Annotated in this window: 53 protein-coding genes and 2 pseudogenes (2 of these 55 cut by a window edge); 23 read left to right on the forward strand and 32 right to left on the reverse strand. The window is 71.6% G+C overall.

The genetic code is table 11. The features are described from left to right. Together NX794_RS14375 and NX794_RS14380 are read right to left on the reverse strand one after the other, a co-directional pair. A protein-coding gene (locus tag NX794_RS14375) for a GNAT family N-acetyltransferase (RefSeq protein WP_258778907.1) crosses the window boundary here: on the reverse strand, positions 1–474 show its 5' portion. Its footprint begins 12 nt before the window's first position; 474 of the gene's 486 nt are visible here — the first part of the coding sequence; it begins with the start codon at positions 472–474; its stop codon lies beyond the left edge, outside the window. A gap of 49 nt (positions 475–523) precedes the next feature. After that, positions 524–1,411, reverse strand: a pseudogene (locus NX794_RS14380) (LLM class flavin-dependent oxidoreductase); the annotation flags it as partial. 89 nt (positions 1,412–1,500) lie between these two features. Between NX794_RS14380 and NX794_RS14385 the strand changes: the two are divergent. Continuing rightward, complete coding sequence (locus tag NX794_RS14385; protein WP_258778909.1) at positions 1,501–1,860, forward strand: DUF192 domain-containing protein; 360 nt, start codon at positions 1,501–1,503, stop codon at positions 1,858–1,860. A 46-nt stretch (positions 1,861–1,906) separates the two neighbouring features. Here NX794_RS14385 and NX794_RS14390 read toward each other — a convergent pair whose 3' ends face one another. The 14 genes from NX794_RS14390 to NX794_RS14455 form a co-directional block, all read right to left on the reverse strand. Continuing rightward, a complete protein-coding gene (locus NX794_RS14390; protein ID WP_258778910.1) occupies positions 1,907–2,536 on the reverse strand; it encodes an OmpA family protein in 630 nt (209 codons plus the stop codon). A gap of 7 nt (positions 2,537–2,543) precedes the next feature. After that, complete coding sequence (locus NX794_RS14395; RefSeq protein WP_258778911.1) at positions 2,544–3,125, reverse strand: hypothetical protein; 582 nt, start codon at positions 3,123–3,125, stop codon at positions 2,544–2,546. Positions 3,126–3,141: 16 nt separating this feature from the next. Continuing rightward, on the reverse strand, positions 3,142–3,747 hold the full coding sequence (locus NX794_RS14400) for a pilus assembly protein TadG-related protein (RefSeq protein ID WP_258779102.1): 606 nt from the start codon (positions 3,745–3,747) through the stop codon (positions 3,142–3,144). After that, entirely contained in the window at positions 3,744–3,935 is a 192-nt protein-coding gene (locus NX794_RS14405; RefSeq protein ID WP_258779103.1) for a Flp family type IVb pilin, read from the reverse strand. The genes NX794_RS14400 and NX794_RS14405 overlap by 4 nt, the downstream gene beginning before the upstream one ends. A gap of 125 nt (positions 3,936–4,060) precedes the next feature. Then, positions 4,061–4,801: a response regulator gene (locus tag NX794_RS14410; RefSeq protein ID WP_258778912.1), complete on the reverse strand. Its 741-nt coding sequence runs from the start codon at positions 4,799–4,801 to the stop codon at positions 4,061–4,063. 12 nt (positions 4,802–4,813) lie between these two features. Next, entirely contained in the window at positions 4,814–6,220 is a 1,407-nt protein-coding gene (locus NX794_RS14415) for a sensor histidine kinase (RefSeq protein WP_428985906.1), read from the reverse strand. A 25-nt stretch (positions 6,221–6,245) separates the two neighbouring features. Next, complete coding sequence (locus NX794_RS14420; RefSeq protein ID WP_258778913.1) at positions 6,246–7,133, reverse strand: DUF5936 domain-containing protein; 888 nt, start codon at positions 7,131–7,133, stop codon at positions 6,246–6,248. A gap of 13 nt (positions 7,134–7,146) precedes the next feature. Next, positions 7,147–8,091, reverse strand: a complete 945-nt coding sequence (locus NX794_RS14425) for a type II secretion system F family protein (protein ID WP_258778914.1) — start codon at positions 8,089–8,091, stop codon at positions 7,147–7,149. 5 nt (positions 8,092–8,096) lie between these two features. After that, on the reverse strand, positions 8,097–9,434 hold the full coding sequence (locus NX794_RS14430) for a TadA family conjugal transfer-associated ATPase (protein ID WP_258778915.1): 1,338 nt from the start codon (positions 9,432–9,434) through the stop codon (positions 8,097–8,099). A gap of 19 nt (positions 9,435–9,453) precedes the next feature. Then, positions 9,454–9,801: a TadE/TadG family type IV pilus assembly protein gene (locus NX794_RS14435; RefSeq protein WP_258778916.1), complete on the reverse strand. Its 348-nt coding sequence runs from the start codon at positions 9,799–9,801 to the stop codon at positions 9,454–9,456. 1 nt (position 9,802) lies between these two features. Then, positions 9,803–10,240: a TadE family protein gene (locus NX794_RS14440; protein WP_346434226.1), complete on the reverse strand. Its 438-nt coding sequence runs from the start codon at positions 10,238–10,240 to the stop codon at positions 9,803–9,805. 36 nt (positions 10,241–10,276) lie between these two features. Next, positions 10,277–11,512 carry a CpaE/TadZ family protein gene (locus tag NX794_RS14445; RefSeq protein WP_258778918.1) on the reverse strand — a complete coding sequence of 412 codons (1,236 nt, stop codon included), beginning with the start codon at positions 11,510–11,512 and terminating at the stop codon, positions 10,277–10,279. Positions 11,513–11,524: 12 nt separating this feature from the next. Beyond that, on the reverse strand, positions 11,525–12,232 hold the full coding sequence (gene cpaB / locus NX794_RS14450) for a Flp pilus assembly protein CpaB (RefSeq protein ID WP_258778919.1): 708 nt from the start codon (positions 12,230–12,232) through the stop codon (positions 11,525–11,527). A gap of 55 nt (positions 12,233–12,287) precedes the next feature. After that, complete coding sequence (locus NX794_RS14455; protein WP_428985908.1) at positions 12,288–13,133, reverse strand: hypothetical protein; 846 nt, start codon at positions 13,131–13,133, stop codon at positions 12,288–12,290. 377 nt (positions 13,134–13,510) lie between these two features. On the opposite strand from NX794_RS14455, the gene NX794_RS14460 reads away from it, so the two are divergent. The 6 genes and pseudogenes from NX794_RS14460 to NX794_RS35990 form a co-directional block, all read left to right on the forward strand. Further along, on the forward strand, positions 13,511–15,229 hold the full coding sequence (locus NX794_RS14460) for a chitinase (protein WP_258778920.1): 1,719 nt from the start codon (positions 13,511–13,513) through the stop codon (positions 15,227–15,229). Positions 15,230–15,382: 153 nt separating this feature from the next. Further along, positions 15,383–15,973, forward strand: coding sequence for a hypothetical protein (locus NX794_RS14465; protein WP_258778921.1), 591 nt, complete (start codon positions 15,383–15,385; stop codon positions 15,971–15,973). After that, a complete protein-coding gene (locus tag NX794_RS14470) occupies positions 15,963–16,574 on the forward strand; it encodes a hypothetical protein (RefSeq protein ID WP_258778922.1) in 612 nt (203 codons plus the stop codon). Before NX794_RS14465 ends, NX794_RS14470 begins: the two co-directional genes overlap by 11 nt. Next, positions 16,574–21,259, forward strand: coding sequence for a putative T7SS-secreted protein (locus tag NX794_RS14475; RefSeq protein WP_258778923.1), 4,686 nt, complete (start codon positions 16,574–16,576; stop codon positions 21,257–21,259). Before NX794_RS14470 ends, NX794_RS14475 begins: the two co-directional genes overlap by 1 nt. After that, positions 21,256–21,567: a hypothetical protein gene (locus NX794_RS14480; protein WP_258778924.1), complete on the forward strand. Its 312-nt coding sequence runs from the start codon at positions 21,256–21,258 to the stop codon at positions 21,565–21,567. Before NX794_RS14475 ends, NX794_RS14480 begins: the two co-directional genes overlap by 4 nt. 285 nt (positions 21,568–21,852) lie before the next feature. Next, a pseudogene (locus NX794_RS35990) lies at positions 21,853–22,254 on the forward strand (DUF1266 domain-containing protein); the annotation flags it as partial. Positions 22,255–22,273: 19 nt separating this feature from the next. On the opposite strand, the gene NX794_RS14490 reads toward NX794_RS35990, so the two are convergent. Next, positions 22,274–23,182, reverse strand: coding sequence for an RpnC/YadD family protein (locus NX794_RS14490; RefSeq protein ID WP_258778926.1), 909 nt, complete (start codon positions 23,180–23,182; stop codon positions 22,274–22,276). A 43-nt stretch (positions 23,183–23,225) separates the two neighbouring features. Beyond that, positions 23,226–23,636 (reverse strand): ATP-binding protein, encoded by a 411-nt coding sequence (locus NX794_RS14495; protein WP_258778927.1) that lies wholly within the window; start codon positions 23,634–23,636, stop codon positions 23,226–23,228. A 182-nt stretch (positions 23,637–23,818) separates the two neighbouring features. On the opposite strand from NX794_RS14495, the gene NX794_RS14500 reads away from it, so the two are divergent. Both NX794_RS14500 and NX794_RS14505 read left to right on the forward strand, forming a co-directional pair. After that, positions 23,819–24,670 carry a helix-turn-helix domain-containing protein gene (locus tag NX794_RS14500; protein ID WP_258778928.1) on the forward strand — a complete coding sequence of 284 codons (852 nt, stop codon included), beginning with the start codon at positions 23,819–23,821 and terminating at the stop codon, positions 24,668–24,670. Positions 24,671–24,678: 8 nt separating this feature from the next. Then, positions 24,679–24,876, forward strand: coding sequence for a DUF397 domain-containing protein (locus tag NX794_RS14505; RefSeq protein ID WP_258778929.1), 198 nt, complete (start codon positions 24,679–24,681; stop codon positions 24,874–24,876). A 28-nt stretch (positions 24,877–24,904) separates the two neighbouring features. On the opposite strand, the gene NX794_RS14510 is transcribed toward NX794_RS14505, so the two are convergent. The 5 genes from NX794_RS14510 to NX794_RS14530 all read right to left on the reverse strand — a co-directional run bounded on the left by NX794_RS14510 (position 24,905) and on the right by NX794_RS14530 (position 29,661). Beyond that, positions 24,905–25,507 carry a hypothetical protein gene (locus NX794_RS14510; RefSeq protein ID WP_258778930.1) on the reverse strand — a complete coding sequence of 201 codons (603 nt, stop codon included), beginning with the start codon at positions 25,505–25,507 and terminating at the stop codon, positions 24,905–24,907. Positions 25,508–25,580: 73 nt separating this feature from the next. After that, the gene (locus tag NX794_RS14515) at positions 25,581–27,056 is read right to left on the reverse strand and encodes a GntP family permease (RefSeq protein WP_258778931.1); all 1,476 of its coding nucleotides are present in this window, start codon (positions 27,054–27,056) and stop codon (positions 25,581–25,583) included. Positions 27,057–27,182: 126 nt separating this feature from the next. Beyond that, positions 27,183–27,593: a RidA family protein gene (locus NX794_RS14520; RefSeq protein WP_258778932.1), complete on the reverse strand. Its 411-nt coding sequence runs from the start codon at positions 27,591–27,593 to the stop codon at positions 27,183–27,185. Beyond that, positions 27,590–28,351, reverse strand: coding sequence for an IclR family transcriptional regulator (locus tag NX794_RS14525; protein WP_258778933.1), 762 nt, complete (start codon positions 28,349–28,351; stop codon positions 27,590–27,592). Before NX794_RS14525 ends, NX794_RS14520 begins: the two co-directional genes overlap by 4 nt. Then, positions 28,348–29,661 carry a sugar kinase gene (locus tag NX794_RS14530; protein WP_258779106.1) on the reverse strand — a complete coding sequence of 438 codons (1,314 nt, stop codon included), beginning with the start codon at positions 29,659–29,661 and terminating at the stop codon, positions 28,348–28,350. Before NX794_RS14530 ends, NX794_RS14525 begins: the two co-directional genes overlap by 4 nt. 201 nt (positions 29,662–29,862) lie before the next feature. On the opposite strand from NX794_RS14530, the gene NX794_RS14535 reads away from it, so the two are divergent. Both NX794_RS14535 and NX794_RS14540 read left to right on the forward strand, forming a co-directional pair. After that, positions 29,863–31,188: an amino acid deaminase gene (locus tag NX794_RS14535; protein ID WP_258778934.1), complete on the forward strand. Its 1,326-nt coding sequence runs from the start codon at positions 29,863–29,865 to the stop codon at positions 31,186–31,188. A gap of 14 nt (positions 31,189–31,202) precedes the next feature. Continuing rightward, on the forward strand, positions 31,203–32,813 hold the full coding sequence (locus tag NX794_RS14540) for an N-acyl-D-amino-acid deacylase family protein (protein WP_258778935.1): 1,611 nt from the start codon (positions 31,203–31,205) through the stop codon (positions 32,811–32,813). Positions 32,814–32,830: 17 nt separating this feature from the next. Here the strand turns inward: NX794_RS14540 and NX794_RS14545 are convergent, their stop codons facing one another. Together NX794_RS14545 and NX794_RS14550 are read right to left on the reverse strand one after the other, a co-directional pair. After that, positions 32,831–33,676: a trypsin-like serine peptidase gene (locus NX794_RS14545; protein ID WP_258778936.1), complete on the reverse strand. Its 846-nt coding sequence runs from the start codon at positions 33,674–33,676 to the stop codon at positions 32,831–32,833. A gap of 264 nt (positions 33,677–33,940) precedes the next feature. After that, entirely contained in the window at positions 33,941–34,627 is a 687-nt protein-coding gene (locus tag NX794_RS14550; RefSeq protein WP_258778937.1) for a TetR/AcrR family transcriptional regulator C-terminal domain-containing protein, read from the reverse strand. 54 nt (positions 34,628–34,681) lie between these two features. On the opposite strand from NX794_RS14550, the gene NX794_RS14555 reads away from it, so the two are divergent. The 3 genes from NX794_RS14555 (at position 34,682) to NX794_RS14565 (ending at position 37,701) form a co-directional block, all read left to right on the forward strand. Then, the gene (locus NX794_RS14555) at positions 34,682–35,803 is read left to right on the forward strand and encodes an FAD-dependent oxidoreductase (protein ID WP_258778938.1); all 1,122 of its coding nucleotides are present in this window, start codon (positions 34,682–34,684) and stop codon (positions 35,801–35,803) included. Positions 35,804–35,924: 121 nt separating this feature from the next. Next, a complete protein-coding gene (locus NX794_RS14560; RefSeq protein ID WP_258778939.1) occupies positions 35,925–37,136 on the forward strand; it encodes a pyridoxal phosphate-dependent aminotransferase in 1,212 nt (403 codons plus the stop codon). A gap of 121 nt (positions 37,137–37,257) precedes the next feature. Further along, positions 37,258–37,701: an SCO4983 family protein gene (locus NX794_RS14565; protein WP_258778940.1), complete on the forward strand. Its 444-nt coding sequence runs from the start codon at positions 37,258–37,260 to the stop codon at positions 37,699–37,701. 298 nt (positions 37,702–37,999) lie between these two features. Here the strand turns inward: NX794_RS14565 and NX794_RS14570 are convergent, their stop codons facing one another. Then, the gene (locus NX794_RS14570; protein WP_258778941.1) at positions 38,000–39,823 is read right to left on the reverse strand and encodes a phosphoenolpyruvate carboxykinase (GTP); all 1,824 of its coding nucleotides are present in this window, start codon (positions 39,821–39,823) and stop codon (positions 38,000–38,002) included. 310 nt (positions 39,824–40,133) lie between these two features. Between NX794_RS14570 and trhA the strand changes: the two genes are divergently transcribed. The 3 genes from trhA to NX794_RS14585 are packed head-to-tail and all read left to right on the forward strand — an operon-like array spanning position 40,134 to position 42,318. Next, complete coding sequence (trhA, locus tag NX794_RS14575; RefSeq protein WP_258778942.1) at positions 40,134–40,847, forward strand: PAQR family membrane homeostasis protein TrhA; 714 nt, start codon at positions 40,134–40,136, stop codon at positions 40,845–40,847. 48 nt (positions 40,848–40,895) lie between these two features. Further along, complete coding sequence (locus tag NX794_RS14580) at positions 40,896–41,537, forward strand: TetR/AcrR family transcriptional regulator (RefSeq protein WP_258778943.1); 642 nt, start codon at positions 40,896–40,898, stop codon at positions 41,535–41,537. A gap of 49 nt (positions 41,538–41,586) precedes the next feature. Beyond that, on the forward strand, positions 41,587–42,318 hold the full coding sequence (locus NX794_RS14585; protein WP_258778944.1) for a Mut7-C ubiquitin/RNAse domain-containing protein: 732 nt from the start codon (positions 41,587–41,589) through the stop codon (positions 42,316–42,318). A 110-nt stretch (positions 42,319–42,428) separates the two neighbouring features. Here NX794_RS14585 and NX794_RS14590 read toward each other — a convergent pair whose 3' ends face one another. After that, on the reverse strand, positions 42,429–44,456 hold the full coding sequence (locus tag NX794_RS14590) for a thioredoxin domain-containing protein (protein WP_258778945.1): 2,028 nt from the start codon (positions 44,454–44,456) through the stop codon (positions 42,429–42,431). A 152-nt stretch (positions 44,457–44,608) separates the two neighbouring features. Here NX794_RS14590 and NX794_RS14595 point away from each other — a divergent pair, with 152 nt between their 5' ends. From NX794_RS14595 to NX794_RS14605, 3 genes are all read left to right on the forward strand, one after another. Beyond that, the gene (locus NX794_RS14595; RefSeq protein WP_258778946.1) at positions 44,609–44,872 is read left to right on the forward strand and encodes a hypothetical protein; all 264 of its coding nucleotides are present in this window, start codon (positions 44,609–44,611) and stop codon (positions 44,870–44,872) included. After that, positions 44,869–45,276: a type II toxin-antitoxin system VapC family toxin gene (locus NX794_RS14600; RefSeq protein ID WP_258778947.1), complete on the forward strand. Its 408-nt coding sequence runs from the start codon at positions 44,869–44,871 to the stop codon at positions 45,274–45,276. The genes NX794_RS14595 and NX794_RS14600 overlap by 4 nt, the downstream gene beginning before the upstream one ends. Before the next feature lie 291 nt (positions 45,277–45,567). After that, complete coding sequence (locus tag NX794_RS14605; protein WP_258778948.1) at positions 45,568–48,771, forward strand: tetratricopeptide repeat protein; 3,204 nt, start codon at positions 45,568–45,570, stop codon at positions 48,769–48,771. Between the two features lie 51 nt (positions 48,772–48,822). Here NX794_RS14605 and NX794_RS14610 read toward each other — a convergent pair whose 3' ends face one another. Further along, the gene (locus NX794_RS14610) at positions 48,823–49,086 is read right to left on the reverse strand and encodes a hypothetical protein (protein WP_258778949.1); all 264 of its coding nucleotides are present in this window, start codon (positions 49,084–49,086) and stop codon (positions 48,823–48,825) included. Continuing rightward, positions 49,079–49,939: a mycothiol conjugate amidase Mca gene (gene mca, locus NX794_RS14615; RefSeq protein ID WP_258779107.1), complete on the reverse strand. Its 861-nt coding sequence runs from the start codon at positions 49,937–49,939 to the stop codon at positions 49,079–49,081. The genes NX794_RS14610 and mca overlap by 8 nt, the downstream gene beginning before the upstream one ends. A gap of 170 nt (positions 49,940–50,109) precedes the next feature. Between mca and NX794_RS14620 the strand changes: the two genes are divergently transcribed. Beyond that, positions 50,110–50,508 carry a DUF4307 domain-containing protein gene (locus tag NX794_RS14620; protein ID WP_258778950.1) on the forward strand — a complete coding sequence of 133 codons (399 nt, stop codon included), beginning with the start codon at positions 50,110–50,112 and terminating at the stop codon, positions 50,506–50,508. A gap of 191 nt (positions 50,509–50,699) precedes the next feature. Continuing rightward, positions 50,700–51,200, forward strand: a complete 501-nt coding sequence (greA, locus tag NX794_RS14625) for a transcription elongation factor GreA (RefSeq protein ID WP_258778951.1) — start codon at positions 50,700–50,702, stop codon at positions 51,198–51,200. A gap of 114 nt (positions 51,201–51,314) precedes the next feature. Here the strand turns inward: greA and NX794_RS14630 are convergent, their stop codons facing one another. The 3 genes from NX794_RS14630 to ilvA all read right to left on the reverse strand — a co-directional run bounded on the left by NX794_RS14630 (position 51,315) and on the right by ilvA (position 54,694). Beyond that, complete coding sequence (locus NX794_RS14630; protein WP_258778952.1) at positions 51,315–52,175, reverse strand: ABC transporter permease; 861 nt, start codon at positions 52,173–52,175, stop codon at positions 51,315–51,317. After that, positions 52,172–53,170: an ATP-binding cassette domain-containing protein gene (locus NX794_RS14635; protein WP_258778953.1), complete on the reverse strand. Its 999-nt coding sequence runs from the start codon at positions 53,168–53,170 to the stop codon at positions 52,172–52,174. Before NX794_RS14635 ends, NX794_RS14630 begins: the two co-directional genes overlap by 4 nt. 294 nt (positions 53,171–53,464) lie before the next feature. Beyond that, positions 53,465–54,694: a threonine ammonia-lyase gene (gene ilvA / locus NX794_RS14640; protein WP_258778954.1), complete on the reverse strand. Its 1,230-nt coding sequence runs from the start codon at positions 54,692–54,694 to the stop codon at positions 53,465–53,467. Positions 54,695–54,856: 162 nt separating this feature from the next. Here ilvA and NX794_RS14645 point away from each other — a divergent pair, with 162 nt between their 5' ends. Then, positions 54,857–55,328, forward strand: the 5' portion of a protein-coding gene (locus tag NX794_RS14645; RefSeq protein ID WP_258779108.1) for a MarR family winged helix-turn-helix transcriptional regulator. The gene runs 32 nt beyond the window's last position; 472 of the gene's 504 nt are visible here — the first part of the coding sequence; it begins with the start codon at positions 54,857–54,859; the stop codon falls past the right edge of the window.

The raw sequence follows: 55,328 nt of genomic DNA on the forward strand, positions 1-55,328 counted from the left end.
GAGGAGAACGTGTTCGTCCGCGCCGTGCCGGAGGGTGCCGGCACCCCGGAAGCCGTGGTGCTCCAGCAGCCGGACCGAGGCGGTGTTGCCGGCGAAGGGATCGGCGTGCAGGGGCCGGACGGTCTCCTCGCGGAGGAAGAGGCCGAGGGCCCGGCTGCCGATGCCGCGTCCCCAGTACGCCCGGCCGAGCCAGTACCCGAGGAACCGCCGGCCGTCCTGCGTCCAGGCCATCACGCTGCCGGCCACCTCCCCGTCCACGGTGACCGTCCGCACCAGGTTGTCGGGGTCGCCGAGGACCCGCTGTCTCCAGTGCGCGAGGAAGGCGTCGCGCGGGCGCGGGGTGAACCGCGACCGCCGTACCGCCTCCGGGTCGTGCTCGTAGGCCAGGAGGAGTTCGAGATCGGCGTCGGCCACGGGGCGCAGCAGTACCTCGTGACCCCCGGCCGGTCCGGTGCCGCGGACTTCGTCGCTCATACCGGAAGTGTGGCAGCCGGCACTGACAACGCCCTTGTCCCGCCGACCGCTACGGCACGAGAGGCCGTACCTCCTCGGCGGTGAACCGTACGAACCCCTCCGGGTCGGGCTCGTCGCCGGTGGGCTGGAGGACGACGGTGTCGGCGCCCGCCTCCACGAGGCGCCGGACGGCCCCGGCGACGGCGGCGGCGTCCCCGGCGACCCCGAGGTCGGGCACGGACTCCTGCCCCTCGGCCGCGAGTTCGGCGCGCAGCCGCGCCTCGGCGTCGGGACCGGTGGCGGCGAGCAGGTAGACGACCACGGGGTGCGGCTCGGTACGGCCGGCCTCCCGGCGGCCCTCGTCGATGAGCTGCCGGGCGCGGCGGACGCCGTCCGGGGTGGTGGCGGAGGTCAGGAGGGTGCCGTCGGCCCGGGCGCCGGACAGCCGCAGCGTGCGGGGGCCGGTGGCGCCGGCGAGGACGGCCGCGGCGGCCGTCTCGCCGGGCGGCCAGTCGAGGCCGACGTCGTCCAGGGTGACGTACCGGCCCCGCACGGTGAGGCGTTCACCGCGCAGCAGGGCGCGCAGGGCGTCGAGGTGTTCGCCGAGAAGGGTGAGCGGGGACGCGGCGCGGACGCCGACCTGCGCCATCCAGTCCTGCACGCCGTGTCCGAGGACGAGGCTCGCGCGGCCGGGGAACATGCGGTGCAGGGAGGCGGCCTCCATGGCGGTGAGGGCCGCGTTCCTGAGGGGCACGGGCAGCAGGCCGACGCCGACCCGGACCCGCTCCGTCCAGGCGAGCGCGGCGGCGGCCGTGGCGATGCCGCCCTCCCGGAAGCAGTCCTCCCACAGCCACAGCTCCTCCAGCCCCGCGTCGTCCGCGGCGCGGGCCACGGCCCGCAGGCGCTCGGGAGGAAGCTGGGGGCGGAAGACGGCACCGAGTCGGGTCATGCCGCCCTTCCTAGTGGGGAGGACGGTGGGAGGGCAACTCGTTTACGGCAGGGACGCGTTGACGCGTCCGCGGGTGGAGCGGAGAGGGAGGGCCGGGCATGCGGTGGCGGGACGGCAGGGGCGAGCTGGTGGTGCGGGGCGTGTCGGGGGCGGTGGTGACGGTTCCGCTGGAGATCGCGGCGTCGTACCGGGCGCGGACGCGCGGGCTGCTGGGCCGGGACGCGTGCGAGGGGGCGATGCTGCTGTCGCCGGCGAGCGGGGTGCACACCTTCCGGATGCGGATGCCGATCGACGTGGCGTACCTGGACCGCCGGCTGACCGTCGTCGCCGTCCGCACCATGGCACCGGGCCGGCTGGGCCTGCCCCGGCCGCGCTCCCGGCATGTGCTGGAGGCTGCGGCGGGGGCGATGGCGGGGTGGGGGCTGGAGCGGGGGGCGCGGGTGGAGGTACGGGTGTGAGGGGCTGTGGGACGGGAACCGGGCGTCCGCCTTCCCTCCCTCGGGCTCAGCTTCCGGTTCGGGGGAAGGTCACCTCCACCCGGCGGTTCTTCTTGCGGCCCTCCTCCGTGGAGTTGTCGGCGATCGGGTACTGCTCGCCGTAGCCGCGGACGTCGAAGGTGATGCCGGGGTCGTTCAGGTCCTGGTCGAGTACGGCCTGGACGGCGTTGGCGCGCTGCTTGGAGAGGACGTCGCCGTGGGCGGAGCTGCCGAGGTCGTCGGTGAAGCCGAAGACGCGGACCTGGGCCGCGTGCTGCTTCCTGATCTCCCCGGCGATGACCGCGATGCGGGCCTTGGCCTGGTCGCCGAGCTTGGCGCTGTCCTTCCCGAACAGCACCTCGGCCTGGAGGGCGAACGTCACGTCGGCGTTGGTGTCCTCCCGGCGCTCGTCCCCGCTCTGGTCCTCCACGACCGACTTGATGTCCAGCACCTTCGGCTGCGCCAGCGTGGCCCCCTCGGGCAGCTTGAGGTCCGGATCGGTGGGGTCGACCTTGACGGGGGCGGTGGGGGTGGGGTCGGTGCCCGGGGGGTTGCCGGGGGTGGGGTCGGCGGCACGGGCCGCGGGAGTTCCGTACAGCCCGGCGGTGAGCAGCAGGGCGGCGGCCAGTGTGCCGGCGAGACGGGAAGTGGTGGTCACTTCGGCCTCACCCGGAGATCTTGATGCCGGCGGAGGCGAAGGTCGGCAGCTGGAACTCCACCTCGGCGGTACCGGCGGGCGGTGCCGGGAACTGCATGAAGACCGCCAGGGTCGCACCGGACTTGAGCGTCGAGAAGCCCGTGGTGGTCAGGGGGCGGCCGTCGGTGTCCCGCAGCACGTAGTACCGCTTCTTGCCCTGCGGGTCGACCAGCGTCGCGCCCCCCAGTGACCTGCCGTTCCTGATGATCTCGGTCTCGTTGCCGCTCAGGGCCGCCGGGATGACGGCGCTCCGCGCCCCGTCGTTCTTCAGCGTGGCGTTGACGGTGACGAAGCCGCCGGCGTCACGCTGGGCGGAGGTGATCTGGAGAAGCAGGCCGTCCGAGCCCTTCAGCTCCGCGAGCGGCTCCTGCGACTGCCCCTCCTGCGTGCTCGGGTCCGAGCCGCTCGTCCGGGAGGCGGACGCCGGACTCCGCGGCTTCTTGTCGTCACCGCCGTCTCCGCCGCAGCCGACCGCGCCGAGGGACAAGCCGGCCACGACCGTGAGTACGACCATCCTCCGGCGGGCTTTCGCAGTGCACCGCATGCTCATCGCTCCGCTTCCTTCGTCAGTCGTTCTGCGCTTGTCCGTCGGCCAGATGGACGTCGAAGAGGTCCTCGGGCGCGGGCAGCGTGGCTTCGTCATCCGGGTCCAGCTTCCAGGGCTTGCCGTCACACATGAGTGGGGGCAGCTCGTCGTCCCCCGCTCCCGCACCGAGAGGATCGAACGTGCAGCGCGCCTCGATCACGGCCGTGGCGGAAGCGGTGGAGTGGAAGCCCTCCGTGCCGGGGACGACGGAGTGCCCCACCGACTTGTTCGTCTTCACCTCGGCCGAGTACCGCAGGAGTCGCCAGGTGCAGTCGTCGAGGGTCGCGTCGTTCTGCGCTGCCAGCTGCTCAGCACGTGCGCACGGGTTGCCGACAGGCACGTTGCCGTCGAAGACGTCCTGCCACTTGGTCGGATCGAGCACGTCGGCGTCCCACGCTGCCGCGAGCTTGTCGCGACCGTCCTGGGCCGCCGCCAGCACTGCCGCGTCGGCCGCCGTCTGGGCACCCCCGCGGTTCACCGCTGCCTGGCCGACCGCGAGATAGGCGAGCGCGAGAAAGAGCAGGCCCGCCACCACCGTGATGTAGAGGGGAAAGGCCTGCCCCGTGTCGTCGTGCCGCCCGCTCAGCCTCCGGTGACTTCGGAGATCTTGTTGGTGATCGCGTCGTAGATCGACTGCCCGATGCTCGTGCCGGTGATCGCCAGCACGATCGCCACCACCACCGCGATGATTCCGAGGTACTCGACGGCGGTCTGCCCCTTGTCGTCGCCGCGCTGCCGCATGGCCACCATCACCTTCAGCATCCAGTCGCTCATGGTGCTCCCCTCCGGCTGCGCTGTGGACCCGGGCAACGTAGGCCCGCACTTGCGGCCCGGCCCAGGGTCCCAGGGCCCAACCCCGGGCCCAGTACGGGTGTTCGGTGTCGCGGCGGGGCGGCATGTCAGGACACCCCCAGCCACTTGGCGGTCGCCTGGGAGCGGGTGGTGCTGTGGAGCTTGGCGAAGATGCGGTTGATGTGGTTCTTGACCGTCTTCTCGGTGATGAAGCAGACGGCGGCGATCTGCTGGTTCGTCATGCCGGACGCGATGAGGTCCATGATCTCCGCCTCCCGAGTGCTCAGCCGGAACGTCGAGCGGAACGACTGTCCCACAGGAGGTTGCAATTGCGAAAGAGGCATGCCGGGTAAATCAGCCTCGCGTAGCGGGAGTTCGGCCGCTGTATGTGCAGGTGCACTCTCGCGGAGGTTCGCCAGTAACGCGCTGACCGCCCCCGGCGTCAGATGCGGCCGGCCCTCCCGTACGTCCCGTACCGCCCGTACCAGCTGTTCCGTCGTGAACTCGCCGTGCACCAGGTATCCCCCCGCCCCCAGCCGCAGTGCCTCCCGCACCGTCTCCGCCTCGTGGCTGTACGTGAGCATCATGACGGGGGCGAGGCGTACCAAGTGGGGCAATGCCGAGATTCCGTCGACGCCGGGCATGCGGACGTCGAGGAGGATGACGTCGGGGCGGTGCCGGAGCGCCGCCTCGAAGGCCTCGCGGCCGTCCGCCGCCTCCGCGACCACCGTGGTGTCGGCGCGGTCGGAGAGCAGGGCGGTCAGACCGGCGCGGACGACCGGGTTGTCGTCGGCCACCAGCAGCCGCAGGGGCGGTACGGAGCCGGGGCGGGGGCCGGTGGGTCGCATCGTCGTCTCCGATCAGGCTTCCCGGCGCCGCGGAACCGTGGCATCCGGGGACGGCAGGCGGACCTCCACGCGGACCTCCGTGCCGCCGGCGTGGCAGCCCCGGCCGATCCGGATGCGCGCGCCGGCCTGGGCCGCGCGTTCGACCATGCCGAGGAGGCCGAAGTGGCCCGAGGCGCGCAGCCGTTCGAGGGTGGTGCCGGGCGGCAGGCCCTTGCCGTCGTCGTGGACGGTGAGGCGGAGCACGTCGTCGTGGAGGGTGGCGGACAGGTCGACGCGGGTCGCCGTGGCGTGGCGGTGGGCGTTCTCCAGGGCCTCCTCGGTGATGGCCGTGAGGTGGTGCGCGACCGGTGCCGGCAGGGCGGGGAGCGCCGCGTCGGGCGGCCAGTGGCAGGTCACCGGGAGGCCGGTGCGGGCGGTGAAGCCGGCCGCCCGGGTGCGCAGGGCGTCCCAGGGCGCGCCGGCCGTACGGTCCTGTCGCAGGTCGGAGAGGAGGGCGCGGGATTGTGCCGCCGCCGTCCGCGCAGAGCGGGAGACCAGGTCGGCCTGCTGCCGGATGCGGGCCGGGTCGGGGGCGTCGGACGCGGCCGTCGCCGCCAGGCCGTCCGCGGCCAGGGCCACGCCGTACAGCGTCTTGGCCACCGAGTCGTGCATCTCCCGGGCCAGCCGGGCGCGTTCGGCGCTCACCGCCTCCGCCGCCGCGAGGCGCGCCTGGGTCGCGGTGAGGGCCTGGGTGGCGGCGCCGAAGCGGAGCATCAGGCCACGCAGCGTCGAGCCCATGGCGCCGGCGATGACGCACAGGCCGGGCAGCAGCAGCGCCTCGGCGACCGGGGCGTGCCGGCCGGCCTTCAGGGTGGCGTGGACGAGCAGCAGGATCAGGGACTGGAGGGAGGCGAAGCAGGCCGCGCCGCGCCAGCCGTAGACGAGTCCGGCCAGCAGCGGGGTGCAGACGCTGACGTAGGCGAGGGTGCTGTCGGGGCCCGCCGAGACCAGCAGGAAGGAGCCGAACAGGGTGTCGGCGGCCAGCAGGCTGGGGTGGCGCAGCAGCAGGGGGCCGAAGCGCTCCCAGTCGCGGAACAGGACGTAGGACACCATGAACGTGACGACCACGGCCGCGCCGGCCAGGCGGGCGCCGAGTCCCGGGGCCGCGTTCAGCAGGGCGGCCGGCGCGGCCAGGACGATCATCGCGAGCCGGAAGCCGAAGACCTGCCGGCACACCGCCTGGAGCGCCCGCACCTGGAGTTTCTCGGAGGGTTCGGCGGGCGGGGGCGCGGCGGTGCGCGTCCGCGCGCTCAGGCGGGCGGTCAGTCGGGCTGTCAGCGCGCTCCGGGCCTCGGAGGCCGGAGCTCGCGGCGCGCGCAAGGACCGCAGCGTGCCGAAGGACCGCAGCGTGCGCAAGGACCCCCGTCGTCCGCCCCCCATGAGCCCCGTCACCGCCACCCCCGCCTCACTCCCCCGTGAGCGAACCGAAGTCCACCCCGGAGCCCAGCAGCAGGCCGGCGCCGAGCAGAAGCATCGTCGCCGGGACCATGAAGGTGGTGATCATCAGCGTGGCCTTGGGGACCGCGCGGGCGGCCTTGCGCCGGGCGTTCTGCGCGTCGGTGCGGCGCATGTCCTTGGCCAGCGAGACCAGGGTGTCGACGATCGGGGCGCCGAGTTCCTCGCCCTGCTGGAGGGCGGTGACGAACATGGCGACCTGTTCGGAGTCGTTGCGGCGGCGCAGTTCCGCGAAGGCCTGGCGGCGGCTCACGCCGAGGTCCATCTGGCGCAGGGTGATGCGCAGTTCGTCGGCCCAGGGTCCCTCGTAGCGGGAGGCGACCCGGTCCAGGGCCTGGCGGAAGCCGAGGCCCGCGCTGACCACGACCGCGAGCACGTCGAGGAAGTCGGGCAGGGTGCGCTCGATGACGTCCTTGCGGACCCGGATCGCCGACCAGATGCCGACCTCCGTCCAGAACGCGCCGAACAGCAGCAGCAGGACGGCGACGAACCACTGGCCGCGCAGCAGGAAGACCAGGAAGCCGACGGCGCCGAGCGCGCCGTAGACCGCGCGGCGGGCCGCGTAGCGGTCGATGGTCAGGCCGCCGGGATTGCCCGCGAGGTCGATCCGGCGGCGGTACGTGGCCACCAGGCGGGGGCCCATCAGGCGCAGCACGGTGGGCGCGTAGCGCATCCCCACGCGGTCGATGACGGAGCCGACCGCGCCGGTGCGGGTGGCGCCGACCTCCAGGGCCACGGCGAGGTCGGCGGGCAGCTTGGCCTCCGCGCGGTACATGCGCAGGCCGGCGAAGGCGCCCCAGACGGCGAGGGCCATGAGCAGGGCAAGCAGGAGGGCCACGGTGTCCGCCTCCTCAGACGTCGATCCGGCTCAGGCGCCGGATGAGGACGAAGCCGACGGCGTACAGGGCGAAGGCGATCAGCACGCAGGCCTGGCCGACCGGGGAGCCGGTCATTCGGGCGAGCGCGCCGTCCTTGACGCCGTTCATCAGGAACAGGGCGCCGACGCCGAGCACGGGGACGGCGTACGACGTCATGGTCACCTGGGAGAGCTGGGTGCGGATCTCGCGCCGGGTCTCCTTGCGCTCCTCCAGGGTCTCGGTGAGGTTGCGCAGCGCGGAGACGACCTGGCCGCCCGCCCGGTTGGAGAGGACCAGCGTGGTGACGAGGACGACGAGTTCGCGGGAGGGCAGGCGGTCGGCGAGTTCGCCGAGGGCGTCGTCCAGGCTCTGGCCGATGGCGAGTTGGTCGGCGACCTTGGCCAGTTCCTCGCCGGCCGGGGCCTCCAGTTCCTCGGCGGCCATGCCGATCGCGGTGCGCAGGGCGAGTCCGGCCTGGGTGGCGTTGGCCAGGATGCGGGCGAGTTCGGGGAGCTGGTTGATGAACCGCTCGATGCGTTTCTGGCGTTGCCAGGTGAGGAACTGGAGTGCCGCCCAGATGCCGAGCAGGCCGGCGAGGGGTCCGAAGAAGGGGGCCAGGGCGGCCTGGCCGATCAGCCAGAGCGCGGCGACCGCGGCCAGCATGTAGACGGTGAACTCGCCCGGGGTGACGTCGAGTCCGGTCGCGGCCAGGCGCCGTTCCAGTCGGCGGCCGGGGCGGGTGCGGCGCAGTCGCCGGTCCAGGTCGCGGAAGCGGCGCCGGCGGCCGCCCGTCGGGGGTGCCCCGGTGAGGGCGAGGCGTTCGACGAGGGCGGCGCGCCGAGCATGTCCGGAGGCGTAGCTGTGCACGCCGGCCACCGCGAGGACGCAGGTCAGCAGCGTCACTCCGGTGGTGAGCTGGACGAGGGTGTGGAGTTCCATGGGGGCTACCTGGCTTCCCGGGTGGCGAGCTGGTCCGCGGAGCGGGCGACGCCGAAGGCGCCGGGGACGGGCTGGCTCGCCATGTAGAGGCGGTCGGCGGTGCGGCGGGGCAGCGGGAAGTACCGGAAGGCGCCGTACACGCGGCCGTCGGCGGTCATGGGCCGCGCGTCGAAGCGGGCCACGGTCGCCAGCCGGTACGGCTCCCCGCCGTGGCTGTCGAGCAGGGCGATCTCGGTGATGCGGCGGGCGCCGTCGGCGAACCGGGTGAGCTGGACGAGGACGTCGACGGCGCTGTTGATCTGGTCGTGCAGGGCCTCGAAGGGCACCTCGACGTCGGACATGGAGGCGAGGGTCTGGAGCCGGGTGAGGGCGTCCTCGGCGCTGTTGGCGTGCACGGTGGCCAGCGAGCCGTCGTGGCCGGTGGACATGGCCTGGAGCATGTCGAGGGACTCGCCGCCGCGGACCTCGCCGACCACGATCCGGTCGGGCCGCATCCGCAGCGAGTTGCGCACCAGGTCGCGGATGGTGACCTGGCCCTTGCCCTCGACGTTCGGCGGCCGGGACTCCAGGCGGACCACATGGGTCTGCTGGAGCTGGAGTTCGGCGGAGTCCTCGATGGTGATGATGCGCTCGTGCGGCGGGATGAGTCCGGACAGGGCGTTGAGCAGGGTCGTCTTGCCGGTGCCGGTCGCGCCGGACACGATGACGTTGAACTTGGCCTGCACCAGCCCGGCCAGCAGGTACACCATGGGCTCGTCCAGCGAGCCGAAGCCGACCAGTTCCTGGAGCGTGAAGGAGCGCGGAAAACGGCGGATGGTCAGGATGGGCCCGGTCAGGGAGAGCGGCGGGATGATGACGTTGACGCGCTCGCCGGAGGGCAGGCGGGCGTCGACCATCGGGTTGGACTCGTCCACGCGCCGGTTGACCGTCGAGACGATCCGCTCGATGGTCTGCATGAGCTGGTCGGCGGAGACGAACCGCAGCGGGAGCTGTTCGACCCGGCCGCCGCGCTCCACGAAGACCGCGTCCGGGCCGTTCACCATGATCTCGGTGATCGAGGCGTCCTCCAGCAGCGGTTCGAGGATGCCGAGCCCGAGGGCCTCGTCCACGACCCGGCGGATGAGCTGGGCGCGTTCGGCGGTCGACAGCACCGGGCCCTCGCGGCTGATGATGTGCCCGAGCACCCGCTCCAGCCGGGCCCGGCGCTCGGCCGCCGCCAGCGCGCTCATCTCCGCGAGGTCGATCTCCTCCAGCAGCTTGGCGCGGTAGGCGGCGACCAGGTGGCCGTCCTCGCCCCGGCTGCCGTGCTCCTCCGGGGTGCTGATGCGTGCGCGCAGGCTCATGGGGGTCGCTTCTCCTCGGTCAGTGGTCGAGGGGCATGGTCGCGGTCTTGGTGGTGTCGCCGAGGCTCCAGAGGATCCTCGGTATCCGGACGGTGGCCGTGACCCGCACCGAGTCGCCCTGGTCGGACGACGCGCAGGCCACCGAGATCCCGCCGCTGACGGCTCCCGCGCACGCCTGCTGCGCGTCCTGCCGCAAGGACGCGGCCCGGGCTCCCGCGCGGGCGGCCGTACCGGCCTGCTCGGCGGCGTAGGCGACGGCGCCGAGCTGGATGCCCGCGAGGGCGACGATCAGCAGGACGGGGACGAACCCCAGGTATTCGATGGCGACTTGGCCCGCGTCGCGGCGTCGCCCGCGTCGGTCCGGCATCTCAGTGCTTCACCTCCTCGACGGCGCCGGCGTGGCCCTTGACCGTGGCCGGGAAGCCGATCAGGCCCGGGAAGAGCACCGGCACCCGCAGGGACACGTCCGCGGTCACGAAGCCGCTGCCACCGCACTCCACACCCGCACCCCCTCGCCATGCGTCCGGCAGGTCCCGCAGGGCCGCCTCCCGGCAGACTCCGGACCGCTCCCCCGGCGCCACCGCCGTACCCGCCCGCACTCCCTCGTCGGCAGCATTCCCGGCGAGCGTGAAGGTGTACCCCACCAGGACGGCCTGCCACACGAGCACCAGCGTCAGCAGGATCAGCGGTGTCATGCCGAGGAACTCGATACTGACCTGACCGCGGTCGTCGTCACCTCGTCCCGTGACCCGCCTCCGGCCGTCACCCCGTCCCGTGACCCGCCTCCGGCAGTCACCCCGTCTCATGGCCCGGTCACCTCTTCCGCCCGTCTCATGACCCGCTCACTCCTTCCGCCGCCGGAAGCCCGCGGTCGCCCGGCTCCCGCTCCGGTGGGAGGGCCCCTCGGGCGCCCGGACCAGGCCCAGTTCGCCGGCGAGCGCCCACAGGGCCTGCTTGACCGTGCTCCGGGCGTCGAGTTCGTGCAGCCGCCCGGAGTCCACGACCCCCTGCAGCTCCTTGAAGTTGGCGGGGATCGCCGTGCGGGCCAGGGCGGTGCCGGTGATGCGCTGGACGAGCGCGGGCTGGATCTCGGTGGTGCGGCTGTGCCGGTTGACGACCACCGTCGTCTCCTCGGCCTTGCGGATCTGGAGCCGGTCCCACATCCGTACGGTGCGTTTGGCGGCGCGTACGGCGATGACGTCCGGGGTGGTGACCAGCAGCGCGGCCTCGGCCATCTCGACGGCCGCCGCGCCAGCGCCGCCGAGCTGGGCGCCGCAGTCCACGACGACGACCTCGTAGCGGGAGCGCAGGGCGCTGACGATCTGCCGGGCGGCGCGGTCGGTGACCTCCTCGCCGCGCTCGCCCTCGCCGGGCGCGAGCAGCAGGGCGAGCCCGGTGTCGTGGCGGAAGACGGCGTCGGCCAGCACGCGCGGCGAGATGTCGGTGATGGTGGCGAGGTCGGCGACCGAGCGGCGGAACTGGATGTCGAGGTAGGAGGCGACGTCGCCGCTCTGCAGGTCGAGGTCGACCAGGGCGGTGGCGCGGCCGGAGGCCTGGGCGGCGAGGGCGAGTTGGATCGCGGCCAGGGTGGCGCCGGTGCCGCCCTTGGCGCCGCTGACCGTGACGACGGTGCCGCCGGCGCCGCCGAGCACGTCGGCGCCGTGCCCGAGGTGGCGCCGTACGCCGGTCGACCACTGGGCGACGGCCTGGACGCGGCCGGCGAGTTCCTCGTACGACAGCGGGAGCGCGACCAGGCCGCGGGCGCCGGCGTCCATGGCGGCGGCGAACAGGGCGGGACCGGCGTCGGTGGTGACGAGGACGACGCCGACGGCCGGGAAGCGCAGGGCGATCTCGCGGATCAGCTCCAGGGCCGGGACCGGGCCGATGCGCTCATGGACGACGACGACCTCGGGGAGTTCCTCGACCGACTCGGCGGCGAGCCGGGCGAGCAGGTCGACGAGCTGGGTGGAGTCGGTGGCCGGGGGCTGGGGTTCGGCGTCGGGGAGCTGGCTGAGCAGGGTGACCAGCGAGCGGACGGCGTCCGGGTCCGCGCCGGCCGGGAGGATCCTGGTGGGCATGCGGGGCGCCTCTCACTTGTCCGTCGCGAGTTCGTAGGTGCGGTCCTTGTCCGGGACGCTGGTCGTACCGCCGGGGGCGACCAGGGCGAGCCGGACCCGCTGGGCGAAGGACTCGGCGTAGGTGACGCGCTGGGCGTCGAGGGTGGACAGCGCGAAGGTGATGGGGACGGCCTCGGTGGGCCCCCGCTGGTCCTTGTCGTGGTCGGGGTCGAGGGCGGTGATGTGGCCGACTTCGAGGACCCGGGCGTTGGTCACGATGATCTTCGACTGGTCGGGGTCGCCCTCCTTCGCACCCTCGAAGGTGGCGTACACGTTGACGCGGGAGCCCACGGTGATCTTGCCGGCCACCCCGGTGGCCGCGTCGATCATGATGGCGACCTCCTGCTGTCCGGGCTGGAGGGCGGGCCGGTCCACGATCATGTCGGTCTGGAGCAGGGAGCCCGCCTCCAGGGTGGTCACGGCGATCTTGCCCTGGATCTGGCGCAGGTCGGTGACGGCGGTGCCGGACAGCCAGCGCCTGGGCATCCGGATCTTCTCGAACTGGCCGTCGGTCAGCGAGGTGTACGGCTTGACGTCGTCCTTCACCCGGTAGGCGGTGACCTCGGGGCCGACCTTGGAGTTCGCGTCCCGGACGACGGAGAGCACACCGGCGAACGCGCCGGCGGCGCACAGGACCGAGAGGATCAGCAGTATCACGCCGCGGCGCTGACGGGAGTTCATGAACCGTGCAACCTCATTTGTCGGTGGTGGCCGTCGCTGTCGGACCGGTCAGACGTCAGACGGGCGTGCGTTGCTCCAGGGCGGCGCGGGACGCGGCCGGTTCGGGGGCGGGCGGGGTGGCCGAGCAGAAGACGCAGCGGTCGCCGATGACGTCGAGGCCGCACCAGTGGCAGCGCGTCTGCCGTACCGAGGTGACGAGCTGGTAGAGGACGGAGAGGTCGGCGAGATAGCCGCAGAACTCGGTCATGCGGCCGGTGCCCCACCACACCGGGGACTCGGCGGGCAGTGGGGTCTCGCGCAGCCCGTGCACGTTCCAGGCGGTGCCGAGACCGCCGACCCACTCGCTCTGCAGCGACCCCTTCGCGACCAGCATCCAGGTGCTGAACTCCGGGCCCTTGAGGGTGGCGTCCGGTCCGACGCGCACGAGCTGCGGCTCGGGGTGGGCGAGGACGGCGAACTGGCTGCCGGGCACCCAGGACTTGGCGTGCGCCTTGAGCCCCACCGGGACGCGGTCGAGGCGGGCGACGGAGCCGAGCACGGCCCCGGCGTGCAGGTAGTGGGTGAGCAGGCGCCCGGCGGAGGCGAGCACGCCGGGGCTCAGGTCGCAGGAGGCGAGCTGCCGTAACTGCCGGGCCAGGACGGCGACGGCGAGCGGCGGCAGCTCGGGCCGGAAGAAGGCGACGCGGTCGCTCTCCAGCAGGGAGCGCAGGGTGTGCAGGCGCCGTAGGACGGGTTCCGGGGTGGCCGGTGAACAGACCACCACCACGTACCCGTACTGCTCGACGAGGGCGTACAGCTCGGTGAGGGCGTCGTCCAGTGGCCGCTGGTCGAGGCCGCGCAGCACGGCGGCGGGCACGGTCCGCTCGTCCTGCGCCGGCAACGCCATGTCGGCGCTGGTCACGGCGATGGCAGTTGGCACGCGCAGCTCCCCGCTCTTCACACCCGCCGGCCCACCGGGGTGACTCCCGTGCGCCAGAACGACTTCGTTGCGTGACTACCCGAGCACTGTAACCACGCCCGTCTGGCCGGAGAACACCGTTGGGGAAGCTCGCGGGGAACTCTCGGTGCACAACCCCCGGCAAATGCGGACAGGTTGCCTCGGCGGCCGGAAACGGTTTTGGTCTGGACCTCTTGACACCCCTATTGGTCTGGACCAACTTGTAGAGCCAGTAAGGGCAGTGCAGCCAGTTGAGCCAGCGGTGACCACCGTTCGTTCGCCCCTCTCCCGTTCCCTTCCCTTCCTCTCCTCTTCCCGCCGAACTCCCCTCGGAGGCACCAGTGGACCGCGCACCAGGCATACCCAGACCCCGCGGACGGCGACTCGCGGCGTGGTCCGCCGCCACCGCCCTCGCCCTGTCGGTGGCGGGCCTCGCCGCCGCCTCCCCGGCGTCCGCGGCGGATGTCAACAACGTCAGGAACGCGGGCTTCGAGTCGGGTCTGACCAACTGGACCTGTACGGCAGGCAGCGGTACGGCGGTCTCCTCGCCGGTGCACGCCGGCACCGCCGCCCTGAAGGCCACCCCGGCCGGCCAGGACAACGCCCAGTGCACCCAGTCGGTGGCGGTCAAGCCCAACTCGACGTACACACTGAGCGCGTGGGTCCAGGGCGGCTACTCCTACCTGGGCGTGACGGGCACCGGCACCACGGACGTCTCGACCTGGACCCCCGACACCGCGTCCTGGAAGCAGCTCACGACGACGTTCACCACGGGCGCCTCCACCACCTCCGTCACGGTCTACACCCACGGCTGGTACGGCCAGGCGGCCTACTACGCCGACGACGTCTCGGTCTACGGCCCCGACGGCGGAGGCGGCACCGACCCGGCACCCACCGTCCCGGCGGCCCCCTCCGGCCTCGCCGTGTCCGGTACGACCTCCTCCTCGGTCTCCCTCTCCTGGTCGGCGGTGTCGGGCGCGACGGGCTACAACGTCTACCGCGACGGCACCAAGGTGACGGCGGTGACGGGCACGTCGGCGACGGTGACCGGCCTCGCGGCCTCGACGGCGTACGGCTTCCAGGTGACGGCGGCCAACGCGGCCGGCGAGTCGGCCAAGTCGGCGAAGGTCACCGGCACGACGGCCGCCGGCACGGGCGGCGGAGGCGGCGGTTCGGTCCCGAAGCACGCGGTGACCGGCTACTGGCAGAACTTCGACAACGGCGCGACGGTCCAGAAGATCTCCGACGTCCCCGCCGCCTACGACATCATCGCGGTCGCCTTCGCGGACGCCACCTCGACGCCGGGCGCGGTCTCCTTCACCCTCGACTCGGCGGGCCTCGGCGGCTACACGGCCGACCAGTTCAAGGCCGACATCAAGGCCAAGCAGGCGGCCGGCAAGAAGGTGATCATCTCCATCGGCGGCGAGAAGGGCACGATCTCGGTCAACGACTCGTCGTCGGCCACGAACTTCGCCAACTCCGTCTACTCCCTCATGCAGACGTACGGCTTCGACGGCGTCGACATCGACCTGGAGAACGGCCTCAACGCGACGTACATGACACAGGCCCTGCGCGCCCTGTCCGCGAAGGCGGGCGCCTCCCTCGTCCTCACGATGGCCCCGCAGACGATCGACATGCAGTCGACGTCCAACTCCTACTTCCAGACGGCGCTGAACGTGAAGGACATCCTCACGGTCGTCAACATGCAGTACTACAACAGCGGTTCCATGCTGGGCTGCGACGGCAAGGTCTACAGCCAGGGCACGGTCGACTTCCTGACGGCCCTCGCCTGCATCCAGCTCGAAGGCGGCCTCTCCCCCTCCCAGGTGGGCCTCGGCCTCCCGGCCTCCACCCGCGCGGCCGGCGGCGGCTACGTCTCCCCCACGGTGGTCGACAACGCCCTCGACTGCCTCACCAAGGCCACCAGCTGCGGCTCCTTCAAGCCCTCGAAGACCTACCCCGACCTGCGCGGCGCGATGACCTGGTCCACCAACTGGGACGCGGCGGCGGGGAACGCGTGGTCGAGCGCGGTGGGGGCGCATGTGCACGCGCTGCCGTAACAGTCACTGAGTCGCGGCGCCCGGACCTCGGGGGCGGTCCGGGCGCCGTCGTACGCGCGGACACCGGTGACGAGATCCGGGACCGGCCGGACCGACACGGCGGGTGTGCTTCCGCGTTGCGACGCGCGAGAGCGGGATGTGATGATCCCGGGCATGGCTGAACACGGGGGCGAGGCCACCTCGACCAGAGAAACACCCAGGTCAAGGCTGTACGACTACGACTACGACTACGGCCACGACCACGACCACATGGAAGCGGCGGGCGCCGGCCAACCGGCCCCGGGCACACCGGCGGCCTCCGCAGCCCCCGCTCCGCCTGAGCACGCGGCAGCCGTGACCGACGCGACGGAAGCCGTGGAACGCCGACGCCGTGAATTCGCGACGCTGCTCGGCGAGTTCCGCCGCGCCGCGGTGCTCGTACCCGTGGACGAGACCGGCGCGCCCCTGACCGGTGACCAGGGCGGCATCCGCTGGATCTACGCCTTCTCGGACGAGGCGGCACTGGCCCGCTTCGCCCTCGCGCGGGGAGAGGGCGAGCGGGAGTGGGCGTACCAGCGGTGCCTGGGCGCGCGGCTGCTGGACGCCGGTGTCCGGGCCGCCGGGGTGCCCTGCGGGGTCGCCCTGGATGTGGGCAGCGCGGGCGAAGGAGCGCTATTCCCGCCGGTATCGGGGATCGTGCCGGACGCGGTGGCCGTCGACCGGCCCGTCGAGGAGACGAAGGGGAGGCCCGGCGATGAGCGGTGACGAGGGCAAGGGCAAGGACCTGAAGGCCGAAGGGCTGGACCTGATCGCGCAGGGCATCACGCTCACGCTCTCGGACCTGAAGGGCCTGGGCATCGACAGCCTGGCGGGGGTGGGCCGGGGCTTCGGCAACCTGGAGCTGTCCGGGATGCAGCTCGGTCACGAGGACCTGACGTCGAAGTTCGCGTCCTTCTGCGAGCGCTGGGAGTGGGGGGTGCGCGCCCTGGTGGCGGAGGGCAACTCCTTCGCGGAGGGCGTGGGCCTGTCGGCCGGCACGCTGTACGAGACGGACCAGTACGTGGGCGGCGCCGTGAAGGTCGGCCTCAACTCGCTGGCGGGCAACCCGTACGCCGCCGAGGAGAAGGTCGAGAAGATGGGCTATGGCGACATCGCCGAGTCGGGTGCCTACGGCGGTGACGTGGACTACAGCAAGAAGTCCTTCACCGAGGCGATGCTGGCCTCCGACCAGAACCTGCGGGCTGCCGGCCACGACGTGATGACGGCTCCGCTGGGTCCGCTCGCACCGATCGGCGTCGGTGTCACACCGGAGGACGTCAAGGACGCGCTCGACGGTGGCGAGGACCAGCCGGGCGGTGCGGGCTGATGGGCATCATCGGCGACATCGGCGACGGCCTCGACAGCGGCCTGGAGTTCGGCGAGCACCTCTACGAGGACGGCAAGAAGGTCGTCGGCAAGGGCATCGAGAAGGGCGCCGACCTCACCGGCGACGCCCTGGACCACGTCGGAGCCCACAAGTACGCCGACGTCGTCAGGGCGGCCGGCGACTACGCCGGTTCCCAGCTCGGTGCCACACCGGGTGAGCGGGAACTCGGCGAGACGGAGCTGGCCTCCGAGCTCGTGCACGGCAACGCGCGGGACATCCGGTCGACCGCGAAGCACCTGAAGGACTTCCACACCGCCTTCGACAAGGTCGGCCAGGGGATGCGGAAGCTGGACTCGTCCTCCTGGCAGGGCGAGGCGGCGGAGGCGTTCCGCAAGAAGTTCACCATGCACCCGGTGAAGTGGCTGCACGCGGCCGACGCCTGCCACACGGCCGCCGCGGCGCTGGAGACGTACGCCGACACCGTCACCTGGGCCCAGGGCCGGGCGCGGGACGCGATCGACCTGTACAAGAAGGGCATGCGCGCCTCCCAGCAGGCGGCGAGCGCCTACGACAAGAAGGCCGACGCCTACAAGGCGGCCGTCAAGGAGGGCAAGGACCCCGGCCCGAGCCCCGGGGAGTTCGTGGACCCCGGCAAGGCCGACGTCCAGCGCGCCCGCGAGATCCTCACCGAGGCCCGCAAGCAGCGGAACACCGCGGCCGGCACCGCCGTCGAGGCCGTGGAGACGGCCCTGGCCCACGCGCCCGCCGAACCGCCGCCGCTCGCCCGCCTGAAGGCGGACGCGTCGGACGGCTTCGGGGCCGTGCGGACCGAGGTCCTCCACTTCGACGGCGGCCTGGTCAAGGGCACGGCGGGCCTGGTCAACTTCGCCCGCGGACTCAATCCGACCGACCCGTACAACCTCACGCACCCGTCGGCCTACCTCCAGAACGTCAGCATGACGCTCTCCGGCCTGACCTCCACCGCCACGCATCCCGACCGGGCCGTCAAGGACATGTGGACGGAGTTCCGCAAGGACCCCTCCGAGTTCGGCGGCCGGATGGTTCCGCAGCTCTTCGCCGGCGAAGGCGCCGGCCTGGAGGCCGGCCTGGCCCGGGACGCGGCGAAGGCGGGCCTGACCCGCCGGGCGGCCGAGTCGGTGACACAGCGGGAGGCTCGGGCAGGGGCGGAGGACGCGGCCGGCGGCACGGCCCGGGGACGGGTGGAGGAGGACCCGCAGCAGCCGTCGCACACCAGCGAGAGCACGGAGAAGTGCGGCGACCCGGTCAACGTGGCGACCGGCAAGATGTACCTGCCGCAGACGGACGTGACCGTCCAGGGGGCCCTGCCGCTGCTCCTGACCCGGCGGGTGGAGTCCGGCTACCGCCTCGGCCGCTGGTTCGGCCCGTCCTGGTCCTCCACACTGGACCAGCGCCTGGAGATCGACGCGGAGGGAGTCGTCTTCGTCTCGGAGGACGGCCTGCTCCTGTCGTACCCCCACCCGGCCCCCGGCCTGCCCACCCTGCCGAGCCACGGCCCCCGCCTCCCCCTGGACCGGGTGGACGGTGGCTACACGATCACGGACCCGCGCACGCACCGCACCCGGCACTTCGCCGACCGCGGCCCCGGCCTGGCGGTCCTGGAGCAGATCGACGACCGCAACGGCAACTGGATCACCTTCGAGTACGACACGGAAGGCACCCCGCTGGGTGTCTTCTCCAGCAGCGGCCAGGGCGTCCGCGTCACCACGGAGGCGGGCCGCGTCACGGCGTACCACCTGGCGGCGACCGGCGAGCGGCTGAAGCGCTTCGGTTACACGGACGGCGACCTCACGGAGGTCTTCGGCGCCTCGGACCTGCCGCTCCGCTTCACGTACGACGCGGCGGGCCGCGTCACCTCCTGGACGGACACGAACGACCGCGGCTACACGTACGCCTACGACGACCGGGACCGCTGTGTCGCGCAGGGCGGCACGGCCGGCCACCTGACGCACCGCTTCGCCTACGAGGACCCGGACCCGGCGACCGGCCTGCGGACGACGACGGCCACGACCGGCGAGGGCCACACCAGCCGCTATCTGGTCAACGACGCCTGGCAGGTGGTCGCGGAGACGGACCCGCTGGGCGCGACGACACACCACGTCCGCGACCGCTACCACCGCCTCCTGACGACCACGGATCCGCTGGGCCACCGAACGGCGTTCGAGTACGACGACGCCGGCAACCTCACCCGTGCCGTCCGCCCCGACGGCCGCGAGTCCCGGGCCGAGTACGACGACCTGGGCCTGCCGGTGAAGGTGGTGCGCCCGGACGGCTCGGTCGTCCGCCAGACCTTCGACGCACGCGGCAACCGCACCTCGGTGACGGACCCGGCCGGCCGTACGACCCACTTCGCCTACACCGAGGCCGGCCACCCGGCGTCGGTGACCGACCCGCTCGGCAACACCACCACGATCGTCTGCGACCGCGCTGGTCTCCCGGTCGAGGTGACGGACCCGCTGGGCGCGACGACCCGCTACGCACGGGACGCACTGGGCCTCCCCACCGCGATCACCGACCCCACCGGCGCGACGACCCGCCTGGAGTGGTCGCTCGAAGGCAGGCTCACCCGCCGCACGGCCGCCGACGGCACGTCGGAGACCTGGACGTACGACGGCGAGGGCAACCGCACCAGCCACACCGATGCCCTGGGCGGCGTCTCCCACTTCGAGTACACCCACTTCGACCTGCTGACGGCACGCACCGGCCCGGACGGAGTCCGCTACGAGTTCGACCACGACACGCAACTGCGCCTGACGAGGGTCACGAACCCGCAGGGCCTGACGTGGACGTACGCGTACGACGAGGCCGGCCGCCTGACGGAGGAGACGGACTTCGACGACCGCACCCTGAGCTACACGTACGACGCGGCGGGGCGCCTGAGCGAGCGGCGGAACGCGCTCGGCCAGGTGGTCTCCCTCGAACGGAACGCACTCGGTCAGGTGCTCCGCAAGGACGCGGCGGGCCGCACGACGACGTACGCCTACGACCTGACGGACCAACTCGCGCAGGCGACGGGCCCGGACGGCACGTCGCTGACCCTGCTCCGCGACCGCCACGGCCGCCTGCGCGCGGAGACGGTCAACGGCCGCACGCTGACGTACACGTACGACGAACTGGGCCGCCGCACGGGCCGTACGACACCGACCGGCGCCGAGACGACATGGTCGTACAACGCGACGGGCCGCCGCACCGGCATGGTGGCGTCGGGCCGCACGATCGACTTCACGTACGACGAACTGGGCCGCGAACTGACACGCCACGTCGGCGAGACGGTCACGCTGGAGCACACCTTCGACGCGATGGGCCGCCTGACGGACCAGTCGGTGACAGGCGCCGCAGGCCTCCCGGTCCAGCACCGGAACTACACCTACCGCGCCGACGGAAGCCTGACCGCCGTACAGGACCGGCTCGCCGGCACCCGCCACTTCGACCTGGACGCGACAGGCAGGGTGACGGCGGTCCACGCGGCGAACTGGACGGAGCGGTACGCCTACGACGAGGCGGGCAACCAGACCGAGGCGACCTGGCCGTCGGACCACCCGGGCTCCGAGGCAACGGGCCCGCGCGCCTACGCGGGCACCCGCATCACCCGAGCCGGCGGCGTCCGCTACGAGCACGACGCGCTCGGCCGCATCACCCTCCGCCGGAAGACCCGCCTCTCCCGCAAGCCGGACACCTGGCGCTACGAGTGGGACCCCGAGGACCGCCTCACCTCGGTGGTCACCCCGGACGGCACCCGCTGGCGCTACACCTACGACCCCCTGGGCCGCCGCACGTCAAAGCTCCGCTTGGCGCCGGACGGCGAGACGGTCGTGGAGCGGGTGGACTTCACCTGGGACGGCACAACCCTCTGCGAACAGACCTCTGCATCGGCCGAGTTGCCGAACACAGTCACCCTCACCTGGGACCACCGAGGCCTACGCCCCCTGACCCAGACAGAACGCATCGCCCCGGCCAACGCCCCTCAGGAGGAGATCGACTCCCGCTTCTTCGCCATCGTCACAGACCTGGTCGGCACACCGACAGAACTGGTGGACGAACGGGGGACCCTCGCTTGGCGCACCCGCAGCACTCTGTGGGGGACGACGGCCTGGGCGAGGGACAGCACCGCGTATACGCCGCTGCGTTTTCCGGGGCAGTATTTTGATCCGGAAACGGGGCTGCATTACAATTATTTCCGGCATTACGACCCCGAAACCTCTCGATACCTAACTCACGACCCACTTGGACTCGCTCCCGCCCCGAATCCGGCCACGTATGTTCTCAACCCATACGTGTGGACCGATCACCTCGGCCTGGCACCAGACGAATGCCCCGACGAGGTGCAGTCGATCTACAAAGCCCCTCAAAGAGGTCAGGGCGACTTCCAGGAGCAGCACGGTTACCGGGCCGACGATTTCCCCGGAGGGCCCGACGATCCATACATGAATGGCCTCGTCTATTTCGCAAAGGAACGGCAACTAGCCGAAGTGTACGCCTCACATTACGGTGAAGGAGTGATAGAAATAAAGATCCCGAAAGGCGAGTATCTAGAACGATTTGCCAAACATGAGCACCCTTACGAAGGAGGCCCGCTTACCGAACTGGAAGTACCGAACACAGTAGTCGAAGAACTTAACCGCTACCCCAGGATTCGACACAGATGAATATCAAGAACCCGTGGGAAAACGCAAAGGCCCTGTACCCAGTAGGGGCGCAGGCACAAGGCACAGTGAAGAAGAAATTTCCGTTCGGAGTTTTTCTAGAACTCTCAGGGGCGCCCGACGTCATCGCCTTCCTTGACATTGCTTCATACAACCCGGCGGGAGAACCCCCTCCTGCACCATTGCCAGACCCGGGCGCCCGGGTGACTGGGACCATCGCAGCACACAATGAGCGCGACAAGCAGCTCCGGATCAGGGTGGGACCTCCAGTCCATCAGATCATGGATAAACGAGCAAACGATCACACCTGAGCCTGCATACGTCAGAACGCCTGACATCATGAGCTCAGTGCTGTCCGGGCCATGGGGGCTTCGCCGTAGATCGTGTCGGATGACCTGTGGGAGCGGAAGGGCCAACGAGCCAAACAGGTCACTAGGGATGGAGAAATTGGCAAGCGACCACCTACAACTGCACTCACCCCCTACCTTGCAGAGCGGCGACGTCCGGACAGGAATCATCACCGGGTCACCCGGCCCCTCAAAGACTTGGAGCCGGATCCACCATTGGAGTTGGCGCGCCATATCTGCAAAATGACGCCACTGCGGCGAACGCCCCACGAGATCGAGGGCGTGCAGCGGCTCGTCAGCCGCATGACGCGCTACGAGGCCCGGATGCGTGCGGACGGCGTGCTGGACGAGAAGCAGTACGTCGGCTCCGTCGACGCCTGGGATCTCGGCCGGGCGTCGAAGATGGCCCGGTGGGGACTCGGGGCGCGCTACGGGTCTCTCCCGGAGGCCGAGTCCGCAGTCATCCAGGCCGGGCGGGCCGCCGCGCTGACCTACAAGTCATGGCAGGACTTCTCCGCCGGCTACATCCTCGGCCGCTCCCTCCACTTCGACGAGGAGGAGTTCGGCGCCTGGTACCAGGACATGGTCAAGGCCCACCACATCCTGATGTCGACCCCCGACAGCCCCTGGCTCACCATTCCCTTCCGGTGAGCCAGGGGCCGATCGCGCGTCAGTTCTCGGTCAACAGCTCAGTGGCGTCGGTGGCGTGTACGGCTCGCTGGGCCCAGACTTCGAGCTGGTCGAGGTCGGTGCAGGCTGCCACGCGTTCGCGTACGTGGTCCGGCACCGGGATGCCGCGCCACTCCAGGATGCGGAGGGTCATCTCCCGCCGGTCCTCGATACGACCTCGCTCAAGCCCTTGTTCCAGTCCCTGTTCGCGTCCTTCTTCGCGTACCTGTTCGGCGAGTGGGTGTCGCCAGAAGTACTGGATGGCCGTCATGAGGTCCCTCCACATGTGCTTGGCCTGGGGGTCTGTCAGGCAGGAGTCGATGAACTGCACGAAGACTGCGGCGGTGTCGGTGTCGATGGTCCGCAGGGCGGCTGCCAGGGATTCCAGTATGGCGGGAGCCTGGGGGCCGCGTCCGTGTGTCATGGCCGAGAGCACCGCGAGGGGGACGTCGCGTTCGGCCTGGCGTTCATCCGTGATGACGGGGACGTTGTCGGGGCCGAGGACGAGGGGGCGTACGGTCAGCGAGTGCCAGTCCCGGAAGCCGAAGCGGATGGGGCGGGAGGCCCATGCGGCGGTCTTGCTGCTCTGGGTGATGACGATGAGCACCGGCTCGCAGCGGTACTTCTCGTAGAGGTAGGAGAGGTAGTACGGCCAGCTGCCGCGTTTCCTCTCGTCGACCTTTCCCTGGGATTCCACGACGAGGAGGTAGGTGCCCTCGTCCGTCTCCGCGCGCAGCAGGGTGTCCACGCGGCGTTCGACAGGTTCGATCTCGGTGAGGTCCACGTTCAGGGCCGCGATCTCACGGGGTTCGGGGAAGGGCACGTGCAGCACCCTCTGTAACGCGCGCGTCAGCAGCGCCGGATCCTTCTGGAAGATCCGGTGCAACGCCTCGTGCGACGAGCCGACCATCAGCTCTCCTTTCGGTACGACTCCGTACGCCGTGATCAACGAGCTAGGCCGCCGCAAGTTCGCACCAGACGAATTTGCCGTGGTCCCGGAACCGGGCGGAGGGCTGCCAGCCCCAGTAGTCGGCACAGGCCACGACCAGGCCGAGCCCACGCCCGCCCTCCAGCCCGGCGGCCTGCTCCAGCGGCTTGGGAGGCGGTGGCGGGGCGGGGTCGGTGTCCCAGGCCCCGATCCAGACCACCCCGTGCGGGGTGCGGCGCACCCTGAGTGCGGCGGGGCCCTTGGTGTGCCGTACGGCGTTGGAGACCAGCTCCGTGGCCAGCAGCTCGGCGGTGTCCACGAGCCCGATCAGGCCGTGCAGGGTGAGGATGACGCGCAGGGTGCGGCGGCAGATGGTGACCGCTCTGGGGTCGTTGGGGATGTAGAGGGTGTAGTCCCAGGGCTCGGTTTCGGGCATGCGGCATCAACTCCGAGGAGATGAAATGGATTTGGTGCAGCGCAGGGTGGCATCGCCGCAGGACGCGGTGCACTTCCGCAGGGTGTGCGTTGCATCACCGACGGTAGGGCCATAATTTGGGACCACGCAAGTCGTTGCCATAATCTGCCTCCGAACGAGGTCTGGTTGCGCGGGAGGAAGACATGGCGCGCAGGAAAGAAGCCACGGCACGCCAGGCACGCCTGGGGTCCGAGCTACGGAAACTACGTGAGGCCGCAGGGCTCAAGGGTCGTGAAGCCGCCGCACTGCTCGGGACGGACTCCACGCAGATCAGTCAGATCGAGTTCGGTACGGCGGGAGTGAGCAGTGAGCGCGTGCGACGGCTGGCCGCTCACTATGCCTGCTCGGACACCGAATTGATCGACGCGCTGGTGGCCATGGCCGTGGACCGGACGTGCGGCTGGTGGGAGGAGTACCGGGGCTCGCTGCCCAACTCGTTCCTGGACCTATCCGAGCTGGAACATCACGCCAGGTTTCGCTGGGACGTGGACTTCCTGCACGTGCCCGGCCTTCTTCAGACCGAGGAGTACGCGCGCGCCCTCTTCTCGTACGTGAACCCGGACTTCCCGGGCAGCGAACTGGAGCGCCGAGTGGAGCACCGCATGAGGAGGAAGGTCATCATCGAGCGCCCCGACCCGGTCCCGTACGAGGCTCTCGTCCATGAGGCGGCGCTACGCATCAGGGTCGGTGACCGGGCCGCCACGCGAGCGCAGCTCAAGCGCGTCCTGGAATTGTCCGATGCCGACCACGTCACCGTGCGAGTCATCCCCTTCGAGCTGGACTCGTTCGCCGGTGCGGGCAGCGCCATGGTGTACGCGGGCGGTCCCGTCCCGCAGTTGGACACCGTGGTACGCGACGGCCCCCACGGCACGCTCCTCATTGACGCCGAAGCCCAACTCAGCCGCTTTCGAACGCTCTTCCGTAAGATGGAAGCGGTGTCACTCGAACCTGAGCGTTCCCGTGACTTCATCCGCAAGCTGGCGAAGGAGCTATGAGGCGCATCATGACAACCACCTGCACATGGCGGAAGTCGTCCTACTCCGGCGGCGGCGAGGGCAACGCCTGCGTCGAAGTCGCCGACCTGGACACCCATGCAGCCGTCCGCGACTCCAAAGCCCCCCGCCGAGCCACCCTCACCTTCCCGGTCTCCGCCTTCGCCCCCTTCATCAACGCCCTGAAGGATCCGCGCGCCGGCCGGTGAGGCCGGCAGTCGGAAGAACCCCGCGCCTCTAGTCGGCGTCCTTGCCGACCTCGGCGTCCGTGGCGTCCCCGCCGTCGTCGAAGTACGCGTCCAGCACCGCGTCCAACTCCGCGTCCCACTCCGCGAAGCGCGAGCGGGACGTGGCCTCGATCTCGATCGGGTACCAGCGGTTGTCCGGGGTGTGGACGGTGACCGTGTAGCGCTTGCCGAAGCGAGGGGTCTCCGTCTCCACCGCGGCGATCTCGTCCCAGCGGAACTCGCAGGACTCCTCGTCGAGGCGCAGGCGGACGCCCTTCGCGTCGGCCTCGATCCTCGCCCGGCGGTCGGCCGCCTCGAAGACCGGCCCGTCGGAAGAAGCCTCCGCGTCCGACTCCGACTCCGACTCCGACTCCGAAGCCGACACCGAGTCCGAGTCCGAGTCCGATTTCGGATCCGGTGCCGAGTCCGAAGGCTCCTCCGCCGAGTCCTCCGGCTCCCCGGCACCCGCCCCGGGCCCCGCCTGCGTCGGCACCGGGGCCGGCGTCGTGAGGCCCGGGATGAAGGCCGGGTCGAAGCCGGCGCCCGTCAGGGGCTCGGGCTTCGCGGGCTCGGTCTCCGACGGCTTGCTGCTCGCTCCTATGCGCTGCTCCACGGCGGCAGTATGGACGACGATCCTGTGCCGGAACCAGTCGGACCGCCCATCCCGTGCCTCACACACGCCACGTTCACACGAACACGCTCACCACAGCCGCCACCGCGAACCCGGCCACGGACAGCACCGATTCCAGGACCGTCCAGGTCTTGAGGGTGTCGCGTTCGCTGATGCCGAAGTACTTGGCGACCATCCAGAAACCGCCGTCGTTGACGTGCGAGGCGAAGATGGAGCCGGCCGAGATGGCCATGATGACGAGGGCGACGAAGGCCTGCGAGTGGTGGCCCTCGGTGAGGAGGGGGGCGACGATGCCCGCCGTCGTGACGATCGCGACCGTCGCCGAGCCCTGGGCGACCCGCAGGACCAGGGAGATCAGGTAGGCCAGGACGATCACCGGGAGGCCCACGCCGTGGAAGGTGTCCGAGAGGGCCTGGGCCACGCCGCTCGCCTTGAGGACGGCGCCGAAGACCCCGCCCGCGCCGACGACCAGCAGGATGTTGCCGACCGGCTTCAGGGACGACGTCGACACCGACTCCAGGGACTTGCGGGACCAGCCGCGGCGGATGCCGAGGAGGTAGTAGGCGAGCAGGAGGGCGAGGGTGAGGGCGACGAAGGGGTGGCCGAAGAACTCCAGCACCGAGCGGGCCGGCGACGGGTCCAGCGCGATGGAGGAGAAGGTCGCCGCGAGGATCAGGACCAGCGGGGTGCCGATGAGGGCGAGGACCGTGGCGAGCGGTACCGGCTTCTCCCGCGGCTCCACCCCCTGCGCGCGCTGCTCGGCGACGACCGCCTGCCGCGCCTCCTCCGCGGCCTCGACCATGTCCTGCGGTACGGCGACGAAGATCCGCTTGCCGACCCAGGCGGAGTAGGCCCATGCGGCGAGCACGGCCGGGATGCCGCAGACGACGCCCATCAGGATGACCCAGCCGAGCTGCACGTGCAGCAGACCGGCGGCGGCGACCGGGCCGGGGTGCGGGGGCAGGAAGGCGTGGGTCATGGACAGGCCCGCGAGGAGCGGCAGGCAGTAGAGGAGGATCGACTTGCCGCCGCGCTTGGCCGCCGCGTAGACGAGCGGCGCCAGGACGAAGATGCCGACGTCGAAGAAGACCGGGATGCCGAAGATCAGGCCGGTCAGCCCCATGGCGAGCGGGGCGCGTTCCTCGCCGAAGAGACCCAGCAGCCGGCCGGCCAGTACCTCGGCGCCGCCGCTGACCTCCAGGATCGCGCCGAGCATCGTGCCCAGGCCGATGATGATCGCGACGTGGCCGAGGATGCCGCCCATGCCGGACTCGATGGTGGAGACGGCGTCGGAGCGCTGCACGGTGCCGAAGAGTTCGGTGACCGACAGTCCCGCCAGCAGGCCGACGGCTATGGAGACGGCGAGCAGCGCCACGAAGGGCTGCAACCGCACCTTGATGATCAGGAACAGGAGCAGGGCGATACCGAGGGCGGCGACGGTGAGCAGGGCCGGGGTGCCGTCGAAGAGGAGGAGCAGGCCGCCGGTGTGCGGGGGTGCGGCGGGGGCGGACGCGGCGAGCGGGACGGACATACGGGGGTCCTCTGGGTAAGAGCATGCTGCTTTCGGGCAGGGGGGATCGCGGCACGGCGGCCCGAAGCGAGTGGCGGGCCGCCGTGCCGTGATGAACGGCGTGCGGGGGGTGCGGGAGAGGGCTGCTCAGCCGAGTACGGCGAGCGCGTCGATCTCGATGAGGAGGCCGGCCGGGAGCCCGACGTAGACCGTCGTGCGGGCGGCGGGCGGCTGGGTGAGGCCCTGCTCCTCGAAGTAGGTGTTGTAGATGTCGTTCATCTCGGCGAAGTGGTCGACGTCGGTCAGGTAGACGCGGATCATCAGCACGTCGTCCCAGCTCGCGCCGCCCTCCTCCAGGATCGCCTTGACGTTGGCCAGGGTCTGGAGGGTCTGTTCGCGCAGGGCAGGGCCGGCCGGCGTCGGGGGCTTGCCCTCCTCGGCGGGCAGGAAGCCGACCTGGCCGGCGACCTGGAGGATGTTGCCCTTCTTCACGCCGTGCGAGAACTTGGCGGGCGGGGTGGTGTGGGTCTTCGGGGTGAGCGCGGTCTTGTCCGTCATGCGGGGTCCCTTACTGGTGTTCTGCCGGAGTACTCGCCGCTGATGTCGTCCGCCGTACGGCGCACCAGCGGGAGCAGGGTGAGGAGTTCCTCGGCGGTGACGACGACGTTCGGCGCGGACACCGACATCGCGGCGACCACCCGGCCGTCGGCGCCGCGGACGGGGGCCGCGACGCAGTTGATGGACTCCTCGTGGCCACCGAGGTCGGTGGCCCAGCCCTGTTCGCGCACCAGTTCCAACTCCCGCAGGAAAGCGGTGGCGTTGGCGGTGGAACGGGCCGTGTAGAGGGGGTAGTCGAGCTTGTCCGCGAGGGCCCGGCGCTCGGCTTCGGGGAGGTCGGCCAGCAGCAGCTTGGCGACGGCGGCGACCGTGATGGCGACGGGCTTGCCGATCCGCGAGTACATGCGCACCGGGTAGCGGCTCTCGACCTTGTCGATGTAGAGGACCTCGTTCTCCTCGTGCACGGCGAGGTGGACGGTGTGCCCGGTCTGCTCGTTGAGGCGTACGAGGTGGGGGTGCGCGATCTCGCGGATGTCGAGGTTCTCCATGGCCTCCTGGGCGAGCGCGAAGAGGCGGGCGCCGAGTCGGTAGCGCTGGTCGGACTGGCGGTAGACCAGGCCGTGTTCGTGCAGGGTGCGCAGGAGGCGCAGGGCCGTGGACTTGTGGACGCCGAGCCGGTCGGCGACCTGGCCGAGGTCGGCGGGGCCCTCGGCGAGCAGCGGCAGGATGCTCAGGGCGCGGTCGACGGTCTGACTCATGGGGTGTTCGCCTCCTCGGGGGGCCTGTCGGCTTGTGTCCAGCCGGGGCCGAGTCGAAGTCTCCCCCATGCGGTGTCGTCGAGGGCGGCCAGGCGGTCGGCGTGGTCCCGGGCGGGCGGGACGGCGAGGTCGCCGGGGGTGGTGAGGGCGGCGGCGGCCATGAGGTGCCCGTACCGGAGCCGGTCGCGCACGGGCAGCCCGCGCAGGGTGGCGGAGAGGAACCCGGCGGCGAAGGCGTCCCCGGCGCCGGTCGTCGCCACGACGTCGACCACGAGGGCCCGCTGGAAGGTGGCCCGGCGTGCGGCGGCCCCCCGGCCCAGCGGCACCGCCGGGGCACCTGCCCCTCCGGGAGCATCGGCAACCGGATACGACGAAACGGCCGCCCCTGCGAGACCATCAGCAGCCGGACACGACGAGACACCCGACCCTCCGAGACCATCAGCAGCCCGATACGACGAGCCGCCCGACCCTCCGAAACCATCAGCAGCCCGACACGACGAGCCGCCCACCCCTCCCAGGCCACCGACAGCCGGATAGGGCGAGGCGTCCGCCCCCCGCGCCGGAACGCCCGCCCCTCCCGCGGCATCGGCGACCCCGCGCCCCGGCTCGCCGCCGCCCCCCGCGTCCTCGTCGCGCTCGAACGCCGTGGCTCCCCCCGCGCCCTGCTTCACCACCACCACGCGCGGCTCGGGCAGCGCGTCGCTGATCGCCCGCGGGCCCCCCGTCACTCCCCAGGCCTGCTCCGCCTCGTCCTCCCCCACGAACACGATGTCGGCCGCCCTGGCCAGGTCGAGCAGGATTCCGGGGCCGTCGGAGGACCGCCACAGACCCGGCCGGTGGTTGACGTCGAAGGAGATCAGGGGGCGGTCGGCGGCGGGGCGCAGCAGGTGCCGTACCAGCTCCCGGCACCCGGCGGAGAGCGCCGGCGTGATCCCCGACAGGTGCAGCACCCGGCACGCCCGGGCCGCCGCCAGGTCCACGGTGTCCGGGGACATGGCCGACGCGGCCGAGCCCGCCCGGTAGTACGCCACCTCGTGCGCGGCCGTGGCCCGGTCGGCGGCCGTGCGGAAGTAGACGCCCGTCGGCCGGTCCGGGTCCCGGCGGACGTGGGTGACGTCGACGCCGTACCCGGCGATCCGCTCCACCAGGTGGTCGCCGAAGGCGTCGGTGCCGACCCGGCCGACCCAGCGCGCGGTGTGGCCGTGCGCGGCGAGGACGCAGGCCACGTTGGACTCGGCGCCGCCGATGCCGCGCGCGAAGGAGGAGACGTCGGCGAGGCGGCCGGGGGAGGTGGGCAGGAAGGTGACCATGGACTCGCCGAGCGCGACGACATCCACGACGTCCGGGGCGGCGCTGGTCTGTCCGTCGGCGGTCACGATGGTGGTGGCTCCTCTTCCGGTACCGGCGCCGCGGCTTCGTTGACCGCGTGTTGGCCGAGATGTTAGACAGCAGTAAGCGATATACGCAATGGGTGTTGCACGTTTCGCAACAGCCCAGATCAGGAGGCGTTCATGGCGCGCGACACCGGCAGCGAACAGCGGACGCACGTCCCGGTCGAAGCGGCCGACGCGGCCGAAGCGCTCGCGCACCTCCGTGAGGACCGGGTCGACCACCGCTTCAAGGGCCTCCCGCCGGACGCCGCGGGCCTGACCGTCGCCGAGCTGGCAGCCCAGCGCCGCAACCTGTTCACGGACGGCTTCACCACCCCCGTGCTCGCCCTGTCCGCCGAGCGCCTGGAGCACAACCTCGCGCTCATGGAGACGTACACCGCCCGGCACGGCCTCGCCTTCGCCCCGCACGGCAAGACCTCGATGGCCCCGGAGCTCTTCCACCGCCAGATCGAGCACGGTGCCTGGGGCATCACGCTCGCGGTGCCGCACCAGGTGTGGGTGGCCCGGAGCTTCGGCATCGAGCGGATCTTCCTGGCCAACGAGCTGGTGGACGCCCCGGCCCTGCGCCGGATCGCCGCCGAGCTGGCGGCCGACCCGGACTTCCGCTTCGTCTGCTACGTGGACTCCGTGCGCGGTGTGGAGCTGATGGACGCGGCCCTCGAAGGCGCCGTCCGGCCGGTGGACGTGGTGGTGGAGCTGGCGGCCGGCGAGGGCGCCCGGACCGGTGTGCGCACGGAGGCCGAGTGCGCCGCCGTCGCCGACGCCGTCGCCGGCGCCCCGACGCTGCGGCTGGTCGGGGTCGCCGGGTACGAGGGCGAGGTGCCCGGGGCCGACCCGGAACGCGTGACGGCGTACCTGCGGCGGCTCACCGCGCTCGCCGTCGAGTTCGACAAGGCGGGGCGCTTCGAGGGCGCGGACGTCGCCGAGATCGTGGTGAGCGCGGGCGGCAGCGCCTGGTTCGACGCGGTCGCCGAGGTCTTCGCCGAGATTCCCGGACTGTCGCGGCCGGTACTGAAGCTGCTGCGCTCGGGGGCGTACGTCTCGCACGACGACGGGCACTACCGCCGGCTCACCCCCTTCGCCCGGGTCCCCCAGGAGGGCGCCCTGGAGCCCGCGTTCCGGCTGTGGGCGCAGGTCGTCTCCCGGCCCGCCCCGGAGCAGGCCTTCGCCAACGCCGGCAAGCGCGACGCCGCCTACGACCTGGACCTGCCCGACGCCCAGGTGGTGCGCCGGGACGGCACCGAGCGTCCGGCCGCGGGCATCACCGTCACCGGCCTCTCCGACCAGCACGCCTGGCTGCGCACGGACCCGGGGGCGGATCTGGAGGTGGGCGACTGGATCGGCTTCGGGCTCTCCCACCCCTGCACGTCCTTCGACAAGTGGCAGCTCATCCCGGTCGCCGAGGCGGACGGGACGGTCGTCGAGTACATCCGCACGTTCTTCTAGGAGGCACGGCAGTCATGGCGGAGCTGGCCATCCGGGACGCGGACGTCGTCGACGGCAGCGGCGCGGACTCCTACCGCGCCGACGTCGTGGTGGACGGCGGCCGGATCGTCTCGATCGTCCGGGAGGCGGCGGCCACCGGCTGTCAACGGCCCACCGCGCGGCGGGTGCTGGACGCCGCCGGGCTGGTCCTCTCCCCCGGCTTCATCGACATGCACGCCCACTCCGACCTCGCCCTGCTGCGCGACCCGGACCACAGCGCGAAGGCGGCGCAGGGGGTCACCCTGGAGGTGATCGGCCAGGACGGGCTGTCGTACGCGCCGGTGGACGACCGCACCCTGGCGGAGGTGCGGCGGGCCATCACCGGCTGGAACGGGTACGGCGAGGACGTCGACTTCGACTGGCGCACGGTCGGCGAGTACCTGGACCGGCTGGACCGGGGCATCGCCGTGAACGCGGCCTACCTCATCCCCCAGGGGACCGTGCGCGCGCTCGCCGTCGGCTGGGAGGACCGCCCGGCCACACACGCGGAACTGGACCGGATGCGGCACCTGGTCGCGGAGGGTCTGGAACAGGGCGCGGTCGGGCTGTCGTCCGGACTGACGTACACGCCCGGCATGTACGCGGAGGACGCCGAACTGACCGAGCTGTGCCGGGTGGTGGCCCGGTACGGCGGCTACTACTGCCCGCACCACCGCTCCTACGGCGCCGGCGCCCTGGAGGCCTACGCCGAGATGGTCGCCCTCACCGGCGAGGCGGGCTGCCCGCTGCACCTGGCGCACGCGACGATGAACTTCGGCGTGAACGAGGGCCGGGCGCCCGAACTGCTCGCGCTGCTCGACCAGGCGCTGGACGCGGGCGCGGACATCACGCTCGACACCTATCCCTACACGCCCGGCTGCACCACCCTGGCCGCGCTGCTGCCGAGCTGGGCGAGCGAGGGCGGCCCGGCGGAGATCCTGGCCCGGCTCACCGACGAGGCGACGGCCGCCCGTATCCGGCACGACCTGGAGGTGACCGGCTCGGACGGCTGCCACGGGGTGCCGGTGGAGTGGGAGACGATCGAGGTATCCGGGGTGACCGAGCCGTCGCTGGCCGGCCATGTGGGCCGTACGGTCCGGGAGGCGGCGGCCGAGCGCGGCGAGGCGCCCTGGACGACGGCCCGGCGGCTGCTGGTCGAGGACCGGCTCGGTACGACGATCCTCCAGCACGTCGGCCACGAGGACAACGTCCGCGCGATCATGCGGCACCGCGCTCACACCGGCGGCTCCGACGGCATCCTGCGCGGCGCCAAGCCGCACCCGCGCGCGTACGGCACCTTCCCGCGCTATCTCGGCCATTATGTGCGGGAGTTGGGGGTGCTGACGCTGGAGGAGTGCGTGGCCCGGCTCACCGGCCGGCCGGCGGCCAGGCTGCGGCTGCCGGACCGGGGGCTGGTACGCGAGGGATACCGGGCCGACCTGGTGCTCTTCGACCCGGCGACGGTGGCGGCCGGGGCCACCTTCGCCGCGCCGCGCACTCTGCCGGCCGGCATCCCGCACGTCCTGATCGACGGCCGGTTCGTCATCGGGGACGGCCGGCGCACAGACGTACTGGCGGGGCGGGCGGTCCGCCGTACTCCGGTGTGACCGCCCGCCGCGGCCCCTTACGGCTTGGGCAGGGTGCAGCCCGAGGCGCTGAGGTTGAGCTTGTTGCCGGTGGTGAAGCAGGCCGGGATGATGTAGGTCTGCTCGGCGTAGTTGATGCCCTGGCGGACGGTGACGTTGCCGCTCTCATCGACCTCGCAGGGGTTGTTCTCGGTGCAGCGCTCGCCGTCCTCGTTGCCCGTGTTGTTGACGGCGACGACCTTGCCGGTGGCGGTGTCGATCACGGGCGAGCCCGAGGTGCCGCCGATGGTGTTGCAGGCGGAGGTGTAGCGGACCGAGTCCTTCCAGGTCCAGTCGCCCTCCTTGATGCGGTACACGAAGCCGTCGATGTTGCAGCTGTAGATCCGCTTCCAGTAGCCGGAGACGACCTTGATCGCGGTGCCGGCGGTCGGGTGGGTGTCCTGGACGGTGAGCGGGCTGATCCCGTACGAACTCTTGATGGCCGCGTAGGTGGTGGTCGTGCGGTAGATCGTGACGTCCGTGTCCGTCATGGTCGAGTACACGACCTGGTTGGCGCGGAGCGTGGCCACCTTGCTGCCGGAGGCGTTCAGCAGACCGAAGGTACGGCTGGAGGACTGGCCGGTGATGACCTCGCCGGGGCTGGGGAAGCCGGTCTCCAGGCAGTGGCCGTTCGTCAGCACCAGGGCCGGGTCGCTGTCCGCGGAGTTGGGGAAGCGGATGACCGATCCGGAACAGTTGCTGAGCGAGACGGTACCGGCGTAGTTGACGGTCACCGCGGCGGCCTTGGCCGGAGCCTTCGCGGTGTGCGGCGCGGCGACCGCGGGGGTCGCGCCCAGCCCGGCTATCGCCAGGGCGGAGAGCGCGGCAAGGAGAGGCTTGTTCATGTGGGGGTCCCCTCTTACGACTCGGGCGACCGGACATCTTCCGGCCGCCCTCACATCGCTTGTCATGCGCATTCTCAAGTGCGGAGGGGCGCGGGGACAAGGAGGCGGGGCGGGTCGTAGGGGTTTCCCTGTGCGCGGGGGGAGTTGACGGGTGGAGTGACTGGGGGAGTTGACGGGTGGAATGACTGCGCGAGTTGACGTGTGGAGTAGCCGGGGGACCCTGCCCCGAATCCGGCGACCGCCTCCTCCGGACCGGGAAAACGCTCAGGGCCGGGCGAGTTTGGCGGCCACGGCGTCGAGGACCCAGTCCAGACCGGTCGCGAAGGACGTCTCGGCGTCCACCTCCGTGCCGTCGTGCACGGCCTTGGCCAGCGCCGGGAAGCGGCCCGTGGCCAGCATGCCCGTCACATGCGGTCCGGAGGCACGCTGCCAGTCGCGGTCGGACAGCCCGGTGGCGCGCTCGGCCCGCAGGGCGGCGATCTCGCGCCTGATCGCGCCGGTGACGTAGGCGCTGACGGTCTCCGCGGCGCGCAGGACGGTGTCGATGTCGGCGTGCCCGTCGAGGGCGGCCAGCCTGGCCTCGGTCACGGCGAGGCCGTTGGGCCCCAGCGAGGGACGGCCGCCGAGCAGGTCGGCCAGCCACTCGTGGCGGAGCGCGGCCCGCCTGGTGCGGTGGGCGAGGACGCGCAGCGCCTCCCGCCAGTCACCGGACCGCTCCTCGGGAAGGATCTCGGCCTGGACCTCGTCCACCATGAGGTCGAACAGCTCCTCCTTGGTGGAGATGTAGCCGTACAGCCGCATCGGGCCGGCGTTCAGCCGGCCGGCGACCTTGCGCAGCGACACCGCCTCAAGGCCGCCCTCGTCGGCCAGCGCGACGGCGGCGGTGACGATCCGCTCCCGGTCGAGCGGCACGGGGCGAGTCGGCGGCTCCGGGCGGTCCCACACAGTCATGGCCACCACCGTACCGTTGCGATACGGCGTAGCGCTCCAATACGGTGTATCGCCATGAGACAGCGCATCGCAGTGATCGGAGGCGGTCCCGGCGGACTCACCTTCGCCCGCGTCCTGCACCGCCACGATCACCCCGTCACCGTGCTCGAACGCGACCCCTCCCCCGACGCCCGCCCCCCGGGCGGCGCGCTGGACCTGCACGACGGGCTGGGCCAACTCGCGCTGGAGAAGGCGGGGCTGTCGGCGGAGTTCCGGGCGCTGTCCCGCCCCGAGGGGCAGGCCATGCGCATCCTGGACCCGGACGGGACCGTCCTGCGCGACTGGCGGCCCCGTCCGGACGACCGGGCCAACCCCGAGATCGACCGCGGACAACTCCGCGACCTGCTGCTCGGCCCGCTCGACGTCCAGTGGGGCCGCGCCGTGACGCGGGTGGTGCCGGGGACCCGGGACGGCGGCGCACTGGTCCGTTTCGCGGACGGACGGCAGGAGACGTACGACCTCGTGGTCGGCGCGGACGGCGCCTGGTCCCGGACCCGCCCCGCGGTCTCACCGGTGACACCGCACTACACGGGCATCACCACGGTCGAGACCTCCCTGGACGACGTCGACACCCGCCATCCCGACCTCGCCCGGCTGGTCGGCGACGGCTCCGTGGCCGTGTACGGCGTGCACCGCAAGCTCGTCGCCCAGCGCAGCAGCGGCGGCCACGTCAAGGTGTACGCCCAGTTCCGCGCACCGCTGGACTGGCACGCGAACCTGGACCTGGCCGACGCCGAGGCCGTGCGGTCGAGCCTGCTGGCGCTGTTCGACGGCTGGGCGGCCCCCGTCCTGGACCTCCTGCGCCCCGGCACCGCTTTCGCCCACCGCCCCCTGTACGTCCTGCCCGTGTCGCACACCTGGGCCCACGTCCCCGGGGTGACGCTCCTGGGCGACGCCGCCCACCTGATGCCTCCGCTGGGAGCGGGCGCGAACCTCGCGATGCTGGACGGCGCCGAACTCGCCGAGTCCCTCGCCACCGCCCCCGGAGACCCGGACGACGCGGTCCGCGCCTTCGAGGAACGGATGTGGGCGCGGGCCGGCCGGTGGGCGGAGATCACGACGGCCGGCCTGGAACGCCTGGTGGGCCCGGACCCCGCCCTAGCCGTCGCCCACTTCGACCGGGTCCAGCCGGCCTGACCGCCGGGCACGAGGGCACAAGGCCCCCTGGAATCCCGGTCCGCCGTCCGGGCAAATATCCGTGTCTCACGTGTCGGAAAACACGGCGCGGCGGGCGTTACCGGGTCGTAAGCTCACGGGCATGCAGGTGATCCAGTCGACCAAGCTCGCCAACGTCTGTTACGAGATCCGGGGGCCGGTTCTCGAAGAGGCCATGCGGCTTGAGGCGGCGGGTCACCGCATCCTCAAGCTCAACACCGGCAACCCGGCCGCCTTCGGCTTCGAGTGCCCCCCGGAGATCCTGGAGGACATCCTCCGCAACGTCTCCAGCGCGCACGGCTACGGCGACGCCAAGGGACTCCTCGCCGCCCGCCGCGCGGTCGTCATGCACAACCAGACCCTCGGCATCGAGACGGACGTCGAGCACGTCTTCATCGGCAACGGCGTCTCCGAGCTGATCGTGATGGCGATGCAGGGCCTGCTGGACGACGGCGACGAGGTGCTCGTACCGGCCCCGGACTACCCGCTGTGGACGGCGGCCGTGTCCCTGTCCGGCGGTACGGCGGTGCACTACCGCTGCGACGAGCAGTCCGACTGGATGCCGGACCTCGCCGACATCGAGCGCAAGGTCACCGACCGCACCAAGGCGATCGTCATCATCAACCCGAACAACCCCACCGGCGCGGTCTACGACGAGACCGTCCTCAAGGGGCTGACGGACCTCGCCCGCCGGCACAACCTGCTGGTCTGCTCCGACGAGATCTACGACAAGATCCTGTACGACGGCGCCACCCACACCCCCACCGCGAAGGTCGCCCCGGACCTGCTGACGCTGACCTTCAACGGCATGTCGAAGGCGTACCGGGTGGCCGGGTACCGGGTCGGGTGGATGGCGGTCTCCGGACCGCGCGCGCACGCGGACTCGTACATCGAGGGCCTGACGATCCTCGCGAACATGCGGCTGTGCGCCAACATGCCGGGGCAGCACGGCGTGGTCGCCGCGCTCGGCGGCCGGCAGACGATCAACGACCTGGTGCTGCCGGGCGGCCGGCTCAAGGAGCAGATGGACACGGCGTACGAGCTGCTGACGCAGATCCCCGGTGTCAGCTGCGTACGGCCCAAGGGCGCGCTGTACCTGTTCCCGCGCCTGGACCCGAAGGTGTTCAAGATCAGCGACGACCGGCAGATGGTCCTGGACCTGCTCCGGCAGGAGAAGATCATGGTCGTCCAGGGCACCGGGTTCAACTGGCCCGAGCCGGACCACTTCCGGGTGGTCACCCTGCCGACGGTCGGGGACCTCCGCGACGCCGTGACCCGGATCGGGACCTTCCTCGACGGATACGGCCAGCCGTAGCGGACGGTGGCGGTATCGGTAGCGGACGGAGACCGATGGGTCCCGCTCCGTGACTCGACTCAACTTTAGACGGAATCCAAGCTAAGATGGCTTCCTGTCAGAGCACAGGAGGCCATCCCCCATGTACGAGCCGATCCGCACCAAGTCGGTCCACAGCACGATGGCCGGCGCCCCCTCGGACTATCCGCACCGGTCGCGCGAGGAGGAGCTGGACATCCAGCTCGCCGGACACCTGTCCGCACTCCTCGCCATCACCGACGAACTGCGCGTCCTGACGCCGTCCGCCGACCTGGACACGGCCGCGGAGCGCCTGGCCGCCGAGATCGGCCGGCTGCGCGGCGGACGCGCACCCCTGCGCGCGGCGCCCGCCGCCGTCGGCGACCCCGCCCCGCTGCACGCGCGGGCGCACGCGCTCGCCGGACGCGCGCTCGTCGTCGCCGCGTCCCGCGCGGACACGGCCGCCGCGATCCTCGCGGCCGAGCGGATGGACGCGCACACCCCCGCGCATACTCCCGCGCCGGCCGGCCGGAAGAAGAACCGGAAGAAGCTGAGCGCCGCCCGCTGAGCGCCGCTCACTGAACCCGTAGGGGTTCTCCAGGAACGGCCCCGGTCCGCGCGCACCCGCAGCGACGCGCGGACCGGGTGCCACACACCGCCGGTGGGCGCCGCGCACACCGCCGGGAGACGCCGTACCCCACCGAGGGGCGCCGCGCACCCCACCGGCAAGGCGCCGCACACCGCGCCGGGAACGACACGAGGGCCCCGCACGTCGTTGTGCGGGGCCCTCGGGGTTGGTCCACGGCCGGCCGTGACGATCGCTGGTCAGGGCATCCGTGCCGGCCGTGGAGTCAGGGGGGCGGGGCTCAGCCCAGGCGCTCCACCAGGGCGCGGTACTGGTCCCACAGCTCCTTCGGGGTGTGGTCGCCGAAGGTGTTGAGGTGCTCCGGGACCAGGGCGGCCTCCTCGCGCCAGACGTCCTTGTCGACGCTGAGCAGGAAGTCCAGGTCGGACTCGGACAGGTCGAGGCCCTTGGTGTCCAGCGCGCCCTTGGCGGGCAGCACGCCGATCGGGGTCTCGACGCCCTCGGCCTTGCCGTCGAGGCGCTCCACGATCCACTTCAGGACGCGGGAGTTCTCGCCGAAGCCGGGCCAGACGAACTTGCCGGCGTCGTCCTTGCGGAACCAGTTGACGTAGTAGATCTTCGGCAGCTTGGCCTGGTCCTTGTCCTTGGCCACGTCGATCCAGTGGGCCATGTAGTCGCCCATGTTGTAGCCGCAGAAGGGCAGCATCGCGAACGGGTCGCGGCGCAGCTCGCCGACCTTGCCCTCGGCCGCCGCGGTCTTCTCGGAGGCCACGTTGGCGCCGAGGAAGACGCCGTGGTTCCAGTCGAAGGACTCGGTGACCAGCGGTACGGCGGAGGCGCGCCGCCCGCCGAAGAGGATCGCGGAGATCGGTACGCCCTTGGGGTCCTCCCACTCGGGCGCGATGATCGGGCACTGCGCGGCCGGGACGGTGAAGCGGGCGTTGGGGTGGGCGGCCGGGGTCTCGGCGGCCGGCGTCCAGTCGTTGCCCTTCCAGTCCGTCAGGTGGGCCGGCGCCTCCTCGGTCATGCCCTCCCACCACACGTCGCCGTCGTCGGTGAGGGCGACGTTGGTGAAGACCGCGTTGCCCCACAGGGTCTTCATCGCGTTGGCGTTGGTGTGCTCGCCGGTGCCGGGCGCGACGCCGAAGAAGCCGGCCTCGGGGTTGATCGCGTACAGGCGGCCGTCCTCGCCGAAGCGCATCCAGGCGATGTCGTCGCCGATGGTCTCCACGGTCCAGCCGGAGACGGTGGGCTCCAGCATGGCGAGGTTGGTCTTGCCGCAGGCGGACGGGAAGGCGGCGGCGACGTACGTGGACTCGCCCTGCGGCGGGGTGAGCTTGAGGATCAGCATGTGCTCGGCCAGCCAGCCCTCGTCACGGGCCATGACCGACGCTATGCGCAGCGCGTAGCACTTCTTGCCGAGCAGGGCGTTGCCGCCGTAGCCGGAGCCGTAGGACCAGATCTCGCGCGACTCGGGGAAGTGCGAGATGTACTTGGTCCGGTTGCAGGGCCAGGGCACGTCCGCCTGGCCCTGCTCCAGCGGGGCGCCGAGGGTGTGGACGGCCTTGACGAAGAAACCGTCGGTGCCGAGTTCGTCCAGCACGGCCTGGCCCATGCGGGTCATGGTGCGCATGGAGACGGCGACGTACGCGGAGTCGGTGATCTCGACGCCGAGCGCGGACAGCGGGGAGCCGAGCGGGCCCATGCAGAAGGGCACGACGTACATGGTCCGGCCGCGCATGGAGCCGCGGAACAGGCCCTGCTCACCGGTGAAGACCTCGCGCATCTCGGCGGGGGCCTTCCAGTGGTTGGTGGGGCCCGCGTCCGCCTCCTTCTCGGAGCAGATGAAGGTCCGGTCCTCGACGCGCGCGACGTCGGTCGGGTCGGAGGCGGCGTAGTACGAGTGCGGGCGCTTGACCGGGTCGAGCTTCTGGAAGGTGCCCTTGGCGACGAGGTCCTCGCAGAGCCGCTCGTACTCGGCCTCGGAGCCGTCGCACCAGACCACACTGTCCGGCTGGGTCAGTTCGGCGATCTCGTTGACCCACGAGATCAGTTCCTGGTGCTGGGTGGGGACGCCGGTGGGAGCCGCGATGTCGCGCGCCACGATTGCTCCTAAATGAGGGATTTTGTGTGTTGTTCGCCCCGTGGGGGCCGCGACCCGGACGCTTCGTAGCCGCTCATCCGGTGTCGACCGCACTCATTTGATCATCCGAGTTTAGTGCCCATCTGTCCAGAGGGCATCACAGGTGAGCGGCGTGACGAATGCCACGGTTAACGTGATTCTTTGCGTCCACGTGGTGTTCGACTGAAGGACTTTTTGCCGGACGCCCCCGGACACCCCGGAACACCTCTGAACGGCCGGACGGCGTAGGCACTGACGACCGACTTACGGCGCCGTAGGTAGCATGCGGGCCATGACTGCGTCCGCCTCCGACGCGCCCCGGGACTCGCAGGCCACCGGCCGCGGTCCCGTCGCGCTCTCCTTGCCGCACCCGGTGAAGCCCCATCTGCGGGGCTGGCTGCATCTCGGCATGTTCCCGGCCGTACTCATCGCGGGTCTCGTCCTCACGGCGCTCGCCGACTCCGGCAGAGGCCGGATCGCCTGCGGTATCTACGTCCTGACGGCCTGTCTGCTCTTCGGTGTCAGCGCGCTCTACCACCGGGGCGACTGGAGCCCCCGGATGGACGGCGTCCTGCGCCGCCTCGACCACGCCAACATCTTCCTGATCATCGCGGGCACCTACACCCCGCTGACCCTGCTGCTCCTGCCGAGCGGCCAAGGCCAGTGGCTGCTGTGGGGGATCTGGGCCGCCGCCGCGGCCGGCATCGTCTTCCGCGTCTTCTGGGTCGGCGCCCCGCGCTGGCTCTACACGCCCTGCTATCTCGCGATGGGCTGGGCGGCCGTGTTCTACCTCCCCGACTTCCTGCGCACCGGCGGCATCGCCGTCCTGGTCCTGGTGGTCGTGGGCGGCCTGCTCTACAGCGCGGGCGGGGTGGTCTACGGCATCAAGCGGCCCAACCCGTCACCGCGCTGGTTCGGCTTCCACGAGGTCTTCCACTCCTTCACCCTGGCCGCGTTCGTCGTCCACTACGTCGGCATCTCGCTGGTCGCCTACCAGCACGCCTGATCCCCGTCCCCCGCGTCCGTCGCGGCCGGGCGCGGGACAATGTCCACCATGCCGGCCGCACGATCCCGCACCTCCGCCCCCGCCGCCCCCGCCTCCTCCTCCGGGCCCCGGCCGGGGCTGCGCGAGCGCAAGAAGCTCAGGACCCGGGAAGCGATCCGGGCGGCGACGTACGCGCTGGTCGAGGAGCGGGGCTACGACGCCGCCACCGTCGAGCGGATCGCCGAGCGGGCCGAGGTCTCGCCGTCGACCGTCCTGCGCTACTTCCCGGCCCGGGAGGACATCGTCCTCGCCGACGAGGACGACACCCTCCTCCTGGAGGAGGTCCGGCGGCGCCCCGCCGACGAACCCTGGCCGGACACCGTCCGCCAGGTGCTGCGCCGGGCCGTACGCCACGGCATCGACACGGACGAGCACACCGCGCGGCTGCGCGCCCGCCTGATGGTGCAGGTCCCGGCGGTGCGCTCCCGGATGCGGGAGAGCATGTCGGCCACCGGCCGCACGCTCGGCCGGGCCGTCGCCGAGCGCACCGGCCGCGACCCCGACGACCTGGAGGTGCGGGCCTACGCCACCGCCCTGACCGGCACCCTGCTGGAGACCTCCCTGTACTGGGCCGAGCACGGCCACCGGGACGACCTCACGGCCCTGGTCGACCGCGCCCTCGACGCCCTCCCGCCCGGCAAGGACCACTGAGGCCCGAAAGCACTGCGGGCGAGCCATCCCGCCATGCCATCCTGACGGGGTGAACGGACCCGAGATCCACGTCGAAGTCGCCCCCGCCCTGCACCTGTTCGTCCCGGCCGGCCGGCGCGCCGGCGCCACGGCACTGGTCACGGACGGCGTCTCGACCCTCGGCCACGTCGTGGAGTCCCTCGGCGTCCCGCTCACCGAGGTCGGCACCCTGCTCGTGGACGGCCGCGCGGTACCGGTCTCACACGTCCCGCGAGCCGGCGAGCAGGTCACGGTACGGCCGGTCGAGCGCCCCCAGCGGGTGCCGGGCGCCCCGCTGCGCTTCCTCCTCGACGTCCACCTCGGTACCCTCGCCCGCCGGATGCGCCTGCTCGGCATCGACACCGCCTACGAGTCGGCCGACATCGGCGACCCGGCGCTCGCCGCCCGCTCGGCCGCCGAGCAGCGGGTCATGCTCAGCCGCGACCGGGGCCTGCTGCGCCGCCGCGAGCTGTGGGCCGGCGCCTTCGTCTACAGCACCCGCCCCGACGACCAACTGCCCGACATCCTCGACCGCTTCGCCCCCGACCTCGCCCCCTGGACCCGCTGCACCGCCTGCAACGGCCTGCTCACCGAGGCCACCAAGGAAGAGGTCGCCGACCAGCTCAAGAGCGGCACCCACCGCTCCTACGACGTCTTCGCCCGCTGCACCGCCTGCGGCCGCGCCTACTGGAAGGGCGCCCACCACGAGCAGCTTGAGGCGGTCGTGGCGCGGGCGTTGAGCATGCGTACCCAGCGCGACTGAGCACCGGCGCCGATCCCCGGTACAGGGCGGCGCGCTGGAATGAGGGTGTGGACGCGCGGTTCACGCTGGGCGCACTGATCCTCAGCGGCGCCCGACACGCCCTCCCGGGCCTATCCGGACAGGGCGGTGCGCAGCCGCTCCGGGTCGGTGGTCGGGGCGTCGCACGTGAAGTCGCGGCAGACGTACGCCGTCGGTTCACCGCCGACGAGCGGCCGGCCGGCGAGCAGCGGGAACTCCTCGCCGTCCGGAGTGCCGTAGGCGACGACGGCACCGGGGGCGGTGCCCAGCAAGGCCGTGCGGTACAGGGCGACGGCCTTCTCGTCGTCCAGGGCCGGCGTCACGACGGCCACCTCGCGTGGCCCGTCGAGCAGTGCCTCGGCGACGGCGAGACCCCAGCCGATGAACCGGGGCACGCGCGGCCCGAGGGTCGTGACGACACCCAACGCCCGCTCGGCGGCGGTCCGGTGCGGCTCGGAACCGGTGTGCGCGGCGTAGCTCAGCAGGGCGCCGGCGGCGGCGCTCCAGCCGGAGGGGGTGGCGTTGTCGGTGGGGTCCTGGGGCCGGCGGATGAGCTGTTCGGCGTCGGAGGCGGTGTCGTACAGAGCACCGGTCTCCGGGTCCGTGAAGCGGGCCAGCACATGGTCGAGGAGGAGTCCGGCGAAGTCCAGCCAGACGCCCTCGCCGGTCACGGAGGCGAGCGCGGTCAGGCCCTCGGCGACGTCGGCGTAGTCCTCCAGCACGCCGGCGTTGGCCCCGGCCCGGCCGTCCCTGCTGGTACGGGCGAGCCGGGCATGCTCGTCGAGATGCACCCGGACCAGCAGGTCGGCGGCGCCGAGCGCGGCCTCGATCAGGTCGGGGCGGCCGAAGTAGGCGCCGGTCTCGGCGAGCGCGGCGATCGCGAGGCCGTTCCAGGCGGCGACCACCTTGTCGTCCCGGCCGGGCGCTGGCCGTGCACCCCGCGCGGCCAGCAGCCGCTCCCGCACCGAGGCGATCTTCTCGGCTCCGAACACACCCTCGCTCTGCGGCAGTTGCAGCACCGACCGCCCGTGCTCGAAGGTGCCCTCCTCGGTCACGCCGAAGTACTGGGCGGCGAGTTCGGCGTCGTCCCCGAGGACGTCCCGCAACTGGGCAGGCGTCCACACGTAGTACGCGCCCTCGACGTGCCGTCCGCTCCCGTCGTCACTGTCGGCGTCCAGCGCGGACGCGAACCCGCCCTCCGCGGTGCGCAGTTCCCGCACCAGGAAGTCGGCGGTCTCCAGGGCGACCCGCTGGGCCAGCTCGGAGCCGGTGGCCCGCCAGAGGTGGGCGTACACCCGGCAGAGCAGCGCGTTGTCGTAGAGCATCTTCTCGAAGTGCGGCACCGTCCAGTCGCGGTCCACGGAGTACCGGGCGAACCCGCCGCCGAGCTGGTCGTACACACCGCCGCGGGCCATGCGCTCGCAGGTGTCCCGCGCCATCTGGAGCGCGCCCTCGGCACCCGTGCGGGCGTGGTGGCGCAGCAGGAACTCCAGCACCATGGACGGCGGGAACTTGGGCGCTCCGCCGAAGCCGCCGCGCTGCGGGTCGTACTCGCGGGTGAGCCCCAGCAGCGCCTGCGCCAGCTCCGGCTCACCGGGCGGCCGGTCCCCCTGGTGGCTGATCTCCCGCTGCGACAGATCCCGCACGATCTTCCCGGCGACCTCCCCGACCTCGTCCCGCCGCCCGTCCCACGCCTGCCGCACCCCCTCCAGCACCTGCCGGAAGGAGGGCATGCCATGCCGGGGCTCGGGCGGAAAGTACGTACCGAAATAGAACGGCTCGGCATCAGGCGTGAGAAACACGGTCATCGGCCAGCCACCCTGCCCGGTCGCCGCCTGCACGGCCTCCATGTACACGGCATCGACGTCCGGCCGCTCCTCACGGTCCACCTTCACGCTGACGAAGTGCTCGTTGAGGTAGTCGGCGGTCGCCTGGTCCTCGAAGGACTCGTGGGCCATGACGTGGCACCAGTGACACGCGGAGTAGCCGACGGACAGCAACACCGGCACATTCCGCCGCCGCGCCTCCTCGAAAGCCTCCGGCGTCCAGGGCCACCAGTCGACCGGATTGTCAGCGTGCTGAAGCAGATAAGGCGAGGTCACACCAGCCAGCCGGTTCATGCGATCCACCCTCTCACAGCGTCTGCCTCGACCGGCGAAACCCTCACGGGCCCTCCTCGCTTGGCCGAATTGCGCGTGTGAGCCATCAAGGCTGGGTATTCCTCACGGCCGCCACCTCCAGCTGTAATAGAAGATGTATTAGAGTGGAGGACATGAAGCCGACCCGAGCCGGGACCACCGAGAACATCTCCGTGTCCATGCCCGCCGAGTTGGTCAGTGAGCTCCGCTCCCGGACCGGCCGCAGGGGACTGTCCGGCTACATCACCGAGGCTGTCAGACATCAGCTCGCCATGGACGGGCTCGCCGAGATCGTCGCGGCCCATGAGGAGGAGCACGGCGCGCTCACCGAGCAGGAGATCGAAGTCGCCCGACGCGAGCTGTTCGGAGACGAGAACGCCGGGCGGGGCGCCGCGTGAAGGAGCAGCCGGCCCGCTCGCTGGTGCTCGACTCCGAGGCGCTCTCCCTGCTGCTGCGCAACGACCGCGAGATGGCGGCTCGCATCGAGGCGTCCCGCCAGGTCGGGGTTCCCGTCCTGGTGTCCGCGCTGACCATCGTCGAAGCCGTACACGGAAAGACCGATGTTGCGCGGTTGAAGTGGGTGCTCTCCCGGCTGCGGGTGGAACCGGTCAGCCAAGAGGACTCCCAGACCGCGGTGGAACTGCTTCAGGACGCAGGCGGCCTGCATGGGCACAAGTACGCGATCGACGCCCTCGTCGCCGCGCTCGCGCTCCGCGTCCCGGCCCCCATGATCGTCCTGACTTCCGACCGCGACGACTGGTCGAAGCTCTGCGGGAACCGTGTGATCATCAAAGAGGTGTGAGCACTGCCGACTGTCGGGTTCGCGAGTTCACCGTCACCGGTGACACGCGGAGTTCCCGACCGCCAGCAGCTCGGCCACATCCCGCCGCCGCGCCTCCTCGAAAGCCTCCGGTGTCCACAGCGCAGTAGGCCCGGCGCGATCAAGGCAGCCGTGCCCTTCCCCGTCACCACCGACCTGGGAACGCTCTGACCGCTCCCCCGGCCCGCCCGCATCGATCACGACCCCTCGCGCTCAAGCCCCCCGCCAAGGACACTCGTACACACACGAGTTGCGGCCGGAGGGGGACGGGACATGCGGGACGGGCATCGGGTGGAGGCCGAGCGGCTGGTGGCGCGGGCCGTGGAGGAGGAGGTGCGGCGCTCCGGTGGCCGGATCGACGGTCAGCTGCTGCTGTCGCGGGCACGCGGCGCGCTGGACGCCATGGCCGAGTCGGCCGGTGAGGAGTACGCCGCCTACACGCGCGCGCTGGACGAGGCCGAGGAAGGCCGGCTGACCTTCGGCCGGCGTTACGCCCGTGCCGGTGGCAGGACCGCCCTGCTGGCGGCCGGCGTCGGCGCGGTCGCCGCCGCCGTCGCCGACCTCTCCCTGGGCACCGGCGCGGGCACCGCCATCGGCGCCGGTGCGGTCGCTGGTGTGGTGGGCGCCGCGGCGACGGTAGTGAAGGTCGCCGGCACCCATCTCCCGGCCGCCCACCACCGCGCGGGCGAGGCCGGCCAGCCCGGCGGCCCCCAGCAGCTCCGGTTGCAGTGGCTGACCGCGCTGGAGGTACGGGGCATCCGCCCGTTCCTCGACCAGCAGCGCGTGCTCAGCGCCTCCACCGGCCCGAAGAAGAAGACCGGCCCGGCGCTGCGCGGCGCGGACAAGAGCGCGGCGGCCCGCAGACGCACGGTGCTGGAGCAGTCGTTCGGCCAACTGCCCGAGCCGGACGGCCCCTTCGGCGGCCGGCGCCAGGAGCTGGCGCGGATCAGGCAGTGGGCGCAGGCGGCCCGGGCCACCACCGAGACCCGGCCGACGGTGGTCGTCCTGCACGGTGAACCCGGCTCCGGCCGCACCACGCTCGCGGTGCACGCGGCACACGAGCTGCGGGACCACTTCCGGGGCGCGGTGGTCGTGGACCTGCGCGGCGCCAGCCAGGAGGAGCCGCCGCTCGGCACCCGGGACGCCCTGCTACACCTGCTCAACCGGCTGGGCGCGCCCCGTGAGCAACTGCTGTTCCGGGAGCGGTCCACCGCCGACCAGCAGGTCAAGCGGCTCGGCGAGCTGTACCACCAGCACCTGACCGGTCTGCCCGTGACGATCGTGCTGGACGACGCCTCCGACCCGGAACAGGTGCGGGCGCTGGTCCCGGAACGTTCCGACAGCCTGGTCCTGGTCACCGCCCGGACAGCCCTGGAACTCCCGGCCGACCTCGCCGCCTGGGTGCACCGGCTGCCGGTGGAGCCGCTGGACGCGGCCGGCGCCGAGGACGTGCTGAGCGCCGCCGCCGAAGATTCCTCCGGGCCTTACGACGCCGAGTCCGCCGAGCGGGTGCGCGAGCTGTGCGGCGGGCTGCCGCTGGCGCTGCGGATCGCGGGCTCCGCGCTCGGGCCCCGCTCACCCCGTCAACTGGCCGCCGATCTCGCCGCGTACGGCCCGGTGGGCCCGGTGGAGCGCGCCCTGTGGCTGCGCTACACCGACCAGCGCGAGCCCGCCCGCCGGCTGCTGCGCAGGCTCGCCCTCGCGGGCCGCGCCTCGCTCGGCGCCGCCGCGGCGGCGGCCCTGCTCGCCACGGACGAGACCGAGGCCGGCCGGCAGCTCACGGCCCTGGCGGACGCGGGACTGATCGACCACGTGCGCGGCAGCCGCTACCGGCTGCACGACCTGGTGCGCGCCTTCGCCCAGGCCCGGCTCGCGGACGAGGAGGACCCGGCCGAGCGCGCGGCGGCGCAGGAACGGCTGATCGCGAACTACGCCGAGCTGGCCGACTCGGTGCTGCGCCTGGTCGACGGCAACATGTCGACCCGCTCGAACCAGTTCGGCTCGCACGGCTTCACCTCCCTCGACGAGGCCCTGCGCTGGCTGGACGACGAGTCCAGCTTCATCACGGCCACCCTGCGGCACGCGGAGGGCGTGGACCGGGCGGCCGTGCTGAACCTGCTCGGCGCGCTGTGCGACTACTGCCTGCTGCGCGGCGACCTCTACCGCCTCGGCGAGATCAACGAACTGGCGCAGGCCGTGGACGAGGGGCTGCTGGTGCGCTCGGTGCAGTGGCGCACCGGTATCGCGGCCCGGCAGCTCGGCGAGCTGGACAAGGCGCGCACCACGCTCACCTCGGTCGTGGACCTGTACCGGGAGGCCCACCACGACGCCGGTGCCGCCCGCGCCCTGACCTCCCTCGGCATCACCCTGCACCACCAGGGCAACCTCACCGAGGCGGCGGCGAGACTCCAGGAGTCACTGGACCTCCAGGCCGCGCCCGAACTGGCGACCGACCGGGCCTGGACGATGCACGCCCTCGCCGCGGTCCAGCGGGACCGCGCCCGGCTCTCGGAGGCACTGGACCTGCTGACCCGCTCACTGGTCCTGCACCGCGAGGGCGGCTCGGTGCACGGCGAGGCGTGGGCCCACTTCCAGCTCGGCCAGCTCGCCTTGCGGATGGGCGACGTGCCGCGCGCGGAGACGGAGCTGCGATCCGCCCTGGAGCGCTACGGCCGCACCCACGACGCCCGTGGCGAGGCCTGGGCGGGGACCCAGCTGGCCCGGGCCCGCCTGGTGGACGGTGATGCCACGGTGGCCGCGGAAGGCCTGCGGCAGGCAGCCGCCCGGCACCGCGAGAACGAGGACGCGCGCGGCGAGGCGTGGACGCTGTACTACCTGGGGCAGGCGCTGGAGGAGGGCGGGAACCTGGACCAGGCGGTGCGCGACCTGGAGCGGTCCCGCACGATGTTCTCCCGGATGCGGGACGTCTACGGTCTGGCCTGCGCCCGGCACCATTCGGCCCGGGTCACCCGGGACCAGCGGGCCGCGCAGACCGGCTCGCTGCGCAACTCCGGCTTCGCCCGCCAGCTCCTCGTGGACGCCCGCGCCGACTTCCAGCGCATCGGCGTCGCCCACGGCGAGGCCTGGACCTGTCTGGAGCTGGCGGTGGTCGACGCCGGCAACGCCCGCACCCAGCAGGCGCTGGGCCTGTGCGACGAGGCCCTCGACCTGTTCACGTCCTACGGCGACCTGCGCGGCGAGGACTGGGCCCGCTTCCTGCGCTGCACCCTGCTTCCGTACGCCGCACCGGGCGGCGTCGAGATCGGCACGGCGGTGGCCCAGGAGGAACTGGCCCGCCTCGCCCGCGCCCCGCATCCGCTGCGCGACGAGAAGCTCACCGACTGCGCCACGGCCTACGCCCTGCTCCTGGAACGCGGCATCCAGCTGGAGGCCGGCTGGCAGGCCTGGCGCCTGGGCATGACCCCGAGCCGCCACGCCCGGGAGGTGATGGGCGTACCGGTACGGACGACCGCGTAGTCGGGGCTGGGGAGCGCCCGGTATGCGGCGCCCGCCCCGTCGTACGGCCGCTCAGCCCCGCCCGGACGTGCCCCCGCCGACCGCCTCCGCCTTGCCGGCGTCCTCGGCGGAACCGTCGGAGGTGCCCGACTCCTTGAAGTCGACCTTCTGCATGTGCTTGCTCATCGACTTCATCAGCCCCCACACCGCCAGAGCCATCACCGCGAACACGATGAAGCCGAGGACGCCGGGGGTGACCTTGTTCTGGTCGACCTCCTTGGCGAGGGGGACCAGGTGCGTCACTGCCAGGCTCACGCTTGCGCTCATGTCAGGCATTGTCCCGGATGCCCGCGAAGAGGTCGTCCTCGGGGAGGGAGGTGTCCACGAGAGACTTCGCCAGCTCGTACTCCTCGGTGGGCCAGACCTCCTTCTGGAGCTCCAGCGGGACCTTGAACCAGCCGCCGTCCGGGTCGATCTGCGTGGCGTGCGCGATCAGGGCCTTGTCGCGGATCTCGAAGAACTCGGCGCACGGGACGTGCGTGGTCAGCGTCCGCTCCGTGCGCTCGAACTCCTGCCACCGCTTCAGCCAGTCCCCGTACGGCGACTCCAGGCCCCGGTCGAGCAGGGCGTGGTGCAGGGCCTCGGTGCGGGGGCGGTTGAAGCCCTGGTTGTAGTACAGCTTCTGCGGCTGGAAGGCCGGCCCGAACTCCGCCTCGGGGTACTTCTCGGTGTCCGCCGCGCCCTCGAACGCCACCATGGAGATCTTGTGGGTCATGATGTGGTCGGGGTGCGGATAGCCGCCGTTCTCGTCGTAGGTGGTGATCACCTGCGGGCGGAAGGCGCGGATCCTGCGCACCAGCTCCCCGGCCGCCTTGTCGACGTCCTCCAGCGCGAAGCAGCCCTCGGGCAGCGGAGGCAGCGGGTCGCCCTCCGGCAGCCCGGAGTCGACGAAACCGAGCCAGTCCTGCTTGACGCCGAGGATCTCCCTGGCCTCGTCCATCTCCTTCTTGCGCACCTCGTGGATGTGCTCCTCGATGTACGTGTCGCCCTGGAGCTTCGGATTGAGGATGGACCCGCGCTCTCCGCCGGTGCAGGTCACCACCAGCACGTCCACCCCCTCGGACACGTACTTCGCCATGGTCGCCGCGCCCTTGCTCGACTCGTCGTCGGGGTGCGCGTGAACGGCCATCAGTCGCAGCTGGTCAGTCAAGACTCAATCCTCGTAAGTCGGCGCCCCGGTGTCTTCGGGTGCGATCGGCGGCTTCTATAGTGACCGAATCGGGGGGCGAATAATTCCGGGGTCCTGCCCCTGGGCCCCTTTCGGGACATCCGTCCCGATCCCCTGCCGGGAGGACGATCATGAGTACGGCGAGTACGCGGCTGCCCGAGGACCGCTACGGCCGCTCCTCGGACGAGCGCGCCGACCGCAAGCTCAGGATCGCCGCCATCGTGCTCGGCGGGGTCCTGCTCGCCCTGGTCGGCTATTTCGCCTACTACTACGTCGGGCGGAACGAGATCAGCGCCCAGGTCATCACCTTCAAGGCCACGGAGGACAAGGTCGAGGTGCACCTGGAGGTCCACAAGGACTCCGGCGCCGACGGCTACTGCACCCTGCGTTCCCAGTCCGCGGACGGCGCCGAGGTCGGCCGGGCGGACTTCCGCTTCACCGGGTCGGCCACGAGCATCGACAAGGTCGTCACGCTCCGTACGACGGCCAAGGGGACGACGGCCGAGCTGCTCGGCTGCCACGCGGGCTGACCACGTCCCGGACACTCCCCGGGATCACCCGGAACACGTAGATGCTGACCTGCGTTGATGTGATTCTGATGGCTTATGTCCTCCCCCTTGCGCCGTTGAATTGTTAGGCTCGTGGTTTCGCCCATCCGAGAGGGAACATTCTTCTGGGTAGGGCGATGCTTTGTATTCCCAGTACCGACGAGGAGCACCCTGTGACCCAGACCAGCGAGAACGTCACCTGGCTGACCCAGGAGGCGTACAACAAGCTCAGGGACGAGCTTGAGTACCTTACTGGTCCTGCGCGCACGGAGATCGCCGCCAAGATCGCGGCCGCGCGCGAGGAGGGCGACCTGCGCGAGAACGGCGGGTACCACGCGGCCAAGGAGGAGCAGGGCAAGCAGGAACTGCGCGTGCGCCAGCTGACCCAGCTCCTTGAGAACGCCAAGGTCGGCGAGGCTCCGGCATCCGCCGACGGTGCCGTCGCGCCCGGCATGGTCGTCACGATCGCCTTCGATGGTGACGAGGACGACACCACTACGTTCCTGCTCGCCTCCCGCGAGTACGCGAGCGCCGACATCGAGACGTACTCCCCGCAGTCCCCGCTCGGCTCGGGCGTGATCGGCCACAAGGTCGGCGAGGACGCGCAGTACGAACTGCCGAACGGCAAGAAGGCCTCGGTGAAGATCTTGAAGGCCGAGCCCTACTCGGGCTGAGCCCCCACCCTCTTCCCCTCTACGGCCCCCGGCGTCCACCGGACACCGGGGGCTCTGCCGTGCCCGGCCCTCCCGGGGAGGGCCGGCCGCGTCAGACGGTGGGCCGGTGGCACGTCAGGCGGTGGCCGAGCGGTATTTGCGGACCGCGAGGGTGCGGAATATCGCGATGATCAGGACGGAGTAGGCCAGCGAGGCCCACACGGGATGCTGCATCGGCCAGGCCTCCGAGGTGGACCGGCCGGGATTGGCGAACAGCACCCGCGCCGCCTGGACGGTCGCGCTGAACGGGTTCCACTCCGCGATGTGCCGCAGCCACGGCGTCATGTTGCCGGTGTCCACGAACGCGTTGGACAGGAACGTCACCGGGAAGAGCCAGACCAGCCCGCCGGAGGTCGCCGCCTCCGGGGTGCGCACGGACAGGCCGATCAGCGCGCCGATCCAGGTGAAGGCGTACCCGAGCAGGAGGACCAGGCCGAAGGCGGCCACGACCTTGCCCGCGTTGGTGCTCCCGTCCGTGCCGACCCGCCAGCCCACCAGCAGGGCGACGACGGCGAGAACCAGCAGGGTGAGGGCCGTCTGCACCAGGTCGGCGAGCGTGCGGCCGGTCAGGACCGCGCCGCGTGCCATCGGCAGGGAGCGGAAGCGGTCGACGAGTCCCTTGTGCATGTCGTCGGCGATCCCGGCCCCGGAGCCGGCGGTGGCGAACGTGACGGTCTGGGCGAAGATCCCGGCCATCAGGAAGTTCTTGTAGTCGGTCGCGCTGGTGCTGGCGCCGATCTTCATGGAACCGCCGAAGACGTAGGTGAACAGCACCACGAACATGATCGGCTGGATGAGGCCGAAGATGACCATCTCGGGGATGCGCGTCATGCGGATCAGATTGCGCTTGGCGACGATCAGCGAGTCTCTGACGGATCTGCCGACGGCGCTGCCCGCCGGGGCGGCGGTGGGCACGGTCGGAGTGACGGCACTCATTTCACTGCCTCCTTGTCGCTGGTCTCTGCGTCGCTCGTCTCGTCCCGCCCGGCGGTCTCGGCCACGTGTCCGGTCAGGGAGAGGAAGACGTCGTCGAGGGTCGGGCGGCGCAGCCCGACGTCGTCTATCTCGATCCCCCGGGCGTCCAGCTCCCGGATGACCTCGGCCAGCAGCTTGGCGCCGCCGGTGACGGGCACGGTGAGCTTGCGGGTGTGCTCCTCGACCGTGGTGTCGCCCTTGCCGAAGACGCGCAGCACCTCGGCGGCGGTCCCGATGTGCTCCCGCTCGTGCACCACGACCTCCACGCGCTCGCCGCCGGTGCGGGCCTTGAGCTGGTCGGAGGTGCCCTGCGCGATCACCCGGCCGTGGTCGACCACGGCGATGTCGTGCGCGAGGTGGTCGGCCTCCTCCAGATACTGCGTGGTCAGCAGCAGGGTCGTGCCGCCGGCGACGAGTTGCTGGATGACCTCCCAGAGCTGCTGGCGGTTGCGCGGGTCGAGCCCGGTCGTCGGCTCGTCCATGAACATCACCGGCGGGGAGACCACCAGGGCCGCGGCGAGGTCGAGGCGGCGGCGCATGCCACCGGAGTAGGTCTTGGCGGGGCGGTCGGCGGCGTCGGCGAGGTGGAACTGCTCCAGCAGCTCCGCCGCTCGCGCCTTGGCTGCCTTCGCCCGCATCTGGTAGAGCTGCCCGACCATCTGCAGGTTCTCCCGGCCGGTCAGGTACTCGTCGACCGCCGCGAACTGGCCGGACAGACCGATGGAGCGGCGGACCGCGTCGGGGTGCCTCAGCACGTCCACGCCGGCGACGACAGCTCTGCCGCTGTCGGGGCGCAGCAGGGTGGTCAGGCACCGCACCGCGGTCGTCTTGCCGGCGCCGTTCGGCCCGAGCAGGCCGAGGACCGTGCCCTCGGGCACATCGAGATCGACGCCGTCCAGCGCCCTTACGTCACCGAAGGTCTTCACCAGACCTTCGGCATGGATGGCCCCTGGCATGTCTGTCTCCACGTCGTCGGGGACTTGTTCCGGGCCCCGGGGCTCCGGGTTCCGGGGTTCTGCGAGAAAAGGCTAGATTTGCGCGCCCGGTTCCGTCCGCCCTTTTTCGGAAGACGGGCGGATCCGGCGGCCACACGAAGACCGTAACGCGATGTATCGCGTCCCTCAATGGATTTGTGGGCGGAAGGACACGAACGAGTGATCCCGCGGCCGCCCCGGCCACGGCCACGGCCCCGGCCCCGGTCTCGGCCCTCGCCCCAGCCCCCGCCCCGCCTCCGGCCTCTGGTCCCGGGCTCAGTCGAGGACGGTGTACCCGGCGCCGCGCAGCACCCGGCCGACCTCCACGCAGTGTTCCGGGCCCTTGGTCTCCAGCTGGAGTTCCACCTCCACCTCCGTGAACCCCAGCCGGGGGTCGGTACGGACGTGGCTGACGTCCAGCACGTTGGCGTCCGCCTCCGACAGCACGCCGAGCAGCGTCGCGAGGGCGCCGGGCCGGTCCGTCAGCCGCAGCCGGACCGCCAGATAGCGGCCCTGCGCCGCCATGCCGTGCCGCAGCACCCGCTGCATCAGGACCGGGTCGACGTTGCCGCCGGAGAGCACCGCGACGACCGGGCCCTCGAACTCCTGCGGCGCCGCGAGCAGCGCCGCCACCGGACTCGCCCCGGCCGGCTCCACGACCAGCTTGGCCCGCTCCAGGCACAGCAGCAGCGCGGCCGCCAACTGGTCCTCGCCGACGGTGCGCACCTCGTCCACCAGCTCGGAGACGATCTCGAACGGCACCACGCCCGGCCGCCCCACCTTGATGCCGTCGGCCATGGTCACCGGCTGCTCCAGCGACATCGGACGGCCGGCGGCGAGCGAGGGCGGATAGCTGGCGGCGCCCGCGGCCTGCACGCCGACGATCCTGACGTCAGGCCGGATCGCCTTGACGGCCACCGCGATACCGGCCGCGAGCCCGCCACCGCCGACCCCGACGACGACCGTGCCCACCTCCGGACACTGCTCCAGGATCTCCAGGCCGACCGTGCCCTGCCCGGTGATGATGTCCGGGTGGTCGAAGGGGTGGATGAACACCGCGCCCGTCTCGGCCGCGTACTCCTCGGCGGCGGCCAGCGTCTCGTCCACCACCTGACCGTGCAGGCGCACCTCCGCGCCGTACTCCCGGGTCGCGCTGATCTTGGGCAGCGGGGCGCTCTTCGGCATGAACACGGTGGAGTGCACGCCCAGCAGCGAGGAGGCCAGCGCGACGCCCTGCGCGTGGTTGCCGGCGCTGGCCGCCACCACACCGGCCGCCCGCTCCTCCGGCAGCAGCCCGGCGATGCGCACGTAGGCGCCGCGCAGCTTGAACGAGCCGGTCCGCTGAAGGTTCTCGCACTTGAGGTGCACCGGCGCGCCGACCAGCCCCGACAGGTACCGGCTGCCTTCCATCGCGGTGGCCCGGGCGACGCCGGAGAGCATCTTCTGCGCTCCGCGCACATCGTCGAGGGTGACGGAACGCAGGATGTCAGCCGTGCCGTAGCTCATGACTCCAGCATCGCAGTTCACCGTCGCACACGACGGGTGTGACCAAGCTCCGAGACCGGTTCGCACAGCGCCGGTACGGCCCGGCGCCGGGCCGCGTACCCTGTCCCCCAACCTTGCAGCCCTTCATGAAGCGAGCCTCCGGCCATGCCCACAACACCTGAAATGTCGATGGACATGACGACCGTCGGTGACCCTGGTCTCCTCGACACCCTCCAGCACGAGGTGGCCGTGTTCGCCCGCCGCGCCGAACAGACCCGGCTCGGCGGGGTCGGGCAGGTCCGCAACACCATGGACCGGGCCGCGTACCTGCTGCTCAACCGCCTCGACAAGGAAGGGCCGATGGGGGTGAAGGCGCTCGCGGCGAGCATGGGGATCGACTCCTCGACGGTGACGCGGCAGGTGGCGCCCCTGGTCGACAGCGGGCTCGTCAAGCGCACCTCGCACCCGGAGGACGGCCGCGCGGTGGTGCTCCAGCTGTCCCCGCGTGGGGCCGCCCGGCTCGAAGAGGTGCGCTCGTCGCGGCGTGCGCTGATGGCCGAGCTGACCCACGACTGGGCGCCGGAGGAGCGCGAGGAGTTCTGCACGCTCCTGACCCGGTTCAACCGGGCGCTGTCCGCGCGTACGGTGCAGGCCG

Source organism: Streptomyces pyxinicus, from assembly GCF_024753135.1.
Lineage (GTDB): Bacteria > Actinomycetota > Actinomycetes > Streptomycetales > Streptomycetaceae > Streptomyces > Streptomyces pyxinicus.

What these genes read in the sequence shown, in the direction of transcription:
- NX794_RS14525 (WP_258778933.1), bottom strand. Translation starts at nt 28,351, where the DNA reads ATGAGTCAGACCGTCGACCGCGCCCTGAGCATCCTGCCGCTGCTCGCC.
- trhA (WP_258778942.1), top strand. Translation starts at nt 40,134, where the DNA reads ATGACTGCGTCCGCCTCCGACGCGCCCCGGGACTCGCAGGCCACCGGC.
- NX794_RS14545 (WP_258778936.1), bottom strand. Translation starts at nt 33,676, where the DNA reads ATGAACAAGCCTCTCCTTGCCGCGCTCTCCGCCCTGGCGATAGCCGGG.
- NX794_RS14535 (WP_258778934.1), top strand. Translation starts at nt 29,863, where the DNA reads ATGGCGCGCGACACCGGCAGCGAACAGCGGACGCACGTCCCGGTCGAA.
- NX794_RS14425 (WP_258778914.1), bottom strand. Translation starts at nt 8,091, where the DNA reads ATGGAACTCCACACCCTCGTCCAGCTCACCACCGGAGTGACGCTGCTG.
- cpaB (WP_258778919.1), bottom strand. Translation starts at nt 12,232, where the DNA reads ATGAACTCCCGTCAGCGCCGCGGCGTGATACTGCTGATCCTCTCGGTC.
- NX794_RS14475 (WP_258778923.1), top strand. Translation starts at nt 16,574, where the DNA reads ATGGGCATCATCGGCGACATCGGCGACGGCCTCGACAGCGGCCTGGAG.
- NX794_RS14385 (WP_258778909.1), top strand. Translation starts at nt 1,501, where the DNA reads ATGCGGTGGCGGGACGGCAGGGGCGAGCTGGTGGTGCGGGGCGTGTCG.
- NX794_RS14445 (WP_258778918.1), bottom strand. Translation starts at nt 11,512, where the DNA reads ATGCCCACCAGGATCCTCCCGGCCGGCGCGGACCCGGACGCCGTCCGC.
- mca (WP_258779107.1), bottom strand. Translation starts at nt 49,939, where the DNA reads ATGGCCGTTCACGCGCACCCCGACGACGAGTCGAGCAAGGGCGCGGCG.
- NX794_RS14515 (WP_258778931.1), bottom strand. Translation starts at nt 27,056, where the DNA reads ATGTCCGTCCCGCTCGCCGCGTCCGCCCCCGCCGCACCCCCGCACACC.
- NX794_RS14595 (WP_258778946.1), top strand. Translation starts at nt 44,609, where the DNA reads ATGAAGCCGACCCGAGCCGGGACCACCGAGAACATCTCCGTGTCCATG.
- NX794_RS14590 (WP_258778945.1), bottom strand. Translation starts at nt 44,456, where the DNA reads ATGAACCGGCTGGCTGGTGTGACCTCGCCTTATCTGCTTCAGCACGCT.
- NX794_RS14635 (WP_258778953.1), bottom strand. Translation starts at nt 53,170, where the DNA reads ATGCCAGGGGCCATCCATGCCGAAGGTCTGGTGAAGACCTTCGGTGAC.
- NX794_RS14490 (WP_258778926.1), bottom strand. Translation starts at nt 23,182, where the DNA reads ATGGTCGGCTCGTCGCACGAGGCGTTGCACCGGATCTTCCAGAAGGAT.
- NX794_RS14465 (WP_258778921.1), top strand. Translation starts at nt 15,383, where the DNA reads ATGGCTGAACACGGGGGCGAGGCCACCTCGACCAGAGAAACACCCAGG.
- NX794_RS14550 (WP_258778937.1), bottom strand. Translation starts at nt 34,627, where the DNA reads ATGACTGTGTGGGACCGCCCGGAGCCGCCGACTCGCCCCGTGCCGCTC.
- NX794_RS14610 (WP_258778949.1), bottom strand. Translation starts at nt 49,086, where the DNA reads ATGCCTGACATGAGCGCAAGCGTGAGCCTGGCAGTGACGCACCTGGTC.
- NX794_RS14410 (WP_258778912.1), bottom strand. Translation starts at nt 4,801, where the DNA reads ATGCGACCCACCGGCCCCCGCCCCGGCTCCGTACCGCCCCTGCGGCTG.
- NX794_RS14470 (WP_258778922.1), top strand. Translation starts at nt 15,963, where the DNA reads ATGAGCGGTGACGAGGGCAAGGGCAAGGACCTGAAGGCCGAAGGGCTG.
- NX794_RS14620 (WP_258778950.1), top strand. Translation starts at nt 50,110, where the DNA reads ATGAGTACGGCGAGTACGCGGCTGCCCGAGGACCGCTACGGCCGCTCC.
- NX794_RS14560 (WP_258778939.1), top strand. Translation starts at nt 35,925, where the DNA reads ATGCAGGTGATCCAGTCGACCAAGCTCGCCAACGTCTGTTACGAGATC.
- ilvA (WP_258778954.1), bottom strand. Translation starts at nt 54,694, where the DNA reads ATGAGCTACGGCACGGCTGACATCCTGCGTTCCGTCACCCTCGACGAT.
- NX794_RS14555 (WP_258778938.1), top strand. Translation starts at nt 34,682, where the DNA reads ATGAGACAGCGCATCGCAGTGATCGGAGGCGGTCCCGGCGGACTCACC.
- NX794_RS14500 (WP_258778928.1), top strand. Translation starts at nt 23,819, where the DNA reads ATGGCGCGCAGGAAAGAAGCCACGGCACGCCAGGCACGCCTGGGGTCC.
- NX794_RS14605 (WP_258778948.1), top strand. Translation starts at nt 45,568, where the DNA reads ATGCGGGACGGGCATCGGGTGGAGGCCGAGCGGCTGGTGGCGCGGGCC.
- NX794_RS14495 (WP_258778927.1), bottom strand. Translation starts at nt 23,636, where the DNA reads ATGCCCGAAACCGAGCCCTGGGACTACACCCTCTACATCCCCAACGAC.
- NX794_RS14435 (WP_258778916.1), bottom strand. Translation starts at nt 9,801, where the DNA reads ATGCCGGACCGACGCGGGCGACGCCGCGACGCGGGCCAAGTCGCCATC.
- NX794_RS14520 (WP_258778932.1), bottom strand. Translation starts at nt 27,593, where the DNA reads ATGACGGACAAGACCGCGCTCACCCCGAAGACCCACACCACCCCGCCC.
- NX794_RS14505 (WP_258778929.1), top strand. Translation starts at nt 24,679, where the DNA reads ATGACAACCACCTGCACATGGCGGAAGTCGTCCTACTCCGGCGGCGGC.
- NX794_RS14630 (WP_258778952.1), bottom strand. Translation starts at nt 52,175, where the DNA reads ATGAGTGCCGTCACTCCGACCGTGCCCACCGCCGCCCCGGCGGGCAGC.
- NX794_RS14430 (WP_258778915.1), bottom strand. Translation starts at nt 9,434, where the DNA reads ATGAGCCTGCGCGCACGCATCAGCACCCCGGAGGAGCACGGCAGCCGG.
- NX794_RS14405 (WP_258779103.1), bottom strand. Translation starts at nt 3,935, where the DNA reads ATGAGCGACTGGATGCTGAAGGTGATGGTGGCCATGCGGCAGCGCGGC.
- NX794_RS14480 (WP_258778924.1), top strand. Translation starts at nt 21,256, where the DNA reads ATGAATATCAAGAACCCGTGGGAAAACGCAAAGGCCCTGTACCCAGTA.
- NX794_RS14565 (WP_258778940.1), top strand. Translation starts at nt 37,258, where the DNA reads ATGTACGAGCCGATCCGCACCAAGTCGGTCCACAGCACGATGGCCGGC.
- NX794_RS14530 (WP_258779106.1), bottom strand. Translation starts at nt 29,661, where the DNA reads ATGGTCACCTTCCTGCCCACCTCCCCCGGCCGCCTCGCCGACGTCTCC.
- NX794_RS14440 (WP_346434226.1), bottom strand. Translation starts at nt 10,240, where the DNA reads ATGAGACGGGGTGACTGCCGGAGGCGGGTCACGGGACGGGGTGACGGC.
- NX794_RS14580 (WP_258778943.1), top strand. Translation starts at nt 40,896, where the DNA reads ATGCCGGCCGCACGATCCCGCACCTCCGCCCCCGCCGCCCCCGCCTCC.
- NX794_RS14395 (WP_258778911.1), bottom strand. Translation starts at nt 3,125, where the DNA reads ATGAGCATGCGGTGCACTGCGAAAGCCCGCCGGAGGATGGTCGTACTC.
- NX794_RS14415 (WP_428985906.1), bottom strand. Translation starts at nt 6,220, where the DNA reads ATGGGGGGCGGACGACGGGGGTCCTTGCGCACGCTGCGGTCCTTCGGC.
- NX794_RS14540 (WP_258778935.1), top strand. Translation starts at nt 31,203, where the DNA reads ATGGCGGAGCTGGCCATCCGGGACGCGGACGTCGTCGACGGCAGCGGC.